This is a genomic window from Dactylosporangium thailandense, assembly GCF_059739745.1.
In genome coordinates this window covers 2612196-2667704 of record NZ_AP029195.1, presented here as the reverse complement: position 1 = coordinate 2667704, position 55509 = coordinate 2612196, and the positions used below count along the sequence as shown (strand labels likewise).

Annotated in this window: 58 protein-coding genes (2 of these 58 running past the window's edge); 23 read left to right on the top strand and 35 right to left on the bottom strand. The window is 72.6% G+C overall.

From position 1 onward, the window contains the following. A protein-coding gene (locus AC6JBM_RS11905) for a dipeptide ABC transporter ATP-binding protein (protein WP_497983654.1) crosses the window boundary here: on the top strand, window positions 1–1177 show its 3' portion. It extends 407 nt beyond the left edge of the window; only the last 1177 of its 1584 coding nucleotides appear in the window; its start codon lies off the left edge, out of view; it ends in the stop codon at window positions 1175–1177. On the opposite strand, the gene AC6JBM_RS11900 is transcribed toward AC6JBM_RS11905, so the two are convergent. The 10 genes from AC6JBM_RS11900 to AC6JBM_RS11855 form a co-directional block, all read right to left on the bottom strand. Further along, window positions 1174–1920 carry an amino acid ABC transporter ATP-binding protein gene (locus tag AC6JBM_RS11900; protein ID WP_497983653.1) on the bottom strand — a complete coding sequence of 249 codons (747 nt, stop codon included), beginning with the start codon at window positions 1918–1920 and terminating at the stop codon, window positions 1174–1176. The genes AC6JBM_RS11905 and AC6JBM_RS11900 overlap by 4 nt on opposite strands. After that, window positions 1917–2765, bottom strand: coding sequence for an amino acid ABC transporter permease (locus tag AC6JBM_RS11895; RefSeq protein ID WP_497983652.1), 849 nt, complete (start codon window positions 2763–2765; stop codon window positions 1917–1919). The genes AC6JBM_RS11900 and AC6JBM_RS11895 overlap by 4 nt, the downstream gene beginning before the upstream one ends. Then, complete coding sequence (locus AC6JBM_RS11890) at window positions 2765–3643, bottom strand: ABC transporter substrate-binding protein (RefSeq protein WP_497983651.1); 879 nt, start codon at window positions 3641–3643, stop codon at window positions 2765–2767. The genes AC6JBM_RS11895 and AC6JBM_RS11890 overlap by 1 nt, the downstream gene beginning before the upstream one ends. Window positions 3644–3799: 156 nt before the next feature. After that, complete coding sequence (locus tag AC6JBM_RS11885) at window positions 3800–4327, bottom strand: GNAT family N-acetyltransferase (protein ID WP_497983650.1); 528 nt, start codon at window positions 4325–4327, stop codon at window positions 3800–3802. 4 nt (window positions 4328–4331) lie between these two features. Next, window positions 4332–5498 carry a multidrug effflux MFS transporter gene (locus AC6JBM_RS11880; protein WP_497986445.1) on the bottom strand — a complete coding sequence of 389 codons (1167 nt, stop codon included), beginning with the start codon at window positions 5496–5498 and terminating at the stop codon, window positions 4332–4334. Continuing rightward, on the bottom strand, window positions 5498–6397 hold the full coding sequence (locus tag AC6JBM_RS11875; RefSeq protein WP_497983649.1) for an ATP-binding protein: 900 nt from the start codon (window positions 6395–6397) through the stop codon (window positions 5498–5500). The genes AC6JBM_RS11880 and AC6JBM_RS11875 overlap by 1 nt, the downstream gene beginning before the upstream one ends. Beyond that, window positions 6394–6711 (bottom strand): hypothetical protein, encoded by a 318-nt coding sequence (locus AC6JBM_RS11870; RefSeq protein ID WP_497983648.1) that lies wholly within the window; start codon window positions 6709–6711, stop codon window positions 6394–6396. Before AC6JBM_RS11870 ends, AC6JBM_RS11875 begins: the two co-directional genes overlap by 4 nt. A 28-nt stretch (window positions 6712–6739) precedes the next feature. Next, window positions 6740–6970, bottom strand: coding sequence for a hypothetical protein (locus AC6JBM_RS11865; protein ID WP_497983647.1), 231 nt, complete (start codon window positions 6968–6970; stop codon window positions 6740–6742). Between the two features lie 180 nt (window positions 6971–7150). Further along, window positions 7151–8890 (bottom strand): putative bifunctional diguanylate cyclase/phosphodiesterase, encoded by a 1740-nt coding sequence (locus AC6JBM_RS11860; protein ID WP_497983646.1) that lies wholly within the window; start codon window positions 8888–8890, stop codon window positions 7151–7153. 356 nt (window positions 8891–9246) lie between these two features. Then, the gene (locus AC6JBM_RS11855; RefSeq protein WP_497983645.1) at window positions 9247–9549 is read right to left on the bottom strand and encodes a hypothetical protein; all 303 of its coding nucleotides are present in this window, start codon (window positions 9547–9549) and stop codon (window positions 9247–9249) included. 120 nt (window positions 9550–9669) lie between these two features. Here AC6JBM_RS11855 and AC6JBM_RS11850 point away from each other — a divergent pair, with 120 nt between their 5' ends. Further along, window positions 9670–10134, top strand: coding sequence for a hypothetical protein (locus tag AC6JBM_RS11850; protein WP_497983644.1), 465 nt, complete (start codon window positions 9670–9672; stop codon window positions 10132–10134). On the opposite strand, the gene AC6JBM_RS11845 is transcribed toward AC6JBM_RS11850, so the two are convergent. Further along, a complete protein-coding gene (locus tag AC6JBM_RS11845; protein WP_497983643.1) occupies window positions 10127–11593 on the bottom strand; it encodes an MFS transporter in 1467 nt (488 codons plus the stop codon). The genes AC6JBM_RS11850 and AC6JBM_RS11845 overlap by 8 nt on opposite strands. Window positions 11594–11687: 94 nt before the next feature. Next, complete coding sequence (locus tag AC6JBM_RS11840; protein WP_497983642.1) at window positions 11688–12794, bottom strand: baeRF2 domain-containing protein; 1107 nt, start codon at window positions 12792–12794, stop codon at window positions 11688–11690. 63 nt (window positions 12795–12857) lie between these two features. On the opposite strand from AC6JBM_RS11840, the gene AC6JBM_RS11835 reads away from it, so the two are divergent. Further along, window positions 12858–13130 (top strand): hypothetical protein, encoded by a 273-nt coding sequence (locus AC6JBM_RS11835; RefSeq protein WP_497983641.1) that lies wholly within the window; start codon window positions 12858–12860, stop codon window positions 13128–13130. A 27-nt stretch (window positions 13131–13157) separates the two neighbouring features. Here the strand turns inward: AC6JBM_RS11835 and AC6JBM_RS11830 are convergent, their stop codons facing one another. From AC6JBM_RS11830 to AC6JBM_RS11820, 3 genes are read right to left on the bottom strand one after another with little or no spacing between them, the layout of a single operon-like run. Then, on the bottom strand, window positions 13158–13976 hold the full coding sequence (locus AC6JBM_RS11830) for a carbohydrate ABC transporter permease (RefSeq protein WP_350616884.1): 819 nt from the start codon (window positions 13974–13976) through the stop codon (window positions 13158–13160). Then, the gene (locus tag AC6JBM_RS11825; protein ID WP_497983640.1) at window positions 13973–14980 is read right to left on the bottom strand and encodes a carbohydrate ABC transporter permease; all 1008 of its coding nucleotides are present in this window, start codon (window positions 14978–14980) and stop codon (window positions 13973–13975) included. The genes AC6JBM_RS11830 and AC6JBM_RS11825 overlap by 4 nt, the downstream gene beginning before the upstream one ends. Beyond that, window positions 14980–16275, bottom strand: a complete 1296-nt coding sequence (locus AC6JBM_RS11820) for an ABC transporter substrate-binding protein (protein ID WP_497983639.1) — start codon at window positions 16273–16275, stop codon at window positions 14980–14982. The genes AC6JBM_RS11825 and AC6JBM_RS11820 overlap by 1 nt, the downstream gene beginning before the upstream one ends. Before the next feature lie 296 nt (window positions 16276–16571). Between AC6JBM_RS11820 and AC6JBM_RS11815 the strand changes: the two genes are divergently transcribed. The 3 genes from AC6JBM_RS11815 (at window position 16572) to AC6JBM_RS11805 (ending at window position 22404) form a co-directional block, all read left to right on the top strand. Beyond that, entirely contained in the window at window positions 16572–18962 is a 2391-nt protein-coding gene (locus tag AC6JBM_RS11815; protein ID WP_497983638.1) for a ricin-type beta-trefoil lectin domain protein, read from the top strand. Next, on the top strand, window positions 18959–21175 hold the full coding sequence (locus AC6JBM_RS11810) for a glycoside hydrolase family 97 N-terminal domain-containing protein (protein WP_497983637.1): 2217 nt from the start codon (window positions 18959–18961) through the stop codon (window positions 21173–21175). Before AC6JBM_RS11815 ends, AC6JBM_RS11810 begins: the two co-directional genes overlap by 4 nt. A 92-nt stretch (window positions 21176–21267) precedes the next feature. Then, on the top strand, window positions 21268–22404 hold the full coding sequence (locus AC6JBM_RS11805) for a sialidase family protein (RefSeq protein WP_497983636.1): 1137 nt from the start codon (window positions 21268–21270) through the stop codon (window positions 22402–22404). Window positions 22405–22459: 55 nt separating this feature from the next. Here AC6JBM_RS11805 and AC6JBM_RS11800 read toward each other — a convergent pair whose 3' ends face one another. Continuing rightward, window positions 22460–22927: an Rv0361 family membrane protein gene (locus AC6JBM_RS11800; RefSeq protein WP_497983635.1), complete on the bottom strand. Its 468-nt coding sequence runs from the start codon at window positions 22925–22927 to the stop codon at window positions 22460–22462. Between the two features lie 326 nt (window positions 22928–23253). On the opposite strand from AC6JBM_RS11800, the gene AC6JBM_RS11795 reads away from it, so the two are divergent. Both AC6JBM_RS11795 and AC6JBM_RS11790 read left to right on the top strand, forming a co-directional pair. Continuing rightward, a complete protein-coding gene (locus tag AC6JBM_RS11795) occupies window positions 23254–24732 on the top strand; it encodes a DEAD/DEAH box helicase (protein ID WP_497983634.1) in 1479 nt (492 codons plus the stop codon). A gap of 20 nt (window positions 24733–24752) precedes the next feature. Beyond that, complete coding sequence (locus tag AC6JBM_RS11790; RefSeq protein ID WP_497983633.1) at window positions 24753–26030, top strand: glycoside hydrolase family 30 protein; 1278 nt, start codon at window positions 24753–24755, stop codon at window positions 26028–26030. Window positions 26031–26037: 7 nt separating this feature from the next. On the opposite strand, the gene AC6JBM_RS11785 is transcribed toward AC6JBM_RS11790, so the two are convergent. Then, window positions 26038–26475 (bottom strand): ATP-binding protein, encoded by a 438-nt coding sequence (locus tag AC6JBM_RS11785; RefSeq protein WP_497983632.1) that lies wholly within the window; start codon window positions 26473–26475, stop codon window positions 26038–26040. Between the two features lie 121 nt (window positions 26476–26596). Here AC6JBM_RS11785 and AC6JBM_RS11780 point away from each other — a divergent pair, with 121 nt between their 5' ends. Continuing rightward, window positions 26597–27118: a DUF308 domain-containing protein gene (locus AC6JBM_RS11780; RefSeq protein ID WP_497983631.1), complete on the top strand. Its 522-nt coding sequence runs from the start codon at window positions 26597–26599 to the stop codon at window positions 27116–27118. Here the strand turns inward: AC6JBM_RS11780 and AC6JBM_RS11775 are convergent. Beyond that, window positions 27084–28103, bottom strand: a complete 1020-nt coding sequence (locus tag AC6JBM_RS11775; protein ID WP_497983630.1) for an AI-2E family transporter — start codon at window positions 28101–28103, stop codon at window positions 27084–27086. The genes AC6JBM_RS11780 and AC6JBM_RS11775 overlap by 35 nt on opposite strands. A gap of 258 nt (window positions 28104–28361) precedes the next feature. Here AC6JBM_RS11775 and AC6JBM_RS11770 point away from each other — a divergent pair, with 258 nt between their 5' ends. Beyond that, the gene (locus tag AC6JBM_RS11770) at window positions 28362–28496 is read left to right on the top strand and encodes a hypothetical protein (protein WP_497983629.1); all 135 of its coding nucleotides are present in this window, start codon (window positions 28362–28364) and stop codon (window positions 28494–28496) included. Here the strand turns inward: AC6JBM_RS11770 and AC6JBM_RS11765 are convergent. The 5 genes from AC6JBM_RS11765 to AC6JBM_RS11745 all read right to left on the bottom strand — a co-directional run bounded on the left by AC6JBM_RS11765 (window position 28474) and on the right by AC6JBM_RS11745 (window position 33484). Further along, window positions 28474–29742, bottom strand: coding sequence for a glycosyltransferase family protein (locus AC6JBM_RS11765; RefSeq protein WP_497983628.1), 1269 nt, complete (start codon window positions 29740–29742; stop codon window positions 28474–28476). The genes AC6JBM_RS11770 and AC6JBM_RS11765 overlap by 23 nt on opposite strands. Further along, complete coding sequence (locus tag AC6JBM_RS11760) at window positions 29729–31306, bottom strand: MAC/perforin domain-containing protein (RefSeq protein ID WP_497983627.1); 1578 nt, start codon at window positions 31304–31306, stop codon at window positions 29729–29731. The genes AC6JBM_RS11765 and AC6JBM_RS11760 overlap by 14 nt, the downstream gene beginning before the upstream one ends. A 37-nt stretch (window positions 31307–31343) precedes the next feature. Further along, entirely contained in the window at window positions 31344–31916 is a 573-nt protein-coding gene (locus tag AC6JBM_RS11755; protein ID WP_497983626.1) for a hypothetical protein, read from the bottom strand. A 7-nt stretch (window positions 31917–31923) separates the two neighbouring features. Beyond that, on the bottom strand, window positions 31924–32466 hold the full coding sequence (locus tag AC6JBM_RS11750; protein WP_497983625.1) for a C39 family peptidase: 543 nt from the start codon (window positions 32464–32466) through the stop codon (window positions 31924–31926). A 133-nt stretch (window positions 32467–32599) separates the two neighbouring features. Next, a complete protein-coding gene (locus AC6JBM_RS11745; RefSeq protein WP_497983624.1) occupies window positions 32600–33484 on the bottom strand; it encodes an SDR family oxidoreductase in 885 nt (294 codons plus the stop codon). A 90-nt stretch (window positions 33485–33574) separates the two neighbouring features. On the opposite strand from AC6JBM_RS11745, the gene AC6JBM_RS11740 reads away from it, so the two are divergent. The 5 genes from AC6JBM_RS11740 (at window position 33575) to AC6JBM_RS11720 (ending at window position 37426) form a co-directional block, all read left to right on the top strand. Next, entirely contained in the window at window positions 33575–34141 is a 567-nt protein-coding gene (locus tag AC6JBM_RS11740; RefSeq protein ID WP_497983623.1) for a TetR/AcrR family transcriptional regulator, read from the top strand. A gap of 61 nt (window positions 34142–34202) precedes the next feature. After that, a complete protein-coding gene (locus AC6JBM_RS11735; RefSeq protein WP_497983622.1) occupies window positions 34203–34709 on the top strand; it encodes a SigE family RNA polymerase sigma factor in 507 nt (168 codons plus the stop codon). Next, a complete protein-coding gene (locus AC6JBM_RS11730; RefSeq protein ID WP_497983621.1) occupies window positions 34706–35863 on the top strand; it encodes a hypothetical protein in 1158 nt (385 codons plus the stop codon). Before AC6JBM_RS11735 ends, AC6JBM_RS11730 begins: the two co-directional genes overlap by 4 nt. 19 nt (window positions 35864–35882) lie before the next feature. Then, window positions 35883–36752 (top strand): alpha/beta fold hydrolase, encoded by an 870-nt coding sequence (locus AC6JBM_RS11725; protein ID WP_497983620.1) that lies wholly within the window; start codon window positions 35883–35885, stop codon window positions 36750–36752. Window positions 36753–36892: 140 nt separating this feature from the next. Then, window positions 36893–37426, top strand: a complete 534-nt coding sequence (locus AC6JBM_RS11720; protein ID WP_497983619.1) for a fascin domain-containing protein — start codon at window positions 36893–36895, stop codon at window positions 37424–37426. 248 nt (window positions 37427–37674) lie between these two features. On the opposite strand, the gene AC6JBM_RS11715 is transcribed toward AC6JBM_RS11720, so the two are convergent. Together AC6JBM_RS11715 and AC6JBM_RS11710 are read right to left on the bottom strand one after the other, a co-directional pair. Continuing rightward, on the bottom strand, window positions 37675–37815 hold the full coding sequence (locus AC6JBM_RS11715) for a hypothetical protein (RefSeq protein ID WP_497983618.1): 141 nt from the start codon (window positions 37813–37815) through the stop codon (window positions 37675–37677). A gap of 70 nt (window positions 37816–37885) precedes the next feature. Further along, window positions 37886–38095, bottom strand: coding sequence for a hypothetical protein (locus AC6JBM_RS11710; RefSeq protein ID WP_497983617.1), 210 nt, complete (start codon window positions 38093–38095; stop codon window positions 37886–37888). A gap of 82 nt (window positions 38096–38177) precedes the next feature. Here AC6JBM_RS11710 and AC6JBM_RS11705 point away from each other — a divergent pair, with 82 nt between their 5' ends. Next, window positions 38178–39137, top strand: coding sequence for a GlxA family transcriptional regulator (locus AC6JBM_RS11705; RefSeq protein WP_350616917.1), 960 nt, complete (start codon window positions 38178–38180; stop codon window positions 39135–39137). 34 nt (window positions 39138–39171) lie between these two features. Here AC6JBM_RS11705 and AC6JBM_RS11700 read toward each other — a convergent pair whose 3' ends face one another. The 4 genes from AC6JBM_RS11700 to AC6JBM_RS11685 form a co-directional block, all read right to left on the bottom strand. Then, window positions 39172–40431 carry a PucR family transcriptional regulator gene (locus tag AC6JBM_RS11700; protein ID WP_497983616.1) on the bottom strand — a complete coding sequence of 420 codons (1260 nt, stop codon included), beginning with the start codon at window positions 40429–40431 and terminating at the stop codon, window positions 39172–39174. A gap of 46 nt (window positions 40432–40477) precedes the next feature. After that, a complete protein-coding gene (locus AC6JBM_RS11695; RefSeq protein ID WP_350616919.1) occupies window positions 40478–40807 on the bottom strand; it encodes a TraR/DksA family transcriptional regulator in 330 nt (109 codons plus the stop codon). A gap of 57 nt (window positions 40808–40864) precedes the next feature. Further along, entirely contained in the window at window positions 40865–41623 is a 759-nt protein-coding gene (locus AC6JBM_RS11690) for a rod shape-determining protein (protein WP_497983615.1), read from the bottom strand. Window positions 41624–41990: 367 nt separating this feature from the next. Then, window positions 41991–42389: a VOC family protein gene (locus AC6JBM_RS11685; RefSeq protein WP_497983614.1), complete on the bottom strand. Its 399-nt coding sequence runs from the start codon at window positions 42387–42389 to the stop codon at window positions 41991–41993. Between the two features lie 60 nt (window positions 42390–42449). Here AC6JBM_RS11685 and AC6JBM_RS11680 point away from each other — a divergent pair, with 60 nt between their 5' ends. Together AC6JBM_RS11680 and AC6JBM_RS11675 are read left to right on the top strand one after the other, a co-directional pair. After that, window positions 42450–43457: a helix-turn-helix transcriptional regulator gene (locus AC6JBM_RS11680; protein WP_497983613.1), complete on the top strand. Its 1008-nt coding sequence runs from the start codon at window positions 42450–42452 to the stop codon at window positions 43455–43457. Window positions 43458–43754: 297 nt separating this feature from the next. Beyond that, entirely contained in the window at window positions 43755–43979 is a 225-nt protein-coding gene (locus AC6JBM_RS11675) for a hypothetical protein (RefSeq protein WP_344619174.1), read from the top strand. A gap of 242 nt (window positions 43980–44221) precedes the next feature. On the opposite strand, the gene AC6JBM_RS11670 is transcribed toward AC6JBM_RS11675, so the two are convergent. Together AC6JBM_RS11670 and AC6JBM_RS11665 are read right to left on the bottom strand one after the other, a co-directional pair. Next, complete coding sequence (locus AC6JBM_RS11670) at window positions 44222–44377, bottom strand: hypothetical protein (protein ID WP_497983612.1); 156 nt, start codon at window positions 44375–44377, stop codon at window positions 44222–44224. A 577-nt stretch (window positions 44378–44954) separates the two neighbouring features. Beyond that, window positions 44955–45374, bottom strand: a complete 420-nt coding sequence (locus tag AC6JBM_RS11665) for a hypothetical protein (RefSeq protein WP_497983611.1) — start codon at window positions 45372–45374, stop codon at window positions 44955–44957. 498 nt (window positions 45375–45872) lie between these two features. Here AC6JBM_RS11665 and AC6JBM_RS11660 point away from each other — a divergent pair, with 498 nt between their 5' ends. From AC6JBM_RS11660 to AC6JBM_RS11650, 3 genes are all read left to right on the top strand, one after another. Next, complete coding sequence (locus AC6JBM_RS11660; RefSeq protein ID WP_497983610.1) at window positions 45873–46454, top strand: DUF4240 domain-containing protein; 582 nt, start codon at window positions 45873–45875, stop codon at window positions 46452–46454. Window positions 46455–46746: 292 nt separating this feature from the next. Further along, window positions 46747–47229 (top strand): pyridoxamine 5'-phosphate oxidase family protein, encoded by a 483-nt coding sequence (locus tag AC6JBM_RS11655; RefSeq protein ID WP_497983609.1) that lies wholly within the window; start codon window positions 46747–46749, stop codon window positions 47227–47229. A gap of 476 nt (window positions 47230–47705) precedes the next feature. Continuing rightward, entirely contained in the window at window positions 47706–49802 is a 2097-nt protein-coding gene (locus AC6JBM_RS11650) for a ThuA domain-containing protein (RefSeq protein ID WP_497983608.1), read from the top strand. A gap of 114 nt (window positions 49803–49916) precedes the next feature. Here the strand turns inward: AC6JBM_RS11650 and AC6JBM_RS11645 are convergent, their stop codons facing one another. After that, on the bottom strand, window positions 49917–50348 hold the full coding sequence (locus AC6JBM_RS11645) for an amidohydrolase family protein (protein WP_497983607.1): 432 nt from the start codon (window positions 50346–50348) through the stop codon (window positions 49917–49919). A 200-nt stretch (window positions 50349–50548) separates the two neighbouring features. Here AC6JBM_RS11645 and AC6JBM_RS11640 point away from each other — a divergent pair, with 200 nt between their 5' ends. Continuing rightward, complete coding sequence (locus AC6JBM_RS11640) at window positions 50549–51256, top strand: hypothetical protein (RefSeq protein WP_497983606.1); 708 nt, start codon at window positions 50549–50551, stop codon at window positions 51254–51256. Window positions 51257–51285: 29 nt separating this feature from the next. On the opposite strand, the gene AC6JBM_RS11635 is transcribed toward AC6JBM_RS11640, so the two are convergent. Continuing rightward, complete coding sequence (locus AC6JBM_RS11635; RefSeq protein ID WP_497983605.1) at window positions 51286–52245, bottom strand: hypothetical protein; 960 nt, start codon at window positions 52243–52245, stop codon at window positions 51286–51288. A gap of 137 nt (window positions 52246–52382) precedes the next feature. Continuing rightward, window positions 52383–53327, bottom strand: coding sequence for an endonuclease/exonuclease/phosphatase family protein (locus AC6JBM_RS11630; RefSeq protein WP_497983604.1), 945 nt, complete (start codon window positions 53325–53327; stop codon window positions 52383–52385). Between the two features lie 445 nt (window positions 53328–53772). Here AC6JBM_RS11630 and AC6JBM_RS11625 point away from each other — a divergent pair, with 445 nt between their 5' ends. After that, window positions 53773–54216, top strand: coding sequence for a hypothetical protein (locus tag AC6JBM_RS11625; protein WP_497983603.1), 444 nt, complete (start codon window positions 53773–53775; stop codon window positions 54214–54216). Between the two features lie 179 nt (window positions 54217–54395). On the opposite strand, the gene murJ is transcribed toward AC6JBM_RS11625, so the two are convergent. After that, window positions 54396–55509 carry the 3' portion of a murein biosynthesis integral membrane protein MurJ gene (gene murJ / locus AC6JBM_RS11620; RefSeq protein ID WP_497986444.1) on the bottom strand. Its footprint extends 371 nt past the window's final position, so the window shows 1114 of its 1485 coding nt (coding positions 372–1485); the start codon falls outside the window, past its right edge; it ends in the stop codon at window positions 54396–54398.

Sequence of the window (55509 nt, the reverse complement as noted above, 5' to 3'; positions counted from 1 at the left end):
CGCCGACGCCGGGGTGCCCGAGGCCGGGGTGCGGGCGGAGCAGTACCCGCACCAGCTCTCCGGCGGCCTGCGCCAGCGCGCGCTCATCGCCGCCGCGGCCGTGGCCCGCCCGCCGGTGCTCATCGTGGACGAGCCGACCACCGCCCTGGACGTGACCGTGCAGGCGCAGGTGCTGGCGCTGCTCGAGCAGCGCAAGGCCGGCGGCACCGCGCTGCTGATGATCAGCCACGATCTCGCCGTGGTGGCCCGGATGGCCGAGCACATCCTGGTCATGCGCGACGGCGTGGTGGTCGAGTCCGGCCCGCCCGCGGAGGTCCTCGGCGCCGCCCGGCACCCCTACACCCGCCAGCTGCTCGCCGCCGTCCCCACCGGCCGACCGCGCCGCGACCCGGGCGGCTCCGCCGGGCCCGTGCTGCTGGAGGCGCGCGGGATCGGCAAGCGGTACCGCCGCCCGGACGGCACCGACCAGCACGCCGTGCGCGAGGTCTCCTTCACCGTCGCCGCCGGCCGGACCCTCGGCGTCGTCGGCGAGTCCGGCTCCGGCAAGAGCACCGTGGCCCGCATCGCGATGGGGCTGCTGCGCCCCGACGAGGGCGAGGTCCGCTTCGCCGCCGGGCCCTGGAGCGAGGGGCCGGAACGGCGGCGGCGCCCGCACCGGGGCCGGATCCAGCTCATCCAGCAGGACCCGCTCGGCGCCTTCGACCCGCGCTTCAGCGCCGGCGACGTCATCGGCGAGGGGCTGGCGGCGGTCCGGGACCGGGGCGCGCGGCGGGCGCGGGTCGCGGAGCTGCTGGAGACGGTCGGCCTGGCACCGGAGCTCGCCGCGCGGCGCCCGGCCGAGATGTCCGGCGGCCAGCGCCAGCGGGTCGCGATCGCCCGGGCCCTGGCGAGCGGCCCCGAGCTGCTGGTCTGCGACGAGCCGGTGTCGGCGCTGGACGTGTCGATCCAGGCGCAGATCCTCGAGCTGCTGGCGCGGCTGCAGGCGGAGCGGGGCCTGGCGATGCTGTTCATCTCGCACGACCTGGCCGTCATCCGGCAGATCAGCGACGAGGTCCTGGTCATGAAGGACGGCGTGGTGGTCGAGCGCGGACCGGCCGACGACGTGTTCGAGCGGCCCGCCCACCCCTACACGCGCCGGCTGCTCGACGCCGTCCCGACGCTGCCGGTGTACGGCTAGAGCCGCCCCGACGCGATGACCCGGGCGAGGAACTGGCGGGTCCGCGGCTCGCGCGGGTCGCCGAGGACCTGCTCCGGCGGCCCCTGCTCGACCAGCGCGCCGCCGTCGAGGAAGCACACGCGGTCGGCGACCTGCCGGGCGAAGCCCATCTCGTGCGTCGCCAGCAGCATCGTCATCCCGTCGCCGCGCAGCTCCCGCACGAGCGCCAGCACCTCGCCGACGAGCTCGGGGTCCAGGGCCGAGGTGACCTCGTCGAGCAGCAGCAGCCGCGGGGTGTTCATGAGGGCACGGACGATCGCGACCCGCTGCTGCTGGCCGCCGGAGAGCCGGTCCGGGTAGGCGCCCGCGAGGTCGGCCAGGCCGATGCGGCCCAGCAGCGCCATCGCCCGGTCGCGGGCCTCGGCCGCCGGAACCCGGTGCACGCGCCGCGGGGCGAGGGTCACGTTGGCCAGCACCGTCATGTGCGGAAACAGGTTGAACGCCTGGAACACCGTGCCGATGCGGCGCCGGACGCGGTCCGGGTCGGCCCGCGGGTCGGTGACGTCCTCGCCGTCGAGGCGGATGACGCCGTCGTCGACCGGTTCGAGCAGGTTGACGCAGCGCAGGAGCGTCGACTTGCCGGAGCCGCTGGCCCCGATGAGCGCGACGACCTCGTGCTCGGCGACGTCGAGCGAGACGCCGCGCAGCACGTGCCGGTCGCCGAACACCTTGTGCACCCCGGCGACGGACAGGACCGCGGTCACAGGGTCACCTCCCCGGACTGGCGGCGGGCGGCCCGGACGGTCACCCAGTCGGTCACGGCGACGAGCGGGATCGCCAGCAGGACGAAGAGCACGCCGGCGACGATGTACGGCGTGTAGTCGTACGACACCGAGGTCTGGATCTGCGCGGCGCGGATGGCGTCGACCGGCCCGGCCAGGGAGATGAGCCCGACGTCCTTCTGCATCGCGACGAGGTCGTTGAGCAGCGGCGGGGCGACGCGCCGGACGGCCTGGGGCAGCACGACGTGGCGCATCGTCTGGCGGTACGTCAGCCCGAGCGACCGCGCCGCCGCGCGCTGCGACGGATGGACCGACTCGATGCCGGCCCGGAACACCTCGGCGATGTAGGCGCCGTAGGTCAGCACCAGCGCCGCGCCGCCGAGCACGAGGACGGACGGCGTGCCGCTCAGGCGCAGCCCGGGCACCCCGAACGCGAACACGTAGATGGTGATGATGAGGGGCAGGCCCCGGAAGGTGTACGTGTAGCCGTTGGCCAGGGCCCGCAGCGGGAAGAACACGGGCCGCCGCAGCGTGCGCAGCGACGCGATGCCGAGCCCGAGCACCACCGCGCCGGCCGCGCAGAACACCAGCAGCTCGATGTTGAGCCACAGCCCGTCGAGCACCGCGGGAAGCGCGGCGCGGGCGGTGTGCGGGTCGAAGAAGCTCTCCCGCACCCGCTTCCAGCCGGGCGCGCCGGTGATGCCGGCGAGCAGGAGCACGCCGACGACGCCGGTGGAGACGGCGGCGACCGCCACCGACAGGATCGTCTGCCGGCGGCGGTACGCCTCCCGCTCCCGCTGCACGGGAGACTTCTCGAACAGGTCCATCACGCCAGCGTCGGTGCGCCCTGGGTCGCCGACAGCCACTGCTGCTCCAGCTTCTTGAGCGTGCCGTCGGCCCGCAGCGCGTCGACGGCGCCGCTGACGCAGCCGGTGAGCGGCGAGCCCTTGTCGAGCACGAGCCCGAACTGCTCCGGCGTGCCCGAGACCTGCGGCAGCTGCCCGACGATGACCGCGTCGTCGATCTCGGCGCCGGTGATGTAGAACGCGGTCGGCAGGTCGACCACGAGCCCGTCGATCTGGCCGTTCTGCAGCGCCTTCTTGGCGTCGTCGTTGTTGTTGTACACCGAGGGCTGTTGCGCCGGCTTGACGACCTCGGTGATGGAGCGGTAGCTGGTGGTGCCGACCTGGGCCCCGAGCTTGGCGCCCTTGAGGTCCGCGAGGCTCTTGGCCCCCGCGATCTTCGAGCTCTTGAGCGCGATGACGGTCTGCGTGACGTCGTAGTACGGCGAGGAGAAGTCGACCGCCTGCTTGCGCTCGTCGGTGATGGAGAACTCGTTGATGTCGAAGTCGAACGCCTTCTTCCCGGGCGCGATCGCGTTGTTGAACGTGACCCGCGCCCAGGCGACCTGGTCCTTGCCGTAGCCGAGCTTCTCCGCCACGGCGTAGGCGACCGCGGACTCGAAGCCCTGCCCGGACTCGGGCTTGTTGTCGGCGAACCACGGCGGGTAGACCGGATCGTCGGTGCCGACCGTGAGCTTGCCCGCGGCGACAGTCTTGAGCTGGGCCGGGGCGCAGGAGCCGGCGGCGCTCGCCCCGGCGGAGGCGGCGGGTGCCGCAGTGTCTTCGTCGGCGGGCGCGCAGCCGGCCAGCACGGCCAGGGCCCCGGCGAGCCCGGCCGCGACGAGAAGGTTCACGGGACGCATGGCGGCGATCATAGCTACAAACCCGATAGGCATAGCAGCCTTGTGCCGCCGATCACGAACGGTGCTGGAGCCACCGACGGCGTTCTCCGGCCGGCTCTACCTGCCGGGCGAGGTGGCGCGGCGGCGCCGGTACCCTGGCACCGGCGGCGGGCGCGGTCAGCGGCGGTCCGGGTCCGCGGCGGGGTGCTGCGGCAGTGTGTGCTGCATCAGAATGGTGTCGATCCAGCGGCCGTGCTTGTAGCCGACCCCGGTCAGCCGGCCCGCCTCGGTGAAGCCGGCCTTGCGGTGCAGGGCCGCGGACGCGTCGCTGCCCGTGTCGGCGATCACCGCGACCACCTGGCGGAGTCCCGCCTTCGCGCAGTCGTCCAGCACGGCCCGCAGCAGCACCGTGCCGAAGCCGCGGCCGGCCCACCCCGGACCCAGGTACACCGAGTCCTCCACCGAGTGCCGGTAGGCGGGCTTCGCGCGCCAGGGGGCGGCGTAGGAGTAGCCGGCGATCTGCCCCTCGGCCTCGCCGACGAGGAACGGCAGCCCGCGCCCGGCGAGGTCGGCCAGGCGGGTGTGCCAGGCGTCGAGGGGCGGCGGGGTCTCGTCGAAGGTCGCGACCGTCTCGGTGACGTAGTGCGCGTAGATCGCGGCGACGGCGGCGAGGTCGTCCGGGGTGGCCGGGCGTACGGTCAGCATCCGATCAGCGTAGGAGCCGCAGCGTGGCGAGGGCCAAGGCGGCGCACGTGAACATCGTGACACCCATCGCGACCGCGGAGCCCGGGCCGGCCAGGCCCATCGCCGAGGCCGCGATGCCGCCGACGAGGAACTGCAGCAGGCCCTGCAGCGAGGACGCCGCCCCGGCGGTGGCCGCGTGCGGGCCGAGCGCCAGCGAGGTGGCGTCGGCGAGGACCACGCCGAGCATCGACACGACCGCGAACAGGCAGAGGAGCACGACCGGCAGCGGCGCGTGCGTGGCGGTGCCCAGCAGCACGCCGGCCGCGGCCACCACCGCGACGACGAGGGCGGCGCGCAGCAGGGCGTGCGCGGTGTGGCCGCGGCCGACCAGCCACCCGTTGACCTGAGCGAGCAGCACGATGCCGAGCCCGTTGGCGCCGAAGACGAGACTGAACTGCTGGGCGCTGAGGCCGTACGCGTTCTGCAGCACGAACGACGAGCCCGAGATGTACGCGAAGACCGCCGCGAACATGAGCGCCGCGGCGAGCACGTACCGCAGGTAGACGCGGTCGGTGGCCAGCCCGGCCATCGAGCGCAGCGTGCCGCCGAGGTGGGCCGGCCGGCGCCGCTCGGGTGTCAGCGACTCCGGCAGCCCGGCGAGCACGGCCACGAGCAGCAGCACGCCCACGGCCGCGAGGACGACGAAGAGCACCCGCCAGCCCGCGAGGCGCAGCAACTGGCCGCCGGCGACCGGGGCGAGGATCGGGGCGAGCCCGTTGACGAGCATGATGGTGGAGAAGAACCGGGTCATCGCGGGGCCCTCGAACAGGTCGCGGACGGTCGCCCGGGCGAGCACGATCCCGGCCGCGGCGCCGAGCGACTCCAGGGCGCGGGCGGCGACGAGCAGGCCCGCGTTCGGGGCCGCGGCGCAGCAGAGCGAGCCGATGATGTACAGCAGCGGGCGCCGCCGGCCCCACGTGTCCGACAGCGGCCCGGCCAGCACCTGGCCCAGCGCCAGCCCGATCACGAACACGGTGAGCGACAGCTGCACCATGGGCACGCTCGTGTGCAGGTCGCGCGCCATGCCGGGCAGCGCGGGGAGGTACATGTCGATCGTGAGCGGGGCGAATCCGCTGAGCGATCCGAGGACCAGCGCCAGCCACAGGCGGGATCCGGCGAGCGCGCGCGGCATCACCGGGGGCGGCGGTTGCCGAACTGCCGGAACCGCACGCGGGCGGCGGCGACCTCGGCGCGGGCCAGGGCGCCCTGGGTCTGCAGGGCCAGCCCGGGGGCGACCGCGGTGGTCAGCCGCACGGTGAAGCCGTCCGGGCCCGCCCAAGCAGTGAGCTCGTCGCTGGCCTGCCGGGCCAGCCACAGGCCGTTGCCGGAGCGGGTGCCGCCGGGGGCCGGGCGGTAGCCGGCCAGCGGGTCGCGGAAGCCGGGGCCGCGGTCGGTGACGCGGCACTCGACCCGGCCGCGGGTCACCCAGACGGCGACGTCGACGGGCGGGGTGCCGTGCACGTAGGCGTTGGTCAGCACCTCGTTCACGGCGGCGACGAAGTCGGTGCGCACGAGCGTCGGCAGGCCGGCGAGCGACATGCTGAGCCGGGCGCGGATGCCGACGATGTCCTGGCGATCGTGGGAGGCGGGCAGGCACAGCACCGGCGCCGCGTCCGGTTCCGGCACCGGCGCGTCGAGCTGCGGCGGGTCGAAGACCCCGGCGGGGGTCTCGGCGCGCGGGTAGGCGGCGATCGTCGTCATCGGTTCACCCGCGAGCGTGACGGGACGGGCGGCCTCGAAGGCCGCGGCCCGGGCCAGGTCCGCGCGCGTGGTGCCGACCTCGGGCTCGGCGAGCACCCAGATCGGGGCGCCGAGCGGGCGAGCCGGGTGGCGCAGCAGCCGGCGCAGGGCCGCGAGCACGGCGACGGGCCGATGGTGCACGGCCGGGCGGGGCAGCCGCAGGGCGTCGGGCAGCAGCGCGTTGTGCTCGGGGCGGCAGGCGAGCACGACGAAGGCGCCGGCGGGCCGGTCCGCGAGCGCGGCCCGCAGTTCCTCGGCGTCGTCGTAGTGCAGGACGTGGTGGCCGGTCATGTCGCGAGCGGGAGGCGGCCGTCGATGTCGACACGATCGACGAGGCGGGCGTCCTGCGCCTCGCCCATGAGGATCCGCGCCGCGACCCGGGCCCGGCCGGCCGGCTCGGCGGCCCGGAACAGCGCGCGGACGCCACCCGCGGCAAGGAACTCCGGCTCGTGCGGGTCGAGCGCCAGCTCGTGGCCGGGGATGAGCGCCGCGCTGACGGCCTCGTCGAGATCGGGCGCGGTGAAGGCGTCGAGCGCGCCGGTCGGGGCGAGCACGACCGGATCGCGCACGTCGTCGCGACTCACCGCGAACGTCGGGGCGGCCACGGGTCGGAGCCTACGCGCCCGGACCCCGCTACTCCAGCGGGAGCCCGGCCTGCACCAGGCGGCGGCCGCGGACGACCACGACGCGCTCGCCGAGTTCGCGGCCCTCGTGCCCCAGCTGCATGCCGTGGACGTAGTACCACCGCTCGTCGTCGTAGGAGATCGGAGCCTCGCGCTCGACATGGCGGATGCGCAGGGTCAGGTCGCCGACGCCGTACATGTAATCGCGCTCGGCCAGCATGAGCACGAGCTCGGCGGCCATACGTTCCTCCAAACACAATCGGGAACGCTGAAGGTACAGATTTGTGAAGGCGCGCGGTACGGCGAAGCAGGCGCCCCTAGTAACCGATCAGTCGCGACATCAAACCCTTCCGTCGTCGAAATGCCGCGATCTGGCACGACGGGTCGCCGCGAGTCGCAAAAGCCCTGGCCAGCAGGGCGGTCAGACCCCGCTCGGCAGGCGAACGCTCGCTACGCCCCGCGGCCGGCCCGTGCGCAGGATGGCGCTGAGGTGGTCGGCCGGGGCGGGCAGGCCCAGGTGGTACCCCTGCGCGAAGGGGACCTGGAGCTGGCGCAGCACCGCCAGCTGCTCGTCGTCCTCGATGCCCTCCGCGGTGACGCTCACCCCGGTGCTGCGGCCCAGGTCGCCGAGGAGCTTCACGACGGCGTGGTCGTTGCGGTTGTCCAGCATCCCGGCGACGAACGAGCGATCGATCTTGATGCCGGAGACCGGCAGCGCGGACAGGTGGCGCAGGGTCGCCGAGCCCGCGCCCATGTCGTCCAGCACGATCCCGACGCCGTGCTCGCGCAGCTCGGTCAGCTGGCGTACGGCATCCTGAAGATGCCCCAGGTCCGCCGACTCGGGCAGCTCGACCCGGATGCGGCTCGGGGCGAGCCCGTGGCGGCGCACCGCGGCGAGCACGTCGCCGGCCAGCCCCGGGCCGCGCAGCGTCTCGACCGTGAGGTTCACGTTGACGCAGGCCGGCGCCCGGTCGCCGAGCACGAGGTCCCAGGCGGCCAGGTCGGCGCAGGCGCGGCCGAGCACCCAGCGGTCCACGGCCGGCATCTGCCCGGCCCGGGCCGCGTCGGCGAGGAACCGGGCCGGGGTCAGCAGCCCGTGCTGCGGGTGCAGCCAGCGCACGAGCGCCTCGACGGCCCAGACCCGCCCGTCGTCGACGCCGACGATGGGCTGGTAGAACAGCCGCAGCTCGCCGCGCTCGATGGCGGCCAGGATGCCGTCGCCGGCCCCGGGTCTCGGCGCGGCCGCGGCACCGGCGTCGACGACCACGCGGACCTTGTCGCCGCCGGCCTGCTTCGCGCGGTACATCGCCGCGTCCGCCTCGCGCAGCAGCGTCTCGGCATCGGCCGCCGGCGCGCCGATGGCCACGCCGACGCTCGCGGAGCTGTGCGCACCGGGCGGGAGGCTCGCGTCCGGGGTCGCGATCGCGAGCCGGAACCGCTTGCCGAGCGCGGCCGCGGAGAGCTCGGGCTGGTGGCCCCCGGCGAGGCGGGTCAGCACCGCGAACTCGTCGCCGCCGAGCCGGGCCACGACGTCGCCCTCCCCCGCGGCGGCGGCGAGGCGGCGCGCAGCCGAGACGATGAGCCGGTCCCCGGCCGCGTGCCCGAGCGTGTCGTTGACCTGCTTCATCCGGTCGAGGTCGATGAAGACCACGGCGACGCCGGGGTGCGCGGGATCACGGCAGGCGATGGCGAGCCGGTTGAGGAAGCGCGCCCGGTTGGCCAGGCCGCTGAGCGGGTCGACGACGGCCTGCAGCGCCATGAGGTCGGCCAGGGCCTCGTACAGCCGCGCGGCCGACACCCGCGCCAGGCGCCCGCCCTGGCGCCGGACGAGCACGTCGTCGTACCGCCGAACCCGGTCGCGCCGCGAGACCTGCTCGCACACGTCGACCACGAGCGCGTGCTCGTCGACGATCATCGGCGCGGGGTCGGCGGTGCGGCCGACGGGGGTCTTCTCCCACAGCGCGCGGCCGTAGCCGAACGGCCCGGACATGAGCTGGCCGAAGCGCTCGCGGTTGATGAGCCCGATGCCGCCGTCGAGGTACATGACGACCACACAAGGTAACGATGGATCGGCCCGGAACCGCAGGTCGAGGTCGGCGCAGCGCATGGTGGCCTCGACGACGGCGACCGGCCGCGCGAGAGACCCGACCGTGTCGGACACGCGTCCATCATGGGCGCCGGGTGCGGCCACACCAAGGCCAAATCCGGCCGCTCACCACTTTGTTACTCGCCATTCAACTACGACTCTCCGTAGGGCGACCTCGCCACCGAACGTGACCGATTGCGCCGCGCCGCTACGGTCGCGGCGGAGGTCGCGCACGGCGCGGCGGGCGGCGCGACAGCCACGGCGGCGGACGCCGCTACCGTCGCGGCGCCGACCGGCCGCGTTGGGCGCCGCTACCAATCGCGACGGAGGTCGCGCACGGCGCGGCAGGCGGCGCGACAGCCACGGGCAGCGGACGCCGCTACCAATCGCGGCGCGGCGGCCGCCGCCGCCGCGAGTCTGAGTGGACGGCGCTACCAGTCGCGACGGAGGTCGCGCAGGGCGCGGCGGGCCGCGTGGCGGCTGCGGCGGCGCTCCTCGCGGCACCACAGCGCCCACTCGCGGTGGCCGTGACTCTCCGCCCGGCGGAACCAGTAGCTCGCCGTGCCACCCCAGTGGCAGCCGTCGCGGCGCTCCCCCAGCGATGCCGACGCGGCGGTGACGGCGTCGGGCAGGGTGCACGGGCCGAAGCGGTGGTCGTGACGCGGCCGGCACGCGCGCATCGGCGCGTCGGCCATCTGGACCCACCAGGGGCGGGTCTTGTCGGTCCTGCTCATGAACGGGCACCTTCCGGTTCCGTGACGCCCCGGGCTGGGGCCGTCGCTACACCGGGTGCACCAGTTCACCTCCGACTGCCGCGTTCGATTTCGCCCAGCGTACCCGGGTAGTGGGGGCGGATGAGCGACACGAGGGCGAGTGACCGCGCGGCGCGGCGCGGTGTGGAGGCCGGTGAGCGGGCCGAGCTGGCGCGGCGGCGGGCCGAGGAGGCCGCGGCGCGGCTGGCGGAGCTGCGGCGCGAGTGGATCGAGCCGGAAGAGTCCGACGAGTCCGAAGAGTCCGCCACCGCGATGTGCGCGCGGGCCGCCGAGCTGGCGGAGGAGTCGCAGCGGCTCGCGACCCGGGCGACCGAGCGGGCGGCCGCCGCCGCGCTGGCCGCCGCCGACGCGCACGAGACCGCGGCGGACCTGCACGACCGGTCGGCCGCGTCCGGGATGGGCAACGTCGAGGAGCACCGGCGGCAGGCCGTGCGGCACCGGGAGCACGCGGAGGCGAGCCGGGCCGAGGCGCGGGAGGACCAGCGGATGCTGGAGGGCGGGACCGCGGTGTCGACACCGCGGTCCCGCCCTCCGTCGGTCACCTGACCGGAGCCGGTTCGGCCGGCAGGTCCTCGACGCCGGCCTCCACCGCCTGCTCGTGGCGGCGGCGGGCCGAGGGCAGGATCAGCGCGGCCACGATGCCGAGGACCGCGACGCCGGCGCAGAGCCAGAAGCCCTTGGTGAACGCGTCGTCGGTCGGCAGGCCCCGGGACGTGGTGTTGGACGCGATGACGGCGGCGATGACGGCCGTACCGATGCTGCTGCCGATCGTCCGCGCGATCGTGTTCACCGATGCGGCCTCGCCGGTGTGGGTCGCGGGGACGCTCTCGATGATGGCGTTGGACATCGCGGCGAACGCGAGGCCGATGCCGGCGCCGGTGAACAGGCCGGAGACGAGGATCTGCCAGAGCGCGCCGTGCCCCACGGCCGGCAGGGCGAAGGCCGCGGTGACCGCGATCGCGCCGAGCGCCATCGGCACCTTGGGGCCGAAGCGGCGGTCGAGCAGGCCGGCGAGCGGGCCGAACACGAGCATCATGAGCACCGTCGGCAGCAGGAACAGGCCGGCCTGCGAGACCGACTTGCCGAAGCCGTAGCCGGTCGCCGCGGGCAGTTCGAGCAGCGTCGGGACGAGCACGAAGGTGCCGAACATCGCGAAGCCGAAGATGAGCGCGACGAGGTTGGTCGCCCACACGCCGCGCAGGGCCATCAGGCGCATGTCGACCAGCGGCTCGCGCACCTTGAGCTCCACGACGACGAACACGGCCAGCAGCACGACCCCGGCCACGAGCAGCCCGAGGGTCTCGCCGCTGCCCCAGCCCCACTCGCGGCCCTTGGAGATCGCCAGCAGCAGCGACACCAGCGACACCGACAGGATCAGGGCGCCGACCACGTCGAGGCGGCCGGGCGCGCGCACCGGGGACTCGGGCACGCCGAAGAAGACGCCGAGCAGCGCGACGGCGACGACGACGAGCGGGAACCAGAACAGCCAGTGCCAGGACAGGTGGTCGACGATCGGGCCGGCGGCGACGATCCCGACGCCGGCGCCGATGCCGAAGATGGCCGAGAGCAGGCCGACGGTGACGCCGACCCGTTCGCGGGGCAGCTCGTCGCGGACGATGCCGATCGACAGCGGCATGATCGCGCCGGCCGCGCCCTGCAGAGCCCGGGCGACGATGAGCACGGTCAGGTTGGGCGCGAGCGCGGCCAGCAGGGTGCCGGCGGCCAGGATCACGAGCACCACGAGCATCACCCGGCGCTTGCCGACCATGTCGCCGAGCCGGCCCAGGATGGGCGTGAGGACCGAGGCCGACAGCAGGTACGCCGTCAGGATCCAGCTGATGTCCCCGGTGGACGCGTCGAGGTCCTTGGCGATGATCGGCAGCGCGGGCGCGACGAGTGACTGCAGGACCGCGAACGCCAGGCCGCCCAGCGACAGGAACAGCACCACGAGTGTGCTGTTCGAGTGCCGTCCGGTCCGCCCCGCGTGCGTGACGGTGTTTGCCACGAGTACCCCTCGAAATGTAAACGTCTGTTGACTTTGACCGTAGACCGGGATCGGCGAACAAGTCAACGGCGGTTTACATCACATCGGGGGGCCCTCAGCGGCGGCGCGTGCCGACGTCGGCGTACCGCAGCAGCGCGCCGACCCCACCCTCGACCGGCACCTCGTCCGGCGCGGCGAAGAGCAGGTCGGCCTCGGTGCACACGACCGCGCGCACGAGCGCCGCGTCGGCCCGCACCCGCCGGGTGTCGCGCACGCCCATCGCCTGCAGCTCGGCGCGGTCGAAGGACAGCTGCTCCGGTCCCGGGCCGATCCACAGCTCGGTGGTCGAGCTCGGGTCGTCCACGAGGAGCACCGTGTCGACCTGCCCGCGCTGCAGGGCGGTGACCACGGCCGGCAGCCCGTCCCCGGCGGCGTCGTTGCCCCGCCGGCTGCGGTAGCGGTCGACGACTGCCCGGGCCTTCTCGGTCGCGCGCTCGGCGATCGCCTGGACGGTCACGTCCTCGAGCGCGGCCGGCCCGGTGCTGGAGTTGGTCTCCACGACCCGCTCCCGCCAGTGCTCCGGCAGCTGCGCGACGAGCAGGGGGCGCGCCTGCGGGTCGCCGGCCACCACGATGACCTCGGCGCCGCACTGCTCGGCGGCCTGCGCGACCGCCGCGGCGACCGTGGCGGCGTTGCGCTCCCACGAGACCTGGGCGGCGCGCTGGTACCGCGGCTGCGACCACCCGCCGGGCTTGACCCGGTGCAGGGGCCACTGCTCCGTGCCGGTGACGGCCTCGTCGCGCACGAGCCGGGCGGCGTCCACGGCCTCGATCCGGCCCCCGGTGCGGTCGACCAGCACGCGGACGTACGGGATCGACTCCCCCATCTGCGCGAGCATCGGCATGACGTGCGGCAGCGGCCCGAACGCCGCGATGGCGCGCCGCGGCGGCGCGGGCAGCACCCGCACCATCGCCACCTCGCCGTCGGCGGCGAAGGCGGCGAGCCCGTACGGCCCACCCTCCTCGGTGTGCGCGAGCAGCGCCCGCTCGAGCGCCTCGATGGTCTCCGGCTCGCAGAGAGCGTCCCGCAGCGCCTCCCGGGCGGCCCGCCAGCGCAGTTCGACGGTGCCCGCCGGGTCCTCGTTGTTACGCGTCCCGTCGAGATAGACCGACGCCCACGGTCCGGGACGCTCGTACAACGGGCGTAGGAAGGACACGTTCATACTCGCGCCCCTACCCGCTTTTTCACGCGTTAGGCGGGTTGCGGGCCGGGTAAACGGCGCCATATGACGTCACCGGAGGAACGCGCCGACGAGGCCGCCAGCGAGCAGACCCGGCGCAACGGCGGCCCCACGCGCAGCGGAGGTCTGCGCACCACGACCGGCTCCAGCGCGGGGCCGGGCGGGTCCGGGCGCGCCCCGCAGCGCCGCGCCCGCCCGGGCGCCGCGCCGACCACCACCGGCGACGCGACGACCGGCGGCATGCGGTCCCCCGCCGAGGGCACCACGAGCGACGCGAGCGGCCCCGCGGCCGAGTCGGGCGACTTCACCGACCAGTGAGGCGCCCGGAACCGCCCGCGCCGCGCCTCAGCCCTTGGACGAGCCCAGGGACAGGCCGGCGATGAACTGCTTCTGCAGCAACACGTAGACGATCAGGGTCGGCATCGCCGCGATGAGGGCGGCCGCCGCGATCAGGTTCTGGTTGGACACGAACTGGCCCTGGAGATTGGCCAGGGCGGACGTGATCGGCCGCCGGTCGCCGGTGGAGATCAGCGTGATGGCCCAGAAGAAGTCGTTGTAGATCCACGTCGTCAGCAGGGTGGCGAGCGCGGCCAGCGCGGGGCGGCACAGGGGCATCGTGAGCCGCCAGTACCGCGTCCACAGCGAGGCACCGTCGATGAGCGCCGCCTCGTCGATGCCGGCGGGCAGCGTCTTCATGTAGTTGCTGAGCACGAAGACGCAGAAGCCGAGCTGGAACGCCACGTTGATGACGATGAGCCCGAGGTAGGAGTTGTAGATGCCCAGGGCGAGATAGATGCGGTACAGCGGCGTGATGATGACCTGCTGCGGCAGCAGGTTGCCGGCGGTGAACAGGATCAGCAGCGCCACGTTGAACTTGAAGCTGAGCCGGGACAGCACGTACGCCGCGGTGGAGGCCAGGAACAGGGTGACCAGCACGGCCGGCACCGTGACCCACACCGAGTTCAGGAAGAACTTCCACATGTCCGACTGGGCCCACGCGTCGGCGAAGTTGCTCAGCGTGAGCGTGTGCGGCAGGGAGACGTAGCCGTACTTGTTGGTCTCGCTGATCGGCCGCAGCGCGACGTACAACGCGAACAGGATCGGGGTCACCCACAGCGCGGACATGACGACCATGAAGGCGGTGGAGGCGGCCCGGCGGGTCATCGCTGTTCCTCTCGTCGGAAGGCCTGCCACAGGAACAGGGAGATCGGGATGAGGGAGATGACCAGCAGCACGACGCCGAGGGTCGAGCCGAAGCCGATGCGCTGGGTCTCGCCGACGATGTTCTGGGTCACCGCGACCGACAGCAGCTCCAGGCCGCGCAGCGGGTTGCCGTTGCTGGTGATGTAGACGAGGTCGAACGCGCGCAGCGACTCGATGACGGTGACGACGAGCACGACGATGTTGATCGGGCGCATCGCCGGGAACACGACCCGCCAGAACGTCTGCCAGCCGTTGGCCCCGTCGACGACGGCGGCCTCGCGCAGCGCCGGGTCCACGGCCTTGAGACCGGCGAGGTACAGCACCATGACGTACGGCGCCTGCCGCCAGCTGGCCTCGACGAGCAGCGCCCACAGGTTGAGCTTCGGGTCGCCGAGCCAGTCGATGAGGTTGTCGTTGTGGTTGTGCCCCGTCAGCGTGTTGATGAGCCCGAAGTTCGGCGAGTAGATGAGCTCCCAGATGATGCCGATGAGCGCGAGGGAGAGCATCACCGGCAGGAAGAGCACGCTCTGGTAGAACCGGCTGCCGCGGATGCCACGGTCCAGCACCACGGCGAAGAGCATGCCCAGCGGGGTGGCGAAGACGATGAAGACGCCGAGCCAGATCGCGTTGTGCTGTACGGCCGGCCAGAAGTCCGGATAGTTCGTGAACGCCTGCTCGTAGTTCTTGACCCCGTTGAGGCAGCCGGGCTGCGGAATCCCGGGCGCGGACGGGAAGTTGTCGCAGGACTGCATCCTGACCGGGCCGACGCCGGTCCACTTGGTGAAGGACAGCAGCACCGACCCGAGGGCCGGGAGCCAGACGAACGCGGCGGCGAGCAGGAGCGGGACGCCGAGCATCGCGGTCGCGACGCCGACGTCCCGGCGGGTGAGGGTGCGGGTGCGACCCCGGCGCCGGGGTGCGGATGCCGGCGCCGGTGACGTCTTGCGGGGTGTCGTGAGGGTCATCAGCTGAAGATGGTCTTCGCCTGGTCTTCGGCGCTCTTCTGGATCGTGGCGATGGTGTCGGGGGTCGGGCTGTCGATGAACTGCTGGATGAGCTTGATCATCGCGGTGGCCATGTCCGGCACGGTGTCGCGGTCCATGAACTGGGAGACGTTCTTGCACTTGCCGATCTCGGCGACGGACTTCTTCTGGATGTCGTTGTACGTCGGCGCGACGAGGCCCTTGGCGAGGCCGACGTCCCAGTGGTCGGTCTCGAGGAACTTCGCCTCGGCGTCGGAGGTGCCGATGTACTCGAGGATCTTCTTCGCCGACGCGGAGTTCTTGCCCTTCTTGGGCAGGATGAAGCCGTCGGTCGGGGCGTCCATGTAGTCGGTGCCGTAGCTCGGGTTGATCGCCGGGAAGACGAAGAAGTCGAGGTCGGCCAGGTTGGCGGCGTCGTAGTTGGCCGCGACCTGGTTGGAGCCCTGGAACATCATCCCGGCCTGCTTGTTCTCCAGCGCCTTGGCGGCGTCCTGCCAGGTGCGGCCGTTGGCGCCCTTCTGCTGGTACGGCGCGAGCTCACGCCACTGGTCGAAGACGGCCTTGACGCCGGCGTCGGTCCACGGCACCTCGTGCTTCATCAGCTTGATGTGGTACTCGTAGCCGTTGATGCGCAGGTTGAGGATGTCGAAGGTGCCCAGCGCGGGCCAGCCGTCCTTGTCGGCGAACGCGAGGGGCACGAGCCCGTCGGTCTGCATCTTCTTCGACAGCGTGATGAAGGCGTCCCAGGTGGCGGGGACCTCGTAGCCCTTGGACTGGAAGACGCTCTTGTTGTAGAAGACGACCCACGGGTAGTTGTAGAGCGGAACCATGTAGTAGTGGCCGTCGAGGCCCTTCGAGAGGTTCTTCGCGGCGTCGTTGAAGGTGCCGCCGATCTTCTCCCAGACGTCGTCGATGGGCGTCAGCAGGCCCTGGGCGGCGAAGAACTGCAGCCGGTAGCCCGCGAACCAGGTCGCCAGGGAGTCGGGGGTGCCCTGCAGGTAGTTGCTGATGTTGTTCTGGAACGTGTTGTGGTCGGTGGTGTTCACCGTGACCGGGACGCTCGTGCTGCCGGTCGCCTGGGACATGAGCGCGGCGAACGCGGTCTTCGGCGCGGCGTCGGAGTAGTTCGAGCCGAAGGTGACCGGCCCCGTGCCGTTGTCGCCGCCCGTCGCCGGCTGGCCGGAGGAGTCGTCACCGCAGGCGGTGAGGAGGGTGCCCGCGGCCGCGGCTCCGAACAGGCCCTTGAGTGCGGTGCGGCGGCTGAGCGTTTGTGACATCAGTACCTCCGAAAACCCAACATCTCCCAACGAAACCAAACGCCACGAAAGCGCCTGGACTGAGAAATGTCAATCCCCGCCGCGATCACGAAGCGGTTTCGATGACGTTGCAACGTTGAAATTCGTTGATTCGTGAAGACCCAGACGTGGGTTTTGGCAGGGGAAGCGCGGGGTCTTGTCATGTCTTGACAGAACTCCCGCTTCCCACGAGGCTTCCGTGACAACGGCGCCCGTTATCCCACATTTTCGATCATGGTCACTCCTCCCCTGTTCCGCCAAACAGTCAGGAGATCCCCATGCACGGAGCGCGTCGCGGACCCATCGCCCTCGCGGCGGCGGGTCTGCTGGCGAGTCTGCCGACCGTGAGCCTCGTCGCGGTGACCGCCGCGCCGGCCGCCGCGGCCACCACCACGATCAACGTCAACGGCGGCGTCGTCGGGCGCACGTTCGACGGCGTCGGCGCCATCAGCGGCGGGGGCGGCAACTCGCGCCTGCTCGTCGACTACCCCGAGCCGCAGCGCGGCCAGATCCTCGACTACCTGTTCAAGCCCGGCTACGGCGCCGCCGTGCAGCTGCTCAAGCTGGAGATCGGCGGCGACGCCAACTCCACCGACGGCTCCGAGCCCAGCCACGAGCACGTGCGCGGTGACGTGAACTGCAACGCGGGCTACGAGTTCTGGCTCGGCGAGCAGGCCGTGGCCCGCAATCCGAACATCCGCGTCGTCGCCCTGCCGTGGGCCGCGCCGGGCTGGATCGGCGGCGGGAACTTCTGGTCCCAGGACATGATCGACTACGACATCGCCTGGCTGAACTGCGCCAAGGGCCACGGCATCACCGTCAGCTACCTCGGCGGCTGGAACGAGCGCGGCCACGACAGCGGCTGGTACAAGAGCCTGCGGACCGGCCTGAACAACGCCGGGTTCGGCGCGGTGCAGATCGTCGGCGACGACAGCGGCTGGCGCATGGCCGACGAGTTCGCGGGCGACCCGGCGCTGAAGAGCGCCGTCGGCGTGCTGGGCAACCACTACGTCTGCGGCTACCTGTCCCAGGCCGACTCCTGCAGCACCACCGCCAACGCCCGCTCGAGCGGCAAGCCGTTGTGGGCCAGCGAGTTCGGCTCGCAGGACGACATGGGCGGCGTCGTGCCCTACATCCGCACCGTCAACCGCGGCTACCTCGACGCGGAGATCTCCGGATACATGAACTGGCCGCTCATCGCCGCCATCACCCCGAACCTGCCCTACGCGACCGTCGGGCTGATGGACGCGGGCTCGCCGTGGTCCGGCGCCTACCGGGTCGGCCGGAACCTGTGGGCCAACGCGCACTACGCCCAGTTCACGCAGCCGGGCTGGAAGTACCTCAACAGCTCCGCCAGCGGCTACCTCGGCGGCAACCGCGCCAACGGCAGCTACGTGTCGCTCAAGTCCACGAACAACACCGACTACACGACGGTGTACGAGACCAGCGGCACCACGGCCGCGCAGACCGTCAACGTCACCGTCTCCGGCGGCCTGAGCACCGGCGCCGTGCACGTGTGGGCGACCGACATGGGCTCCTCGAACCCGGGCGACTGGTTCGTCCGGCAGGCCGACGTCACCCCGTCCGGCGGCGCGTACAGCCTGACCCTGCAGCCCAACCGCATCTACACCGTGAGCACCACCAGCGGGCAGGGCAAGGGCACCGCGGCGAGCCCGGCCACGCACGGCCTGGCGCTGCCCTACGCGGACGATTTCGACGGCTACGCGGTGCGCAAGCAGCCCCGCTACACCGAGGACATGCAGGGCTCGTTCGAGACCCGCGCCTGCGCCGCCGGCCGGTCCGGCACGTGCCTGCAGCAGGTCGCGCCGCAGCGGCCGATCAACTGGCAGGACGACAGCGACGCGTTCACCCTCGTCGGCGACGCGGGCTGGACCAACTACACGGTCAGCCTGGACGTGAACCTGCAGCAGGCCGGCACCGTCACGCTGCTGGGCCGGGCCAACATCCAGAACCGGCCGCAGAACCGGCAGGCCGCGTACCAGCTGCGCGTGAACGAGACCGGCGCGTGGTCGATCGTCAAGCACAGCAACACGAACACCGACACGACCCTCGCCTCGGGCACCCGCGCCGCGCTCGGGCTCAACGCCTGGCACAACCTGAAGTTCGGCTTCTCCGGCGGGCAGATCACCGCGGCGATCGACGGGACGACCGTCGGCACGGCGAGCGACTTCACCTACGGCAGCGGCCAGGCCGGCGTCGGCGTGATCGGCTACCAGACCGACCAGTTCGACAACCTCAGCGTGACCGCCAACGCGGGCCCGACGCTGAGCGTCCTGCGCGGGGTCGGCTCCGGGCGCTGCGCCGACGTGCCCGCGCTGTCGCAGACCAACGGCACCCAGCTCGCGCTGTGGGACTGCAACGGCGGCGCCAACCAGACGTTCACGCCGACCGCGTCGAAGCAGCTGCAGGTGTACGGCACCAAGTGCCTCGACGTCGACGGCGCGAGCGCCGCCGACGGGGCCAAGGTGCAGATCTGGGACTGCAACGGCGGCGGCAACCAGCAGTGGACCGTCAACAGCGACGGCACCGTCGTCGGGGTCGGCTCCGGCAAGTGCCTCGACGCCACCGGGGCCGGCACCGCCAACGGCACCCTGCTGGAGATCTGGACCTGCAACGGCGGCGACAACCAGAAGTGGGCGAGGTCATGAGAGTCCTGAGAATCGCGGCGGCCCTGCTGCTCCTGCCCGCCGCCGTGCTCGCCGACGCGGTGCCCGCGTCCGCCGCCACCGTGTGGACGGTCGCCGGGCCGTCCGCCGGGTCGCCGACGGCCGCACAGGTCAGCCTCGACAACGGGAGCCTGACGTTCGCGGTGAGCAACGGTGGGCAGACGGTGCTGTCGCCCTCGCCGATCGGCATCGTCACCACCGCCGCCGACCTGACCCGGAACCTCACGTTCACCCAGCGGGCCGACCGCACCGTGACCGAGTCCTACGCGATGACGACCGGCAAGCAGAAGAGCCGGCGGACGACCTACACCGAGTCGACGCTGTCGTTCACGGGCACCGGCGGCGCCCGCCTCGACGTCGTGGTCCGCGCGTCGGACACCGGCGCCGCCTACCGGTACGTGCTGCCGGGCAGCGGGTCGGTGACGGTGAGCCGCGAGGTGTCGTCGTGGACGGTCCCGGCGGCGTCGAACGCGTGGCTGGTCCCGCCGCAGGCCGAGGACCAGGGGCGCTGGTTCGCCACGACCGCCGGGGGCGCGCCGACCGGCAACAACTACCGGATTCCGGCGCTGTTCGAGGTCGGCGGCCGGTTCGCGCTCGTGGCCGAGACGGGCCTCGACGGGCGCTACGCCGCGCAGTACCTGACGCATGCTGCGGGCTCGGGGACGTACACCACCGTCCTCGCCAGCGGCATCACGACCACCCTGCCGCTGAGCACCCCGTGGCGGACCGCGGCCGTCGGGGACCTCGCGAGCGTGACCGGCTCGACGATCGTCGACGACCTCGCCGCGCCGTCGCGCGTCGCGGACCCGTCGTGGGTCAGGCCGGGGACCGTCTCCTGGTCGTGGCTGACCGAGCACGCCAGCCCGGGCGACGAGGGCCGGCAGCGGCAGTACGTCGACTTCGCCGCCCGCAACGGCTGGGGCTACGTGCTCATCGACGAGGGCTGGTCCTCGAGCTGGGTGCCCGGCGTGGTGTCCTACGCCCGGTCCAAGGGCGTGCAGGTGCTGCTCTGGTTCAACTCCGGCGACCTGAAGACCGCGCAGCAGCGGGAGAACTGGCTGCCGCTCATCAAGGGCTGGGGCGTGGCCGGGGTCAAGGTCGACTTCATCTACGAGGACACCCAGCCGACGCTGCAGTGGTACGACGCCATCCTGGCCCGCTCCGCCGAGCTGCAGCTGATGGTGAACTTCCACGGCGCGGCCACCCCGCGGGGCCTGCAGCGCACGTGGCCGCACGTGATGACGGCCGAGGCGGTGTTCGGCGCCGAGCAGTACCTGCGCGCGGACTTCAACACGATCCTGCCGTTCACCCGCAACGCCATCGCGAGCATGGACTTCACCCCGGTCGTGTTCAGCCTGGCGAACCGGGACACCACCGACGGGCACGAGCTGGGCACGGCGGTCGTCTTCGAGTCCGGCTGGCAGCACCTCGCCGACAACCCGCAGAGCTACGAGTCCCACCCCGAGGCGCTGCGGATCCTCGACCAGCTGCCGACGGCGTGGGACGAGAGCCGGCTGCTGGGCGGGCGCCCGGGCCAGGAGGCGTACTTCGCCCGCCGGTCCGGCAACCGCTGGTTCGTGGGCGGCATCTCGGCGCTGAACGCGAAGACCTACACGACGCCGCTGTCGTTCCTGGGCGCCGGGCAGTGGCTCGCCGAGACCGTCCGCGACGGCTCGGCCGGGCTGGTCCGCGACACCCGGGTGGTCACGAGCGCCGACATGCTGAGCGTGCCCGAGGCGACCCGCGGTGGCTTCGCGACGGCGCTGTGCCCGTACACCTCGGGCCTGACGACCTGCGCGACACGGGCGATTCCGTTCTCGCTCAAGGGTGTGCAGTCCGGGCGGTGCGCCGATGTGCCCGGGGCGGTGCAGACCAGCGGCACCCAGCTGGCGCTGTGGGACTGCAACGGCGGGTCCAACCAGGCCTTCACGCTGAGCGCGTCGAAGCAGCTGCAGGTGTACGGCACCAAGTGCCTCGACGTCGCCGGCGCGAGCACCGACAGCGGGGCCAAGGTGCAGATCTGGGACTGCAACGGCCAGACGAACCAGCAGTGGACCGTCAACGCCGACGGCACCGTGGTCGGGGTCGGCTCGGGCAAGTGCCTCGACGCGACGGCGAACGGCACCGTCAACGGCACGCTGCTGGAGATCTGGTCCTGCAACGGCGGCGACAACCAGAAGTGGAACGCTCGCTGATGTATCGCCCTGGACATTGACATGGAACGACATTCCAAATAGCTATATCGAGCATGTTCACGATGCGGCGATTGGCGGCAATCCTGACGGCCGTGGCGGTCCTGGTGGGGCTCAGCGCCTCGCCGGCCGCCGCGGTCAGCCAGTTCATGAAGCTCTTCCAGGAGCCCGGCGACTACGAGGCCCGGTTCCCCGACATCGTCAAGCTCGACGACGGCCGGCTCATGGCCGTCTGGTACCGCGCGACGGGCCACACCGGCCCCGAGGGCACCGTGCAGCTCTCCTTCGGCACCCAGAGCGGGTCGGCGTGGACCTGGGTCACGCCGTACCCCGCCCTGGCGAACCCGTCCACGATGCTGCACAAGGACATGCGCGACCCGAAGCTCGGCAAGATGCGCGACGGCGCGGTCGTGCTCACCTTCTTCGTCCCGGGCGACGGCGTGTACTACTCGGTCTGGAAACCGGGCTGGAACAACTTCACCGATCCCGTGAAGCTCGTCGTGCCGGGCATCCCCGGCGGTGCGCTCGCCGAGCACGGCGGCGTGCTCGCCCTCGACGACCAGGGCGCCTCGCTCAGCCAGGTGCTGATCCCGGTCTACAACGACACCGGCGCGTGGTTCGTGCGCGCCACCTGGCGCCCGGTGAGCGACCCGCGGCTGCTGCTCGCCGACGCGTTCCAGCTCGCCGCGAACGCCCCGGTCGCGGACGGCTTCACGGACACGTTCACGGAGCCGAGCTTCGTGCAGGTCGCCGGCACCGTCATCGCGGCCGTCCGGCACGAGCAGAACAAGGGCAGCACGTCCAACGGCCAGCCCGTCAAGATCATGAAGTGGAACCCGTACACGTTCACCGGCACCGGCTCCTACTACGACGTGCAGTGGCTGCCGGTCTTCGCCTCGTCCCACCATCTGCTGAAGGTCTCCGGCCCGAACAACCAGGACCGGGTGCTGTTCACGTTCGGTGACAAGGGCGTGGCGCTGCGCCCGACCTACGGCATCCTCATCCAGAACCCGCTCGCGCTGTGGCCCGAGACCGGGCTGAAGAAGGTGGCCATCTACAACTCCGGCTCCTCGGACCAGGCCAACCCGTCCAGCGTCGAGGTCAGCGGCGGCGTCTACTTCACCCTGGCGTACAACGCGAAACCGAAGAGCGCGACCGAGGGCAACGGGATGTCCCCCAACGGCGGCTCCCTCTGGGTCATGCGCAGCACCCAGGACGAGTACCAGCCGTAGCGGTTCCGCGGGGTGCCGCTCGCCGCCGGCGGGCGGCACCCCGCGGCCGTCACGCCTACGTCTGGAAGTCGCAGATCTTCCAGGCCCGGTTCTCCTTGACGAGATCCAGGGCGAGCTGCCCGTCCGTCGTGCGGCCGCTGCTCGCGGTCGACTTGATCGTGTAGCTGGTGTAGACGACCGCCGTGTCCCCGTTGACGGTTTCGCCGGTCACGTGCCAGTCGACGATGCGGTTCTGACCCGGCGCGGTGCCCGATGCGCCGGTGTCGCTCTGCCGCTTCAGCTTGTCCGACTCGCTCTTGCACAGCATGCCGGCGATCTTGTCGCGGTCCGGGTGGTCCTTGCGGGCCTCGTCGATGTAGGCCTGGACGACCTCGGTCGGGGTGTCGACGAAGAGCCTCTGGAAGACGAAGTAGCCGCCGACCACGAGCACGATGACCGCGAGGAGGCCGCCGATGCCGATGAGCGCGACCTTGCCGCCACGCTGCTGGGTCGCCGGGGGCGGCGGCTGCGTCGCCCAGGGCACCGGCGGCTGGTAAGGCTGCTGCGGGTATGGCTGTTGCGGGTATGGCTGCTGCCCGTACGGCGGCTGCGGTTCGGGCGGTCCCCCCGGGTGCGTCACCGGCACATCGTATCCAGCGAGGTCATCGCGGCCATCGGTCCGATGACCGAGGCCGGTCGACCGACCGGGCCCCGCGCCGCGACCGTCGGCGTCCCGCGCCGGCCCGCGCGGGGCGGGCGACCCCGGGCGGAGCGACGTGCTACTCTTCGGGGTGTTGCCTGGCAGGCATCTGATCCCCAGGCACTTCCGCCGGTGTAGTGTCCCGGCCACCCTTCACGTTCGGAGACCGTATGGCGGCCCGCCGCCCGAAGCACAAGCAAGCCCCCGCAGCGCCCGCAGCCACGACGTTCGCAGAACTCGGCGTGCCGGCCACCCTCAGCAGCATCCTCGCCGACGCCGGGATCACCCGGCCGACGCCGATCCAGGCGGCCACGCTGCCGGACTCCCTGGCCGGGCGCAACGTGCTCGGCCGCGGCCGGACCGGCTCGGGCAAGACCTACGCGTTCGTCCTGCCGCTGCTGACCCGGCTGGCCGGCGAGCGCTCCCGGCCGCAGCCCGGCCGGCCCCGCGCCCTCATCCTCGCGCCCACCCGGGAGCTCGTCACCCAGATCCAGGCGGCGATGGCCCCCCTGGCCGAGGCGCTGGGCCTGCGCACGCTGACCATCTTCGGCGGCGTGAAGCCGAACCCGCAGATCGCGGGCCTGCGCGCCGGCGTGGACATCGTCGTGGCCTGCCCCGGGCGGCTCGCCGACCACGTGCGCGCCGGCCACGCGCGCCTCGACGCGGTGGAGATCACCGTGCTCGACGAGGCCGACCACATGGCCGATCTCGGGTTCCTGCCCGAGGTGCGGCGGCTGCTCGACCTGACCCCGCCGCGCGCCCAGCGGCTGCTGTTCTCGGCCACCCTGGACGCGGGCGTCGACGTGCTCGTGCGGCGGTACATGACCGACCCGGTCACCCACTCCGCCGACTCGGCGCTGTCCCCGGTCACCGCCATGGAGCATCACGTGCTGCACGTGCGCGCCGACGAACGGTTCGAGGTCCTGGCCGACCTCGCCGCGGCGCCCGGCCGCACCGTGGTGTTCACCCGCACCAAGCGCGGCGCGAAGGTGCTGACCCGCCGGCTCGTCGCCGCCGGGGTGCGGGCCGTCGAGCTGCACGGCGACCTCGGCCAGCCGACCCGCAACCGCAACCTGACCGCGTTCTCCGACGGCACCGTGTCGACCCTGGTCGCGACCGACATCGCGGCCCGCGGCATCCACGTCGACGACGTGAAGCTGGTCATCCACGCCGACCCGCCGGTGGAGCACAAGGCCTACCTGCACCGCTCCGGGCGCACGGCCCGCGCCGGCGCCCAGGGCACCGTCGTGACCCTCATGACCGACAACCAGGTCGAGGAGGTGCGGGAGCTGACCCGCAAGGCCGGCATCTCCGCCGCCACGGTGCGCCTGCGCCCGGGCGATCCGCACCTGGTGAAGCTGGCCCCGGGCGAGCGGACCTTCGCGCCGCCACCGCCCCCGCCGGCCGAGACGCCCACGGCGGCGGAGTCACGTCCGCGCCGCGGCCCGCGCCGCGCCAAGGCCGGCACCAAGACCCGCGCCACGGTCCGGGACACGGTCCCCAAGGCCCGCGCCACGACCCGCGAGTCCGCCCCGAAGGCGGCGGCGACCGGTCGCGGCGGCGCCTCCCGCACCACGGCGACCGCCGCGCCATCGAGCGCCGCGGCCTTCTCCGCACGGTCCAGGGTCGGCGGGCGGCGCGGGCGCTGACGGCCGGGTAAGGTTCGCCGATGACGTGGATCGTCAGCACGCGGGACGCGCTCTGGCAGGAGCGTGACCTCCCCGCGGCCGCCGACGGTCCACCGGACATCGTGGTGCGCACCGACGAACCGCGGCAGGTCGTCGAGGGGTTCGGCGCATGCTTCAACGAGCTCGGCTGGGACGCCCTGAGCGCCCTGGCCGAGCCCGACCGCGAGGACGTGCTGCGGGAGCTGTTCGCCCAGTTCACGATCTGCCGCCTGCCGATCGGCGCCAACGACTTCGCCCGCGGCTGGTACTCCCACGACGAGGTCCCCGGCGATGTCCCCGGCGATGTCGCGCTCGAGCACTTCAGCATCGCGCGGGACCTCGAGACGCTCGTGCCCTTCATCCACGCCGCGCGACGGCACCGGCCCGGCCTGCGGCTGTGGGCGTCGCCGTGGAGCCCGCCGACGTGGATGAAGACGAACCGGCACTACGCGGCCGGCGAGTTTGACGAGTCGTATCTGGAGAGCTACGCGGAATACTTCGGGCGGTTCATCGACGAGTACCGGCGGCAGGGCATCGCGATCGAGATGGTCATGCCGCAGAACGAGTTCAACTCGGCGCAGGTATTTCCCAGCTGCCTGTGGACGCCGAACGGGCTGGCGCGATTCATCCGGCAGCTCGGGCCGCGGATGCACGCGCGGGACGTGGCCGTCTTCCTCGGCACCGTCGAGCGCGCCGACGACACACTCGTCTCGCGGGTGCTCGCCGATCCGCAGGCCGGCCGGTGGATCGCCGGGGCCGGGTTCCAGTGGGCCGGCAAGCGCGCCGTCGCCGCCATCCATCGCGAGCACCCGCGGCTGCGCATCTACCAGACCGAGCAGGAGTGCGGCGACGGGCGCAACGACTGGCGATACTGCCGCTACGCCTGGACGCAGCTGCGGCACTACCTGTCGAACGGGGCGAACGCGTACATGTACTGGAACATCGCCCTGACCCCGGGCGGCCGCAGCACCTGGGGGTGGCCGCAGAACTCGCTCGTCACGGTGGACCCGGCGACCCGGCGGTACGTCTACAACCCCGAGTACTACCTGCTCAAGCACGTGACCGCGTTCGTCCCGCCGGGTGCCCGGGTGGTGGAGACGCTGAGCCTCAACGGCTTCGAGAACCAGCTCGCGTTCGTCGACGCCGACGGCCGTACGGTCGTCGTCATCCAGAACGACAACGCCGAGGACGTCACGGTGACGGTGCAGGCCGAGGCTCGGCGGTTCACCGTGCGGCTGCCCGCGGACTCGTTCAGCACCCTGGTCCTGCCGACGGGCTGAGCGCCGGTCAGGCGGCCGTCACCGCGGGGAACGACGCCCAGATGTGCTTGGCGTCCTCGGTGGCGTACCAGCCGACCTCCAGCGAGAGCTGACGGGCCAGGTGCAGGCCGCGGCCGCCCGAGTCCAGGGGCTCGACGTCACGCAGCTGCGGGAACGCCTGCATGTCGTGGTCGGCGATGTCGAGCACGAAGCAGCCGTCGGCGAGCAGGAGGCGTACGACGCTCGGCGGCAGGCCGTGCACGAGGGCGTTCGTCGCGAGCTCCGACGCGACGAGCAGCACGCGGTCGGCCCGGTCGTCGAGCGCGGGGGCCGCGACGAGGTGCCGGCTCGTCAGCGTGTCGAGCAGCGCCTGGCGCAGCCCTTGCAGCTCGGCCACATCGGCGATGACCCACCGGCGCAGCTCCGTCGTCACCGGCGGCGGCGGGGAAACACTCAAGGTCGTCACCAGGCGGGGATACCCAGCGCGGCCCGGGTTCTACCCTTCGATCGAACGCGCTGTCCGCTCACCCGGGTGTTCACTCCGGCCGGGCGAGGGGCCGCGGCGCCGGGTCGCCGAGCGTGGACCTGTGAAGTTCTGGTGGCTGGTCGCGGTCGGCGCGGCCACGGTGGTGTTCGGGGCGGCGGTGCTCGCCTGGCCCCACGCGACGCTCCGGCTGCTCGGCATCCTGGCCGGCCTGTGGCTGCTCCTGATCGGGCTGCTGCGCATCGCCGGGGCGCTGCGGGCCCCGGACCCACCGCGGCGGGCCCGGGTGCAGCGGATCGTCGACGGCTTCTTCGGCATCCTGCTGGTGGTGCTCGCGATCGCGTCGCTGACCTCGGCCCGCGCCGGGGTGCTGACGGTGTCGGCGCTGATCGGGCTGGCGTGGCTGATCATCGGCTTCGGCGCGGTGCTGCTCGGCGTGGCCGCGGCGGGCCGGACGCGGGCGTGGCTGTGCGGGCTCGGCGGGGTGGCGATCCTGCTCGGGCTCGCGTTCGTCACGTGGCCCGGCCTGTCGCTGCGCGTCCTGGTGCTGCTGACCGGGATCAGCGCGGTCGCCCTCGGCGCGGCCGAGATCACGATCGCGGTCCAGGCCCGCCGTCGCGCCTAGCGATCCACCATGTGCGGGCGATCGCGGCCAGGGGCGGCGCCAGGAAGACCCCGCAGAGGCCGCCCAGGGCCGCGCCCACCACGGTCGCCGCCAGCACCGCGACCGGGTGCAGGTTGAGCGCGCGGCCGAACACCAGCGGGCGCAGGACACCCTCGAGGATGTTCTGGGTGATGATCACGATGACGACCATCCACACGGCCGTGGTGACGCCGCCGGAGCCGAGCGCGAGCAGGATGGCGAAGATCGCCGAGACCCAGGCGCCGAGGTACGGCACGAACGCCGCCACGAACGTGACGACGGCGATGGTGAGCAGGAACGGCACCCGCAGCACGGCCGCGCCGAGCGTGATCACGGCCGCGTCCATGGCCGCGACGAGGGTGGTCCCGACCATGTACCGCCGCAATTGCACGGCCGCCCGCCGCACGAGCCGGTGCTCGGGGTCGGACCATTCCGGCCGCCGCTCGATCGCCGCGACGAGGCGGGGGCCGTCGCGCAGGAGGTAGTACAGCAGGTACGAGCCGGCCAGCAGCCCGACCGCGACCTGCCCGATGACGACCACCCCGCTGGCCACCGCCGACCCGATGCCGAGCAGGGCCGTGCGCCACGGGGCCGAGCGCAGCACGGTCTGCACCGGGTCCGTGCCGAGCGCGCCGCGCAGCCGCCGCCCAGCCTCGGCCAGGGCCGGCTGCCACTCCGCGGCCTGCAGCGTGAGCACCCACACGAGCAGCGCGCCGACGAGCATGAGGCACAGCGGGACGACGAGCGCGCCGAGCAGCGTCGCCGCCGTGGGCGCGAGGCCGAGCCGGCGCACCCGGACGACGAACGGCTGCACGGTGACGGCGATGACGACCATGAGCAGCAGGGGCATCAGCAGCGGTACCAGCACCCCGACCGCGAGCACGGCCAGCGCCACGCCGACGATGACCCCCGCAACCGACCAGCCGGCCCGCCCGAGCCGCCGCACCCGTCCCTCGGCAACGGTCACCCGCCCACCCCGTTCCACCGCGCGGCCACGGGCGGCGTCGATGCATACGAATGCGAAGGCAGCATGCGCCGGGCGCTACCCGCGACATCGCGTCTCAGCCCTCCTCCGGCGCGCGACCACCCGGCGGCCTCACCCGGCCCCGCCGCCTGCCACCGGCGTGGCAGGTGCGCCTCAGCCGGGGTAGCAGACGCCGGACCGTCCCGGCGGGCCGGCGCCATGCCGGCGATCATGGCACGCGAGGCGTGGGAGCATCGGGGCATGAGCACGCCGAGCCTGACCGAGCGGCGGGAGCCGTGGGTGGTCGCCGAGGCCGCGGCGTCCGGTCGCTACGCCGAGGTCGCGCTGGTCGGCGGGCGCGTCACGGCCTGGCTCACGGCCGAAGCATGGTCCTGACGGCTCCGTGGTCCTCCGCGCCGTTGTCGTGATCCTGTCGCGGCGGCAGGCCGGTGACCTCGGCCAGGAGTGAGCCCCAGCGGGCGCCGATGGCCGGCCACCGGTACTGCTCGTCGGTGGCCCACCGCCGGCCGTCCTCGGCGAGACGGCGGCGTTCGGACGGGTGGCGGTAGAGCCGTTCCAGCGCGTCGGCCACGTCGTCCGGGTCGACGGCGTGGCGGAGCATGCCCAGCGCCCGGTCCTCGTAGGTGTGCACCGGATCGAGCTGCAGTGCGCTGCCCCGCCAGAGCTCGGCGCAGGCGCTGTGCCGGGGCACGACCTGCGCCGCGCCGGCCGCCGCGTGCTCGGCGCTGACCAGGCCCCATCCCTCGCCGGCGGTGGTGTTGAGGCCCACGTCGCAGGCGTTGTAGAGCAGGTTCAGCCGGTCGTCGGGCAGCGCGGGATGGCGGCGGTCCTCGCCCGGGGCCAGCAGCAGCCGGGGCCCGATGCCACTCGCGTGGACCAGGTCGAGCACGCCGTCCGCCGCGGCGGCCGCGGTGGTGTGCAGGTACAGCCGCACCCCGGCCGGCTTGTCCCGGGCGAATCGGGCGAAGCCCTCGATCGTCAGGTCCAGTCGCTTGCGGGGCTGGTGCTTGTTGGCGTTCAGCACCACGAACGCGTCGGCGGACTCGGCACCGAACAGCGCGGCCCTGGCGGCGGCCCCGGCCGGCCGGCCGAGCGGCCGGAACGCGGCGGCGTCGACACCGTGCGGGATCACGGCGTCGACCCGCAGGCCGAGCCGGCCCAGCTGATCGCGGCCGAAGCCGGTGTAGGCGACCAGCCGGTCGCAGCCGGCGAGGCCCTCGGCGTACCGGTGGTCGGTCAGCTCGCCGTCGACCGGGCAGTACGCGACGGTGGCCGGGCGGTGGCCGCCGGCGGCCAGCCGGATCAGGTGGACGACGACGAACCACAGGTCGCCGACGATGAGCACGGCATCCGGCCGCCGCCGCGCCACCAGCTCGGCCGTCCGTTCGAGCCCGTGCACGTCACCGAGGCGCGGGTTGCCGTACGCGGTCCAGGGCGCGGCGACGGTGTCGGTGCGGTGGTTGACCGCCAGCTGCTCGGCCCGGAACCGGTCGGGCAGGTGGGCGATGATGGCGTCGGTGACCCGGGCGAAGCCGGACGCTGCGGCGCCGTGCCCGACGACCAGGATCCGCGGCCGGGGCGCCCCGGCCGCGGTGCCCGGCGTCAGCTCACCGGTGCGCACCGGCCAGGACCGGTGCCGACCGGCGGGGATGTGCGTTGCGGCCGTAGGCCGGCGCGATCGCGTGGGTCGGTTCGGCCGTGCCGACCCGGTACACGTCGGCGTCGACGGAGACCGGCGCGGCCGGCTGGCTGGACCAGCCGTCCGGCGGGAACCACGGATGCTGCCCGGTGTCGTTGCTCCCGGCCCGGCTGAAGCTCTCGATGCCGGTGCCAGGCCCGCTCCCGGGCACGCCGACCAGGGCGTAGTTGCAGTGCGCGATGTCGGCCGAGCCCCAGGTCGGGTCCTGCAGCCGCAGGTCCCGCACGCCGGCCCAGTCCTGCAGGCCCGGACCGGCGCCCAGCTCGCGGAGGAACTCGTAGAAGTACTCGGTCGGGCAGTTCACGCCGAACATCGACCAGGTCGTGAACGCCACGATGTACTTGTCGTTGCGGTACGGGATGAGGTCCATCAACGCCTCGTCGTAGCGCGCCTGGTACTGGGTGAACGAGGTGTCGCCGCGGACCGAGTACGACTTGGCCCACGCCTTGGTCAGCTTCTCCCGGTCGATCGCGGCCAGCTGGAAGCCGTAGACGCGGTCGCCGCCTCCGGGCGGCAGGAGCTGCCGGCCGTTGAACGACAGCAGGCAGGTGCCGGTCTTGGACTCGGCGTACAGGCGGCTGCGGATGTACGCGTCGCTGGCCTGCTGGACGGCGATGGCCTTGGTGCCGGAGAACAGCTTGGCGATGGCGGCCAGCCGGAAGTCCACCACCGCGGGCTTCGCCGCGACGCTGTTCTGCCAGCGCTTGTACTCGTCGTTGAAGCTGTCGTCGAACCCGGGCGCCAGGGCGTCGAGGATGGAGCTGTCGCCGCCGAGGGTGTACAGCCGCACCTCGCGCCGGTTGGTCCAGTCCCGGCCGACCCTCTTCCAGTCGCTCTGCGCCTCCCCGCGGGCCTCGGTGAGCACCGCCTTGTACTCCAGCTTCAGCTTCGCCTTGATCTCGTCCTCGCTGTAGCCGTAGGACTTGCTCACCGACGAGCTGTAGTAGATCCGGGACCCGACGGTGACGCCGGTGATGTAGTACAGGCCGTACTTGTCGAAGAACCGGAAGAACAGGTGCGCGTTGTCGTCCGAGAAGCTGTCCGGGACGGCCTGGTAGTCGGGGTCCTCGGTGACCCAGTCGGCCAGCGCCCGGGCGGAGGAGTCCTTGAGGTCCAGCGACCAGATCTTCGCGTACGACTCCAGCAGCCCGTACTGGTAGTCGTCGTCGGAGGTGGTCAGGTGGTTGTACTGCGCGGTGAACTCGCCGCTGAAGAAGCCGTACCGGCCGCCGGTGGTCACCTTCGCCGTGAAGTGCTGCTCGAACTGCTGCCGGCTGGAGAAGGCGGACACCTCGCCGTAGGAGGCGCCCGACGGGTCGAATGCGGCGTTGGCCGGCAGCAGGTAGGTGACGCCGCCGGACTGCCACTCGCGGCTGGCGTCGTACTGCACGTCGAACATCGGGGACGTCCGCGAGGACGGGTCGTACTCGCCGAAGACGTTGAAGCCGAAGCCGAGCACCTCGGCGCCGGGGATGGGGATGGCCATGGCTGAACTCCCTGCGGGAATGGGGCGGCGATGTCGGTCAGCGCTGGCTCGGCGCCGCGCTGGCGAGGGCACGGAGGAAGTCGGCACCGGTGTGGAGCGTCTGCGGGCTCAGGCCGCGCACCGACTCCGGGCTGCGGGCCACCACGACCCGCGAGCCGTCCGGGTAGGACAGCCACAGGGCCGTCACGTGCCAGGGCGGCGCCAGCAGCAGCCGGACCTGGGCGCCGTCCGGCGCGTGCTCGCGCGCCCAGGCGACACAGTCGGCGACGTCCTTGGCGACGTCGGAGTACCCGACGACGCCGACCTCGACCGGCGTCTCGGGGACGATCCGCCCGTACGCGCGGGCGAAAGCGGCCGGCTCACCGTCGAGCAGGATCTGGTAGTGCCACTGGCCGAGGTCCTGCGCGACGCGGGCCAGCGCATCACCGTCGGACGTCAGGAGGGCCGCGGCGCGGACGGCATCCGTGCCGAGCACCCAGCAGGGGTAGGCCTCGTCGAGCACGGCCACGGCCCGGCGGCGCTCGTCCTCAACGAGTGAGCCGAGCCAGGGGCCGGCGGCCGCGGCCACCTCGGCCAGGATGTCCTCATCGGGCTGGGCTACTGCGAACATAGGTCCCTCACATCCCGTAGTTGGACTGCTGCCAGCTGCCGTACCCGTAGCCGTTGACCAGGTGTGCATACAGCACCACCTGCGCGCCGTTGGCCGGGTCGTTGACGTACACGTACTGGTTGCCCTGGAGGACGGCCCATCCGTGGACGATCACGGCGTGGGCGGAGCCGGAGCCGCGCCAGTCGATGGTGGCCTCGATCGGAAGGTTCCGGCCGATCAGCTGCTGGACGACCGAGAAGGTGAGGGCCCAGTTGACGAGGCCGGCGTTGGTGTAGCCCTGACCCAGGTAGAAGTTCTTCGACTGCTCCGCGGAACGGCCGACGTTGTAGTGCTGCGGGTACTGGCAGCAGTCGGTGACGTTGAAGAAGTGGTTCGCCGCCTGGCACTGCGGCATCGGGTTTCCCCGGAAGGCGGTGACCATGACCGCGCAGGCGGCCCAGCACCACATGGACTGTTCCTGGACGACACCCGGGATCGGCAGGGCCTGCACGACCTGGGGTGCCGGGACTTCGAGATCGAGACGATGCTTCACGGCGTGGCTCGTGGACATGCGGCCTCCCTGACGAAGGGCAGGAGTGAGCCGAGCGCATCCACGAAGAGCGGGGTGGGAGCGCTCGGCGTTACCCAGCGTAGGAACCGCCAAACGGCCGCCGATCCGATTCCGGAAACTGCAACCGAGCAGGTCAGCGCCTGAAGTAGGAGCCGGCGTCGAGGTCGGCGAGCAGGCCCGGGTGGGTCGGGGTCCAGCCGAGCAGTTCCCGCGTGTAGTCGCTGGACGCGTGGGAGTCGAGGCCGAAGAACGGGCCGATCCAGCCGAAGTGCGCGGCCGCCTCCTCGGCCGGGATGGACTTGACCGGCAGGTCCAGGCCGCGGCCGATCGCCTCGGCGATCTCCTTCGTGGGCACGCCCTCCTCGGCGACGGCGTGCAGTACCGATGCGGCAGGCGCCTTGTCGAGGGCCAGGCGGACCAGCGCGGCGGCGTCGAGGCGGTGGACGGCCGGCCAGCTGCCGCCCTCGCCGATGTAGGCCGACACGCCCCGCTCGCGGGCCACGCCCACCAGGACGGACACGAAGCCGTAGTCGCCGTCGCCGTGCACGGTCGGGGCGAAACGGATCACGCCGGTGCGCACGCCGCGCTCGGCGAAGGCCAGGGCGGCGAGCGCGTTCGCCATGCGCGGGTGGCCGCTCGGGTCCGCGGCGTCGCGCTCGGTCGCGGGGTTGCCGGGCAGGCCGGCGACGCCGGAGGCGATGAGCAGCGGGCGGTCGGAGCCGGCCAGGGTCTCGCCGAGCGCGGTGATCGCGGCGAGGTCGGTCTGCGCGGCGTCCGCCATGCGGGAGAAGTCGTGGTTGTAGCCGAGGTGCACGACCCCGTCGGAGTCGGCGGCGCCGGCACGCAGGACGTCGAGGTCGTCCAGCGTGCCCCGGCGCACCTCGGCGCCCAGGTTCGCGACGGTCGCGGCGGCGGCGTCGGAGCGGGCCAGGCCGACGACCTGGTGCCCGGCCCCGAGCAGCTCGGCGGTGACGGCGGAGCCGATCCAGCCGCTGGCGCCGGTGACGAAGATGCGCATGGCAGTCCCCTAACAAAGACGATGTCACTTGATGACATCACGACGCTAGCACAGTCATGTCATCGTGTGACATGGCTTAGGATGTGTGACGTGGGACGCTGGGAACCGGATGCGCGGGGCCGCCTTGGGGAGGCGGCTTTGCAGCTGTACGTCGAGCGCGGTTTCGAGCAGACGACCGTCGCCGAGATCGCCGCCCGCGCCGGGGTCACCGCGCGCACCTTCTTCCGCCACTTCGCCGACAAGCGCGAGGTGCTCTTCGCCGGCTCCGAGCAGCTGCAGCAGGGTCTCGTCGAGGCGCTGGAGTCCGCCCCGGCGTCGGCGACGCCGCTCGAGGCGGTCGTGGCCGCCCTGGACGCGGGGGCCGGGTTCCTCGGGCGCCATCACGCCCACGCGCGGCGGCGGCACTCCGTGATCATGGCGAACCCGGAGCTGTACGAGCGGGAACTCATCAAGATGGCGACCCTGTCGGAGGCCCTCGCCGATGGGCTGCGCCGCCGCGGGGTGCCCGAGCCCGACGCGACGCTGACCGCGGAGACGGGGATCGTCGTCGTGCGGGTCGCCTTCGGCACCTGGGTCAGCCGGCCCGAGCCGACCGACCTCGCCGCGACCATGCGCGAGACCCTGGCCCGGATGGCGACGGTCACCTCCGGCGGGTAAACCTTTTCCGGCCCGCCGGACTCGAAGGGGGTGGATCGGCCCAGGGAAGGGGACCCACCACGTGCGCCCGGACAGGGAAGAAGCGTTTCTGCAGTACGTCACGAGCCGCAAACAACGGCTCCACCGCGTCGCGTATCACCTGCTGGGCGACCGGGACCGGGCCGACGACGCGGTGCAGCACACGCTGACCGTGCTCTACCAGCGGTGGTCGCGCATGCACGAGGTCGCCAACCTCGACGGGTACGTCCACACGATGGTCGTCCGCGAGTGCCTGCGGGACCGGAGGCGCTGGCTCGCGCGCGTGCACCTGTGGGCCGCACCGCCCGACGTGCCGGTCGCGGCCGCCGACCCCGAGATCGAGCAGCGGATGCTCCTGCGGGCCGCGCTGCGGGAGCTGCCCGACCGGCAGCGGACCGTGCTCGTGCTGCGATTTCTGTGCGATCTTCCGGTACTCGAGGTCGCCGACCTCCTCGGGCTCGCCGAGGGCACCGTGAAGGCGCACACCGCCCGGGGCCTCGACGCCCTGCGCCGCCGCCTGGACACCGCGTCGACGAGGAGCCTGGCATGAGCGAGAACCCGTTCGCGATCCTGACCCGGGAGCCGGTCCCGGACAGCCGCGTCGACGAGCACGCCGTGATCGCGCGCGGCCGGGCGCGGGTGCGCCGCCGCCGGGCCCTGACCGCGGCCGGGGCCGGCCTGGCCGTCGCGGTCGTCATCGGCGCCGTCGCCCTCGCCCAGCAGCGCCCGCAGCCCCGGCCGACCCCGGTGGGCCCGACGCCCTCGCCGTCGGTCTCCGCGTGCGGGCCGCAGCCGCTGCCCGAGCTCGGCCCGACGGCATGGGTGGTGGTCGACGGCTCCGGGCGGTACATCGCCGCCAGCCAGGCCACCGGCGACATGCCGGTGGTCGTGTCCGGGCCGGGCGGGACGCGCACGTTCACCGCCGTGCCCAGGATCAACGTCGCCGGGGTCAACGGCAGCGGCACGGTGGTCGGCAACGTCGAGAACGACAGCGACGCCGACGGGTACGTCATCGACGGCGGCACCACCGTCGCGCTCGGCCGCCCCAAGGGCGCCCTGAACGTCCGGGCCCAGGCGGTGAACGACACCGGCGACGTGGTGGGCGACGCCCGCATGCCCGGCAAAACCTTCCGCGCCGTCGTGTGGCGGCACGGGCAGTGGAGCCGGCCGCAGCTGCTGGCGACGCCGAACGGCGAGCAGTCCTCCGCGTACGGCATCGCCGCCGACGGCCGCATCGTGGGCAGCGTGGGCGCCACGCCGCAGCCGTACCTGTGGTCGCCCGACGGCACCGCCCGGCCCCTGCCCCCGCCCACGGGCAAGCCCGGCGGGATGGCGGTCGACATCGTCGGGGACTGGGCGGCCGGCCCCGTCAACTACGTCGCCAGCTCGGTGCCGCAGCCGAACGGCCGGCGCGCCGCGAGACCGCCGCTGACCTGGGCACGCTGGAACCTGCGCACCGGCGAGGTCGTGCCGATCGAGGAGAGCCCGCTGACCGTGGGCACGGCCGGCCTGCTCGCCGACGGCACCGTGGTCCTCACCGACACCCAGACCGTCACCCTGTGGACGGATGCGGACGCCACGCCCGTGCCGGCACCGGAGGGCTTCGGGCGCTGGCAGATCACCGGCGCCTCGGAGCACGGCACGCTGGTCGGCATCGCGATCGACGGCGACCAGCGCGCGGCCTTCCGGTGGGCCTGCCGCTGAGCCGCTCTACGATGGCGGGGTGCTCATCGAGTTGGCGGACGGGCGATCGCTGGAGGTCGCCGTAGCCGGGCCGCGGGACGGGCGCCCGCTCGTGCTGCACCTCGGGACGCCGTCCGGGCCTCGAACGGTACCGTCGCTGACCGAACCGGCCACCGAACGCGGGCTGCGCACGATCGTCTGCGGGCGGCCCGGCTACGCGGGCTCCACGCCGCGGCCGGGAAGGCGGGTGGCCGACGTGGCCGGGGACGTGGCGCAGGTGCTGGACCGGCTCGGGCACGGCGAGTTCGTCACCCTCGGCTGGTCCGGCGGCGGCCCGCACGCCCTCGCCTGCGCGGCGCTGCTGCCGGACCGGTGCGCCGCCGCGGCGACCCTGGCCGGCGTCGCGCCGCACGACGCGACCGGCCTCGACTGGATGGCCGGCATGGGCACGGAGAACATCGTCGAGTTCGGCGCGGCCATCGCCGGGCCCGAAACGCTCGAGGCGTTCCTCGCCCGCGAGGCGTCCGCCCTGGCGAGGGTGACCGGGTCCGAGGTCGCCGCGGCGCTGGGCGGCCTCGCCCCGCCGGTCGACGCGGCCGCGCTCACCGGCGAGTTCGCCGAGTCCGTCGCCGCCGGTTTTCGTTCGGCCGTTTCCAGCGGTACGGCCGGCTGGCGCGACGACGACCTCGCGTTCGTGCGTCCGTGGGGCTTCGACCTCTTCGCCATCGCCACGCCGGTCCAGGTGTGGCAGGGCGGCCAGGATCGCATGGTGCCGCCCTCCCACGGCGCCTGGCTCGCCGCGCACATCCCCGGCGCGCGGGCCCACCTCGACCCGGAGGCGGGCCACCTGTCCCTGATCCACGACGCCGCGGCGATCCTCGACGACCTCCTCGAAGCCGCGCACTGGTGACATGACCGGCCTGCAGCTCTGGGGCTGACGCCGGCCCGGACATCCCGGGGCCTGCCGGGAATCGGACAGATCGCCGCGATGGCACGGCTTGGAACGCGCATCGGTCGAGGGCGCCACTGCGGCGCCCATGAGGAGGACCGATGAGGATTCGCGGCAAGCTGCTCGGCGTGGCCGTCTCCGTCGCCGCGGCCGTGGCGGCGACGCTCGTGGCCCCGTCCGCCGCCCACGCGACGGACCCGTTCACCTGCTACATCCAGACCGCGGACCGACATTACGTCACCGCGGTCGGCGGCGGCGGCCGGATCACGGACACGATGCACACCAACGTGAGCGTCCCCGGCGCCTACGAGCGGTTCACGAAGGTCCCGATGGGCGACCTGTTCGGCCACTTCGCCCTGCGTACCTGGTCGGGCAACTACGTGACGGCGGTCAACGGCGGCGGCCTGAGCAGCGTCACCGTCCCCGACGTGCTGCACACCGACGCGACCCGGATCGGCACCTGGGAGCAGTTCTCGACGTTCACCCTCGCCACCGGCGACGTCGGCATCCGCACCTACGACAACCACTTCCTGGCCGCGCTCAACGGCGGCAACCGCACGACGAAGGTGTTCGACTCCGACCGCACGAACCTGGTCATCCCCGACACCGCGTTCCACTTCACCTGCAACGTCTGAGCCGGACCGGCGCAGACGCCTAGAAGCACGCCTCGGCGACCCGGAGGGCTCCCTTCGGGTCGTCGTTGCGAGCAGGGTTGCGGGCCAGGGCCGCGGCGGCGTGGCGGGGCGACGACGTGCGCGGTCGTCACGTCCGGCGCGGTGGCCAGGGCGAGCCGGGGCCGGCCCGTCCCGCCCTGCCGATCGTCGGACGGTCACCGGCGTCGAAGCGGGCCGCCATCCAGCGCACGGAGCCGGCGGCCCGGGGGTCACCGGGTGGACGGTACCCGGTGACCCCCGGGCCGCTGGTCGAAGGCGATCCGGACCCAGGCCGCGAGCTGCGCATCGCCGCGCCCCTCGAGGAAATCGGCCAGCCGCTCACGATCGGCGGGCGTGCTGTCCTCGATCACGCACATCAGCTCGCCGATGCGCCGGCCACCGCCAGCATCGCGTTCACGAGGGCCGTGCCCGTCACCTTCGTCATACCGCTCCCGCAGCCTCGTACGCGGCACCGCCGGGCGTCACGGTACCGGCCATGCCGGCGGCGCGGCCGGTCCGTATTCGTTCGACGTGGCCGCAGTAGCACTCGAGGTCGAGCACGACGCCGGTGTCGGTGTTGCGCAGGCTGCGGATGCGGCGCTCGGAGAGCAGCATGCGGGATCGGTGGGCGGGGCAGTCGATGACGAACATGGCCTCAGCCTGCGCCCGGCCGCCGCCGGTCAACAGTGGCAGACCTGCAGAGGATCGCAGGATTTCTGCCATCATGGGTGGCGTGGGTACCCCATTCACGAGCGTCGCCTCGTATGTGGCCGACGGCACCGGCGCGCTGGGCATCGGCATCGTCAGCGAGATCTTCGGCTTCGACCGCCGGCACCGGGGCAGCCCCGGCTTCGACTTCGCCGTCTGCGCCGACCGGCCGGGCCCGGTGCGGACGGACAGCGGGCTCCAGGTGGTCATCGAGCACGGCCTGGACCGGCTCGCGCGCGCCGACCTCGTGCTCGTGACCTCCTGGGACGCCTTCGAGCTCGAGCCGTCCCCGGAGGCGCTGGCGGCGATCCGGACGGCGTACGAGCGGGGCGCGACCGTCGCCGGCTACTGCACCGGCTCCTACGTGCTGGCCGCGGCCGGGCTGCTGGACGGGCGGCGGGCGACCACGCACTGGCGGTGGGCCCCGGCCATGGCCGAGCGGTTTCCGGCCGTCACGGTGCTGCCGGAGGTGCTCTATGTCGACGAGGGCCGCATCGTCACCGGCGCGGGCGGCGCGGCCGGGGTCGACATGTGCCTGTACCTGCTGCGCCGCGAGTACGGCGCCGCGGTGGCCAACGAGATCGCCCGGGACATGGTCGTGCCGCCGCACCGCGACGGCGGGCAGGCGCAGTACGTGACGGCGCCGGTGCCGGTCGACTGCGACGACGAGCGGCTGGCCGGGGTGCTCGCGTGGGCCCGCGACAACCTCGACCGGCCGCTGACCGTGCAGACGCTGGCCGGCCGGGCGCTGATGAGCCAGCGCTCCTTCGCCCGGCGCTTCGCGGCCGCCACCGGCTCGACGCCGCACGCGTGGGTGCTCAGCCTGCGGCTGCACCGCGCGGAGGAGCTGCTGGAGACGGCCGACCTGTCGATCGAGGAGGTCGCCCGCCGCGTCGGCTTCGGCACCGCCGCGACGCTGCGCGAGCAGTTCGTCCGCCGCCGCGGTGTGCCGCCGCGCGACTACCGCAAGGCCTTCTCCGGCTGATGCCCGGCCCGCGGCCCGCGGTGCCGCACGGTGGCTACGCGGTGCCCGGCAGCGTCTCGGCGGGCCAGTTGAGGACCTTCGCGCCGAGCACCGCGGCCTGCAGGGTGAACCGATGGGCGGGATCGGTCGCGTCATAGCCGGTCAGGGTCCTGATCCGGTCCAGGCGGTACGTCACCGTGCGCACGGACACCCGCAGCCGTCTCGCCGCCTCGGTGGCCACGGCGCCGGTGGCGAAGTAGGCGTCCAGCGTGTCCAGCAGCGGTCCCGCGCCGGCGCGGGCCCGTTCGAGCGGGCTGAGCACGGCGACGACGAGGTCGACCATGGCCGGCTGGTCGCGCAGCAGGACCCGGTAGACCAGCAGGTCGTGGGCGGTGATGACGCTCTTGTCGGTGTGCAGGCGCCCGGCCATGGCCAGCGCCTCGCGGGCCTCCTCGTAGGAGCGGGCGATGCCGTACAGGCCGGGGTGCGGGCGGCCGACCGCGACCCGCCAGGGCCGTCCGTGCCGCAGGCGGTCGAGCTCGCCGTGCACGAGGCGGCCGAGGTCGTCCTCCTGGCCGGCCGGTGCGGTGCGGCCGGCGGCTGTGGCCTCGGCCGGGGCGAGGACGACGAGCAGGCCCTCCTTGGTGGCGACCAGGACGTCGCGGTCGCCGAGCCGGTCGAAGATGACCGCCTCGAGGGCGCTGATCGCCGCGTCCGTGTCCGGCAGCCGCCGGACCGGTGCGGCCAGCGCGACCTGGTGCACCCGGGCGAGATCGAGCCCGAACGGCTCGGCCCGCTGGACGAGGCTGCCGAGATCGGAGTCGCCGCGCAGCAGGTCGTCGACGAGCTCGCGGCGCAGCGTCTCCTCCCGGCGGATCAGGTCCCGGCGCGCGACCGCGTAGCCGTCGGCGAGGGTGGCGACCGCGTCGTCGACGACGTGCAGCACGGCCGCGGCGGCGGCGCGCACGAACTCGCTGTCTCGGGAGCGCGCCACCATGGGCAGGTCCTGCCAGAGCCGCTGCGCCGCCGACAGGTACAGCTGCACCACCCGCCCGGCGGAGATGCCCTGCTCGGCGGCCTGCCGGCCGAGCCGGCCCACGGCGTCGAGCTCGGCGCGCCTGGGCCGGCGTCCGCTGACCGCCGCGTCGGCCAGCATCGGCAGGTAGTCGCCGAGCAGCTCGACCGGAACGCCGCCGGCGTCGGCGGAGGCGGCCGTGGCCACCTCCGCCAGCCAGGCCGGCTGGGGCTCGGTCACGGCGGACTGTCGCCGCCGGCTGTTGCCGGCCACGCCCCCGCTCACCTCCCCCGCCGGCATGAGCTGCCTCGGTTGCCGGTCACCGGCAGTGTAGACCGCAGGCGGGTCAGCCGTTGCGGCGTTGCTGGCACGGCACGCAGTACCGGGCGTGGGGCAGGATCGCGAGCCGCTCGGCGGGAATCGTGGTGTCGCAGTGCTCGCACCGGCCGTAGCTGCCCTCGGCGATCCGCCGCAGCGCGCTGGTGATCCGCTCGATCTGCACCCGGGCGGCCGCCGCCAGCGCCTCCTGGTTGAGCGCCTCGCCGGGGTCGCCGGTGTCGGCGGAGATCTCCGTCAGCTCTTCGAGCCGGGTCGTCTGCGCCGCGAGGTCCGCGGTCAGCGCCGCGCGCACCTCGGCGAGCCGGTCCCGTTCGGTCGCATCGATGTCAACGCTCATGTCTCGTCCTTTGCTCGGTGATGTGGTGCCTCGGTGCGACGGTCGCGCACGGGCCGGTCAGGGCCGCGGGGCGCTTCGGCGCATCGCGCTGAGCGCGGCCAGGCCCGCGCCCCGCACGGCCGTCAGCTGCGGTGCCGGGGGACGGCGCACCGCGATGCCGGCGGCACCGGCGATGCGCGCGCCCAGGCCCGGGCGGGACGCGCCGCCGCCGACCAGCAGCAGGCCGCCGCGCACCGCCGCCGCGACGGCCTCGGGCCGGTGCCGCGACCGGCGCACCTGGCCGATGAGATCGCTGACGGCGGCGACGATCGCCGCGTCGGGGTCCGTGGCGCCGGTGCGGTCGTGCAGCCCGACGTCGCGCCGGTGGGCCGCGATGGTCACGCCGCCCACGAGCACGGCGACCTCGGTCAGGTGCGCGCCCACGTCGGCGATCAGCAGCGGGCCGGGGGCGACGCCGGAGCCGATCGCGGCGGCGCGCACCGTGTCGATGAGCAGCAGCCGTTGCGGCGCGAAGACGGTCGTCATCACCTCGCGCAGGGCCGGCTCCACCCCGGCGTCGCCGCCCACGGGCCGGCAGGCCACGACGACGGCACCGGGCGGGAACGGCCGGCGCGGATCGTCCACGAGGCCCGACAGCAGGGCCCGCATCGTCTCCGGGTCGGTGATGCGGCCGCGGACGACCGGGCCCGATCCTCGCGCGGCGGGGTTGGCGACGTGCACGGTACCGCAGCCGGATGCCCAGATCCGGGTGCCGGCGCTGCCGAGGTCGACACCCACGGCCGTGGGCTCGGCCGGCCTTTCGAGTGTGGTGAACACGAGCGCTCCCTTCGGACACGCGAATGCGGTGGAGATTTCCGGATGACGGCGGGGCCGGGACCGAGCAGCGACGGCTCGACGGCGGCGGCGTCAGGCCCTGGAGCCGGCCGGCGGGCGGTGGCCGCCCGGCTGTCGCGGCGGGGCGACGGCGGCACGGCGGCATGCGGTCACGCCAGTCGTCATCGTCACCACCCCCGTGCGCCGTACCAGAATGAACCTCCAGCATCGGCGCCCGGCCGCCGGAACGCACGGGCCGCGGTCGGCAACCTCGCGGCGCCGCGATTGCCGACGACCGGCAAAGTCACCCGCATGGGCAGCCCCGTCCCCGGGCGTCGCTCAAGCGCCCGGGGACGGCGGGCACGACGGTCTAGTGCTGCTGCCGGGCGATCGCCTCGGCGCTGACCGGTGTGAAGAGGTTGACCAGCGTTCCGTCGGGGTCGCGGAACAGCAGTGATCGGTTGCCCCAGGGCATTGTCGTCGGGTGTTGCACGAACTCGCCGATCGTCTCGCGCAGCCGGGCGAACTCGGCGTCGACATCGTCCACGCGGAACTCGATGATCGCCGTGCGGTTGGCGGCCGGCTCGGCCGAGCCTTCGCCGAAGAGCTTGACCGTTGCGGTGCCGCCGATCGCCAGTGTCGCCCCCGGCAGGACGAGCTCAGCGAAGTCAGGCGTGTACCGGCGGGCGGTCTGGCCCGTGACTGTCTCGTAGAACTCGGTGAGACGGCCGACCTGGTCCGTGATGATGCGGATTGACGCGAATCTCATGAGGTGACGCTAGGCCCGATACCGGGCACGATCCGCCCGGTATTGCGGAAGAATCTGACCATGACACGGCCGACCGCACGGGTGCTCGCCCTCCTCGAGATCCTCCAGGCCGGCGGCACGCACACCGTTTCCGACCTGGCCGAACGCCTCGGCGTCGACGAGCGCACCGTACGCCGCTACGCCGAGCACCTGCTTGATCTGGAGGTGCCGCTCGAATCGGTACGCGGCCGCTACGGCGGATACCGGCTGGCGCCCGGATTCCGGATGCCACCGCTGATGCTGACCGATGAGGAAGCGCTTGCCGTCCTGCTCGGCCTGGTGGCGGGCCGCCGAGCCGGCCTGGTGCCGACCTCGCGGGAAGCGGCCGCAACGGCGGCCGCGAAGGTGCGCAGGGTGCTGCCGAAGGCGCTGGCCTCCCGGCTCGACGCGCTGTTGGCGACCACGGACTTCACCGCACCGGAGCGCGAGGTGCCGACGCCGGAGGCCTCGGTCATGCTGCGGCTGGCGGAAGCGACGCGGCAGTACCGGCCCGCGGTCATCGGCTACATCGACCGCACCGGACGCCGCAGCGAGCGCACCGTGCATCCCTACGGGCTTGTGACGCACTCCGGGCGCTGGTACGTGACCGGCACCGACTCCGCGTCCAGCGAACTGCGCACCTTCCGGCTCGACCGCATCGTGGAGGTACGAATCGCGCCCGGCACCTTCGCGGTGCCCGAGGGCTTCCAGCCCGCCGACGTGGTCCTGACGAGCCTGGCCGGCGCGCCGTGGCGGCATCAGGTCACCGTCGCCGTGCGGGGCACCACCGACGAGGTACGGGCGCGTCTGCCGCACGGAATAGCCAGCGTCGAACCCGACGCCGGCGACGGCCCGGAGTGGGTTCTCGTCCGGCTGCGGGCGGAGCGACTCGACTGGATTCCCGGCGTGCTGGCCGGGCTCGGACTGCCCTTCGTCGTGCGGGAGCCTGCGCAACTCCGCGACATCGTGCGCGGGTGGGCGGACCGCGTCACCGGATGCGCGGCCGCAACGTCTCCCCAGGAGGCGATCGCCGCCTGGGGACCGAGGTGAGCGGGTGCACGCTTCTGGCCGCTGACGGTGTCATGCCCGATGCGATGCAGCAGCGCCCCGACAAGGCGGCCGGCATCGACGTTGGCTGACGTCGGGTTGCGAGCTGACTCTGCCGACAGGCGGATGTCGGCGCTGGGTCCCTCAGGTCCGAGGGGTCTGGCGGCGACCTCGGCAAGCCTCCGGCCGGCGCAACCCTGGTGTCCTGGGAGGCCGGCGTACAGCCGCCGGACCCGAAGGAGCGGGGCCCTTCGTGGCCGCTACGCTTCACCACACCTGCGACTGGAGGACCACTTCAAGATGAGCGAAGAGTACGTCACCCTCGACGACAAGGACCTCAACGGCGACGGCGTCGTCGACCAGGCCAAGATCTACACTCTCGACGACGGCGCCAACGTGCTGGAGGCCGACACGGACGGCGACGGCGAGGTCGACCTCATCGCGATCGACGCCGACGGCGACGGCGTCTACGAGGAGACCGTCGACCCCGCCACCGGCGAGTCCACGGACCTCACCAACTCCTGAACCGAGGGCCGCGCGGCCCCGAGTCCCCGGCCGCCAGTCACGGCCGGGGCTCTTGTTGATCGGGACCACCGTGAGCGCGGGCAGCTCACCGTCGGCTACCGTCCGCTGCACCGTGGCACCGAGTTCGGCCGGGAATCTGCCGCCCGGGAACGGAAACGGCACGTGTTGAAAGACTTCGTGAGCCACGCGGATCTGCCGCCGGTCGCGCATGCTGGCCGGTCGTCGCTCGATCGAGTGCGCGCTCAGAGCTTGCCGGCGACGAGCCGCACCCGGTGGCCCAGCCGGCGGCCGATGCCGGCGACGAAGTCGTTGCGCAGCGGTGGCCAGTTCCAGAACGTCAGGCCCAGATCGGCGAAGGCCCAGACGCCGTCTGTCCACCGCCAGTCGTTGATTCCCATGGTCCGGCCGCAGTGCCGGCAGACTGTGTCGCTCGGCCGCTGGGCGTACCAGGCGTCGATCGCCTCGATGAACGCGGCGCCGAGCGGCTCGTGGTAGGACTCGATGGCGTCGCAGTGGGGCAGCCGACCTCGCCGCCTCCCTGGCCAGTGTCAACTACCGAGCGGCCCCACCACGCGAACAGGCCGTTCCAGCCCAGGGTGAGCAGTCCGTAGCCGGGGCCGTCGAACGCCTCCGCATAGCGTGAGCCAGGCGGATGGCCTCCGTCCGCGCCCGGCCCGCAGTCGGTGCGCTCGGCGCTCACGATGCCGTCAGCCACCAAGCCCGCCACAACAACGTCGGCCAGGCCGGGCGCCTCCTCGGCGGTCGCGTCGAGGTCCGCGCACGCGACGCCTCCATGTACGCACTGGACGGCACCGGACTCGAGGGGATCAGCCCAGCCACGACCAGCTGCGCGGATCTGCTGCGATAGCTCGCTACGGAACGACACGGCACGTTGAGTCGCCAGCTCGCGGACATGCCGATGACAGTGCGCCGTACGGTCGCTTGCCAGCCACGTGGGTCGGGCTCCTCCCAGCCCTACCCGATCACCGGCGGCCGATTCGCCAACTCGCCGGCGTAGGTATCCGTCACGTCGATGTCGGCGACTGCTTGCACGGCGGCCTCGTGCTCGCCTCGCCCGTGAAGCAGGCGCACCAGGAGGTACAGGGCGGTCTTGTCGCCGCGCTGGGCACGCTCACGAAGTTCGCCGTCGCGGCCCGCCTCGAAAAAGAACCTGTCCAGCCGGCGCCGTGCGTGCACGTCGATTTCGGCTTGATCGACCAACTCGCTCAGCAGTCCGGCCTTCACCAGCAGATCCATATGCCACAGGTGCGCGTTGTGTCGGTTGCAGTCGGGGCTGTAGCACTCGGCGAACTCACCGACGATGGCGATCGCCGTGGCCCAGTCACCGCGCGCTTCGGCCGCTTCAGCCGACGCTTGGTCGAACCATGCCGTCACCACACCAGTATGGCGTTCCGGCCATGATGCGCTCTTCTGGCCGCTGACCGCGCGCTTCAGAACGTGATGGCCCGGCTGGCGGCTCGGCCGGGACAATTCCCGAGTGGGCGACTCAAGGATGCCGTGGCGCAACACAACGCATGATTGGCGGAGCAACGTGGATGCCGAGCACCTGGCCGAAGTTCGCCGGCATCCAGCGAGGTTTGCTCCAGGCGGCATATGCTCCCTGTTCCCGTCAATGACGCGACAGGGACGACCGTGCGTTTCCTCGCCGACGCAGCGCTCGGTACGGCACGGCTGGTGTCAGCGCCCGAGTTGGTTCGGCTGACCCTCGCTGCTTGGCCCCATCTGACGGTAGAGATCGTGGACGATCGCATCATCTGAAGCGATCTGCCCCGCGGCTTGCCGTCCCGTCAGGATCGTGCCTGCATCTGCCGTCGTTGGTGCGGGGTCGCTGGTTGCGACCTTGGCTTGGTGTCGCCGATCTAGGCTCGTCGTGTGGACGCGGACGACTTTTGGAGCTTCATAGAAGGATCGGCGCGTGCTGGGTCGACGCCGGCTCAGCGTGAGGACTTCCTGAGTCGGGGTTTGGGGCGGATCTCCCGGTCTCACCTGCTCGACTTCGTGCAGCATCTCGCCGGGACCCGGGAGGCTGCCAACACCTACCGGCTCTGGCGGGCGGCCGACATCATCATGCACGGGCACTGCAGTACGGACGGATTCCACTACTTCCAGATGTGGCTGGTCGGGCTCGGCCGGGACGCGTATGACGCTGCGATCGCCGACCCGGACAGTCTTGCCGCGGTTCCCGAGGTCCAGCGGCTGGCCGCCCTGGCGCGACCATGGTCGGACGATGACTATCCCACGTGGGAATCGCTCGAGTACATCGCCTGCGACATTGGGGAGCGGCGAGCCGACATCGACGGTGACATCCGGGACGTACTGGCTGAAGAGCGGGGTGTCCGCGTGCGCATGGACCCGAACCCATACGACGTACAGTGGGCCCGCATGAACACCGACGCACTGGCCCTCCGGTACCCCCACCTCTGGGCACTGTTCGGGGCACACTGGACCGAATAGAGAGCGTGCGCGCGACCAGCGTCGTCCGGGCCCGGCATACCCGGCCAGACAGCGAGGCATCGGCGGCCGTCGCCACCGCCGGCCGAACACCTCCAGCGGCTCGGCGCGGGCACCTCGGCCGCGGCGAGCCAAGACATCGACAATGTCCGAAAGATGCAGAGCCGGTGACGTTCGCACCGTGCGACGCTGCCGAGCGTGCCACTCAGCCGGCGGCCCTTCCCGCGCGCCCAGGGTGAGAAGTGGCGGGATCCCCGAAAATGTGGGTACCGCAGCGCGGACACGCAGGTGCGGCATGAAGGGCTGGGCAGCGGTGGGCATCATCACGGAGGACATGCGGAAGATCATCGACAGCGCGAGGCTCGCGTTCGTGGCGACGGTCTGCGAGGACGGCTTCCCGAACCTCTCTCCGAAAGGCTCCCTGCGCGTCTACGACGATGACCATCTGGTGTTCATGAACATGGCCTCGCCCACGACGGTGGCGAACCTGCGGCGCGACCCTCGGCTCGAGGTGAACGTGGTCGACTTTCTCCTGAGGCGTGGCTATCGCTTCAGGGGAAGCGCCGAGCTTCGCGGCGAGGGCGACCCCGTGTACGCATCGTCCCGCCAGTGGGTCCTGGACACCCACGGACCCGACTATCCGTGTCACGAGGCAGTACTGATCCGGGTTGACCGGGCGCTGCCGGTGGACTCGCCCGCCTACACGTTCGGGCACTGGAACGAGGACGACCTGAAACGTGCGTGGTCCGACAAGTACGGCCTGCCGCATGCGCGGTAGGGCGTCGGCGGCGTAGCCCTCCCCCGCGGCGACGCCAACGCGCACTTCGCGGCGCGCACCGATGACGTGCGCGACCTTCGGCCCCCGCGGCCTGCCGCCATCCTGCGCCGGAAACGGCGGGCGAGGCCCCGACATCCCCGGCCTCGCCCGCCTCGCCGTGCCGGTATGCCTCGGACCTGGCGCGACTAGGAACGGCCACCTGGCGTTTTGAAACATGGCGAAAACTTTTGCTCGAAAGAATGAAAGTTAGAAACAATTACTAATTACTTTTGTTCTGGGCTACGATTTTGCCGACCGAGCGTTCAAGGTCATCGTTCTCCAGCCCCCCACACCCCCGGGACGCCTCGAAGCAGCGACGCGACCGGCGAGCCGGCAACACCCTGACCCACGTCCGACGTTGGGTCCGCCGGTCGCCACGCGCGCCTCGCTCGTCGAGGCCTGCCTTCGCGTCCCAACACGGAACTGGAAGGAAGTGCATGTCCAGTCACCCTTCGACCGCCCTCGAGGCCAGAGACCCTGGTCGTCGTCTGGTCCGCTGCCTGGTCGCCGTCGCCCTGCCGGTCGCGTCCATCTCAGCCGGGTCGCTCGTCCTCGCCTCATCGGCATGGGCCGCGCCGGCCAGCGCGACGGCCACGCTCACCCCGGCTGTCGCAACCGGCACCAACAGCTGGTACCGAGGACCGGTCACGCTGAACCTGTCCGCGACCGACGGGGTCGGCGGCGTACAGCGCCTGGAATACCGCCTCGGCAACACGGCACCCTTCCAGACCGCGGCGGCCGCCGGCGCCCCGTACCCCGGCGCGCTGGCCGGGTCGGTGAAGATCACGCAGGAAGGCTCCACGACGGTCGGGTACCGCGCCGTCAGCGGTGACAACTCGGTCGAGACGACCCGCACCATCACCGTCCGGATCGACACCGTCGCCCCGGTCGTCAGCTGGCCCGGCATCGTCGCCGGGAAGGTCGGCCACACCGCCACGCTGATCCCGACCCGGACGGATCCCGCTCCCGGCTCCGGCGGCGTCTTCATCCAGAAGATGTGGATCGACCAGACCGAGACGACCCCGCTGCCGGTGAAAACCTCGACCCTGTCGACGGGCGCCCACACGATCAGCGTGGTGGCCAGCGACGCGGCCGGCAACGCGGCCCGGTTCGACCAGACGTTCGTGGTGACCACGTCGTTCGGCGAGCTCGGCGCGCTCATCGACGGCTTCGCGAGCGACGGCTCGATCGATGCCGGCCTCGCGGCCGGCCTGCACGCCAAGCTGAACGAGGCGGCGAGCCTCGCCGGGGCGGGCAACGCCAACCAGGCGAAGCGAGCCCTCAACCAGTTCGTCGCCACCGCCCAGGGCGGGTCGCAGTCCGGCCAGGTCCGGGACACGCTCGTCGGCGATGCCCGCTACCTGCAGCAGCAGGTCGCCGGTGAGCTGCCGGGCGATCCGGAGACCGGCATGATCGTCACGCCCGTCGCGGGGCCTGACCCGATCGCGCCCGTCGTTCCGCTCGCGGCGTCGACCAGCTTCCCCGGGGCCAAGTTCCGGATCCTGTACTTCTCGGCCACCAAGGGCTTCCGGCACGACCACATCCCGGACACCGCACTGCTCGTGCAGCAGTGGGGTCAGCAGCACGGATTCGACGTCGACATCTGGGACCCTCGGCTCGCCCCGGCGTCGCTGGCGAGCACGCCGTTCACCTCGGGTGCCGACCTCGCGAAGTACAAGACCATCGTCTTCTCCTCGCCGGTCGACGGGACCAACGCGAACAGCCCGGCGAGCGCGGACGCGCTCAACGCCGCCGAGCTGGCCGCGTTCCAGGAGTACATCCGGGCCGGCGGCGGCTACGTCGCGCTGCACGGCGCGTCCGACGCGATCCACAACGTCCCCTGGTACCGCGACCTGGTCGGCGCGTGGTTCACCAACCACCCGGGCGGGCAGAACGGCGAAGGCACCTGTGGCAGCTGCATCAACGTGCGGGTCAACACCGAGGACAGCACGAACGCGGCCACCGCACACCTGCCGAAGACCTGGCTGACCATCGACGAGCTGTACAACTTCGACCATAACCCGCGGGCCGAGGTCCACACGCTGCTGAGTCTCGACGAAGAGTCGTACCGCCGCAGCCTCAACAGCGGCAACGCCGCGACCAACCCGCTGCCGCTCATGGGCGGCGACCACCCGATCGCGTGGTGCCAGGAGTACGACGGCGGCCGTGAGTTCTCGCTCATCCTCGGCCACGACCGGGCGCAGTACAGCCGCGACCCGTTCACCCAGATCCTGCTGGCCGGCATCAACTGGACGGCCGGGCAGAGCGACGCCAACTGCTCGACCTTCCGGCAGACCCGTACGTTCATCGCCTCCGGCGCCCTGACGCCGGAGTCCGCCACGGCTGCCGCCGCGCTGCTCGACAACGCCCAGGCGGCCTACCTGCGGCAGGACTACAACGCCGCCGGCACGTCGCTCAACAAGATCACGGCGATCGCCGGTTCGCCCGCCGCGGGCACCAGCGAGGCCCGCGGCGAGCTCGACCGCCAGGTCCGCCAGCTGCGTAGCTGGATGTCGTCCCTGAAGAACTCCTGACCCGTGCCGCCGCCGGCCCACCGCGTGGGCCGGCGGCGGCCGGGCGGCCGCCCAGCGCCTCGACCCGGTCTCAGTGCCGCAGCCAGGTGTCGATGTCGGCCAGGGCCGATTCGATCAGGTCGCCGGAGGCTCCGCTGTGGCGCGGTTCCGGTTGGCCGCCACGACGAGTCCGAAGCCCACGCCGTAGTGATCCTGGGCGGCGCGTCCGGCGTCGAGTACGACGTCCAGGACGTCGGCGTCAGTGCCCAGGCGCCCACCGAACAGGCCTGGCCACATCGACGGCTCCACCCAGACCGCCCCGGCGAGCGCGGCGTCCTCGACGATCTCGTGGACCAGCCGCTGTGCGTCCGCCGGCGTGCGCAGGCACGCGGCCGCGGCGGTGATGGTGTCGGTGAACGCCGCGAAGGAGCCATAGCCGCTGGGCAGGACGGCGGCGACTCCCGCCCGGTCGGCCAACTCCAGCAGCGTCGAGCGGCGCATCGCCCCGTCGAGATGGACATGTACGTGAGCCTTCGGCAACGCCGCAAGAACGTGATCGGCCGGCACTCGGGCATGATCCCACGCCACATCGCGCAGGCGCCGTCCCAGCCACGGCAAGATGCTCAGAGGGGTAGCCCTGCCAACACCTCGAACAAGCGGCGCGGTCGCATCCGCTGCAGTCCGCGCCCGGATCGCAAAGCACGCGCACGGACGACTCACGACACGAGGGACATCACGGCAGCGGCGGCCGTGGTATGAACTGCACCGTGGCGGAACCCGAGATCATCGACGACGGCGACAACGACGACGAGCCGCTTCCGGGCGTCGGGCGGCCCTTTCCCATCCTGCTCGTCGCCAGTGCCATCGCGTTCGTGGTGCTCGCGATCGCCGCGGTCTTCATCAGCATCCAGGTGTACTCCGGCCATCGAGCGGAGGCTGAGCGGGCGGCCGAGGACGCTGCGCCGCGGTCGCCGGCCCCGAGCCGGTCGTCCTGTTTGGACCTGCACGACTACGGGTGTGACCCGGCTCGGCGGCTGCCGGTCACGCTCGATCAGCTGATGGAGGCGCAACGTTTCACCGCGGGCCCCGAGTGGGCCAACACCTCTGGCACGCACACGCTCAGCATGCCGATGCTCACCGACCAGCCCGGCAGCGCCGCCGGACGGCTCACCGTCGAGCATGCCCACCAGGTCGTGTACTCGGTCCGGTGCGAGGCCAACTCGACCGGGACGACCCCACTGACCCCGGTCGAAATCGGCTACCTGAAGCTGTGCGGCAATGCCGCCCTCCCCAGCAACGACCCGGCGGTCGGCGGCGCGGTCCAGTGGCTGGCGAACAATGTCCATGTGGCCCCGGACGGGCTGGTCGCGCGGTACCAGTGCGGCGGGGTCGCGTTCTCGCTCAACATCCGCTCATTGCAGGCCGAACTCGACATCACCGTCCCGGACGATCGCAAGTACTGCGGCGCGGCCTGAGTATTCCGGCCGGGGGCGCTCGCACGTCTTCACGGCCCATCACGGAGCCCTTGCGTGCCGGTGAGTGAGGCGTTGGGTGGGAGCCATTCCTCGTCGAGGTCGAACACGATGTGGAAGCCGTTGTCGCGATCGGTGGGGCCGAGTGTTTCGCGGGGCGCCACCGGTACGCCATCGATGAACCGTTGCCGGTACGCGACGCCGTCGTCCCACTGGTCGACGGTGACCCACAGGCTGAACGCCGCGGCCCAGCGCAGGCCGAAGTGGCGCTCCGGGCCGGGAATGGCGCCGGTGACGAGGTCCTCCGCGTCGAACTGTGGCACGTCGGGGCCCCCGGTCACCGCGATCCGCAACGGGCCCTGCACTTCGGCCCGCAGCCCGTCACGCCGCAGGCCCTCGAGGACCACCGCGGGGAGGCGGGGGTCGGTGCGCTCCACGCCGATCCACGAGCGCGGGGACCGGCGGATCAATCGGGTGTAGTTGTCGGTGACCAGGATCCTCGCCGAACTGTAGACGTCGAGCGGATCCTCGGGCATCCGGATCTGTTGCCAGCGGTGGCGGTCGTGGGGCAGGCCGGCCGCCGAGAAGACCACTCGCGCTCCCTCGGCCCAGACGTCGTCACGGGCCGTGAGCGCCTGCGCGAAACGGTCCTGCTGCAGGGTGGGTTCATCGAAGGCCAGGCCTGCCGGGAACGCGACCCGCAGGTACGGCGCGAACGAGAAGTCGCGCAGCTCGGCAGCGGCGAAGGCGGCCTCCAGCAGGCGCCGGAAGTCGCTCACCCGCGCACAGACCGCAGTGATCAGCGCATCGTGCGGCGTGCCCGGATGCGGCCAGCGGCCGGGCGGTGTGCGGCACGCATGGTCGAAGGCGCGCGGGTGCTCGGCCGCACGGATCAGCCGGGCGAGGACCGCTTCGTCGATCGCCAGCGCAGCCCCTGCCCGCTCCTCGGGCCGGGGGTCGTTCATCGCCGCGACGAGTGCCGGGAGATCCACCCGTCCATTGTGCGGTACGGCGCCCCGCCGACCGCCCACGCGAGGCCGCACATCCACGCCACGGCGGGCGACGTCGGCGGGCCCGGCCAGGTGAACGTGCACATGCCGACCCGCCCGTCACGGGCGCCGGCGGATGGTCAGCCGCCGGCCTTCGGGAGCACCAGCTCGGCGAACACGGCCCGGTGGTCGCTCCCCGCGACGCGATAGATCACGACCTTCCGCACCCCGACACGCTTGTCGGCGAGGATGTGGTCGAGCGTCACGCTCGGGAAGTACCACCGGTTGTCGTAGGGCCACGACGGGGAGAGCCCGGCACCGGCGAGGTCGGCGGCGTCGTGGTACCCCTTCGCCACCACCCGGCGGAACGCCTTGTGATCGAGGGTCGAGTTGAAGTCGCCCATGAGCAGGTTGACCGGCCCGCTCGGGGTCGCCGCCGGCTGCGCCGCGAGATCGGCCAGCCAACAGGCGTCCGACGCACGGCCCATCGGGGCACACGGATGCGCCGACTCGACGTACACCTCCGGGGCGCCCGGCACCCGCACTCTGGCGTGCGCCTGCATAAAGCCGCCGGCGAGCTGCCGGTATCCCTGTTCCGCGAGCGGGAACCGGCTGTAGACGGCCGACCCGCCCGCGTCGGCCCGCGGAAAGGTGACCGCGTCGGGCAGTATCTCCTCCAGCCCGGCCGCACGCAGCGCGGCACGCCCTTCCGCGGTGTATTCCTGGACGGCGAGCAGGTCGACGGCGCCGTCGCGGACGAGGCGCACGATCTGGTCGGGTTCGGCCTGGCCGTACAGCATGTTGACGGTCATCACCCGCAGCGTCGGCCCTGCCGGAACCCCGGCATCGGTGTCGGCGATCCAGCGCGGTAGGACGCACGCGGCGAACGCGACCGCCACCCCCACCGCCGCGATCGCCGGCCAGATCCGTTTCGTCAGCACCGCGAGTGCCAGCGGCACCAACGAGAGCACCGCGACGTACGGGGTGAAGGCGACGAGCTGAATGGTCGGGTAGCCGCTCTCCAGACCGAACACCCGCGCCGCCGCCCATACCGCCAACGGCGCGATCAGCAGCCACAGCAGCACGGTCGGCCACCGGCGCCGCCGTAGGGTCGCAGCAGGCGACGCGCGCGGCAGAGACTCCTCGGCACCGACCATCCCGCCAAGCGTAGGGGAATGCGCCGACCGGGCAGTTGTCGGGCCTGCAGCGGCACCGCCCGATCGCCACGCGCTACAGCTGGTGACCGGCGCCCTCGCGGGGGCAGTGCCGATCTGCCGCCGCCGCTAGTCTCGTCCCGTGTCGAGGCACATGATGACGCCCACCGGTCGGTATGGTGCGGCTGCGGGACTGCTCGCGCTGGTGCTCGTGCTCGGTGCGTGCACTCCGCAAGCGCAGCCGGCTCCAGCGCCGAGGACGCCAGGCACAACGGGGGCACCCCCGCCGACCACTATGCGCCCCACGACGTCGGCAACGGCCGCCGCCACCACGTCCACGCCGGTGACGTTGGCGGCCGTCCGGTCGATCCGGGCCGTGCCGGACGCCATCGGCCCGTATGCGTGCGACCCGCCGCAGCCGCCGCAGCGACCGGAGGTCTTCGTCGAGCTGGATGCCGGCAGCCACCGGCTCGCCGACCTGGCCGTGACGCTGCGGTACGACGGGGGCGAGCGCTACTCCGGGACCGGGAAGATGCGCTACGACGCGGCCAGCCGCTCATTCAGGTATCAGCTGCCACCGGCCGGCCGCGACAACCTGTCACCGTCTCAGAAGGGCGTCAGCCTGTCAGCGACCGTGGCACCGAGCGCACCGCCCGGGGCCTTCGCCCCGCCGGCACCACCCCCTGCATCCATCCTGATTCGTCAATGTATTGCCCTGCCGCCGATCCAGAACACGTCGGCGCATCGGCCTGGGCTACGGGATGGTGCTTCCCGGCTGGCCGTGCCGGTGTCGGTGTCCCGGACCAGAAAAACGCGCTGACTCGCCGCCGATGTGGCCGCTGACCCACGTGGGCGCGCCACGGGGCGGCCGGCGCTGAGCCGCCTCGCGCCGCGCAGACCCCGCCAGACCCAGGATGCGGCGGCGGTCGCGGTGGCCGGGCGAGGTGACGACACCGGCCGACGATATCGCCTGGTCACGCATGATTGGTGGCGAAGGGATCAGAAGCGCAGCTGCAGCAGTTCTGTGAGGCGCAGCGCGGCCGCGGCGGCCAGGTACAGCACGAGCCCGACCAGCCCAGCGAGCACCGCGGTCATGACGCCGCCCGCGAGCGCCGCGCCCACGGCGGCCACCGACGCCGCGACGAGGACCTTCGCGTGGGTGCGCACGATCCGGTGCCCGTCGATGCGGCCGAGGCGGCGGCGCAGCACGAGCGCGGTCGCGACCAGGCCGACCGTGTACGCCGCGGCGTACGCGAGCGGCACCCCGACCACGATGTCCCCGGCCGGCAGCAGCCACGTGGCGGCCGCGCAGCCGGCCACGCCGACGGTGCTGACCGCCGCGGTGATCAGGGCCGGCGACCGCGTGTCCTGCAGCGCGTAGAAGCCGCGCTGCAGGATCGTGTACGCCGCGAACGGCAGCAGCGCCAGCCCGAACGCGGCCACCACGACGCCGAGCATGGTGACACTGCGGCCGTGGCCGAACACGAGCGCGGCGACCGGCCTGCCGAGCACGACCATGCCCACGGCGGCCGGCGCGAGGGCGACGGCCGCGACCCGCACCGCGAGGGACAAATCGCCGATGACGCGCTCGTGGTCGCGGCGGGCGGCGCTGCGGCTGAGGCGGGGCAGCATCGCGGTCATCACCGACATCGCGATGACGGCGACGGGGACCTGGAAGATCGCATACGCGGTCTGGTACGACGTGACCCCGCCGGGCCCGCTCAGCGACGCCGCGCGCGTGGCCGCCGCGAGCATGACCTGCGCCCCGAGGACCGACAGCAGCACCCACGCGCCGAGCCGGCCGATCCGCCGCACCGCGATGCCCCGCGGGTCCAGGTGCAGCCGCAACGGGAAGCCGCTGCGCGCGAGGGCGAACACGACGAGCGCGGTCTGCCCGACGACGCCGGCGGTCGTTCCCAGTGCCAACAGCATCAGGTGTACCGTCGTGAGCCCGTCGATCCGCGTGCTGCCCCCGATCGCGAGGTACACGCCGCCGACCGCGATCACGATGAGGCTGTTGACGAGCGGCGCCCACGCGGGCGCGGCGAACCGCCCGCGCATGTTGAGCACGGCCCCGGCCGTGGCCCCGACGCCGTAGGCGAGGATCTGCGGC

What these genes read in the sequence shown, in the direction of transcription:
- AC6JBM_RS11895 (WP_497983652.1), bottom strand. Translation starts at nt 2,765, where the DNA reads ATGGACCTGTTCGAGAAGTCTCCCGTGCAGCGGGAGCGGGAGGCGTAC.
- AC6JBM_RS11890 (WP_497983651.1), bottom strand. Translation starts at nt 3,643, where the DNA reads ATGCGTCCCGTGAACCTTCTCGTCGCGGCCGGGCTCGCCGGGGCCCTG.
- AC6JBM_RS11885 (WP_497983650.1), bottom strand. Translation starts at nt 4,327, where the DNA reads ATGCTGACCGTACGCCCGGCCACCCCGGACGACCTCGCCGCCGTCGCC.
- AC6JBM_RS11880 (WP_497986445.1), bottom strand. Translation starts at nt 5,498, where the DNA reads ATGCCGCGCGCGCTCGCCGGATCCCGCCTGTGGCTGGCGCTGGTCCTC.
- AC6JBM_RS11875 (WP_497983649.1), bottom strand. Translation starts at nt 6,397, where the DNA reads ATGACCGGCCACCACGTCCTGCACTACGACGACGCCGAGGAACTGCGG.
- AC6JBM_RS11865 (WP_497983647.1), bottom strand. Translation starts at nt 6,970, where the DNA reads ATGGCCGCCGAGCTCGTGCTCATGCTGGCCGAGCGCGATTACATGTAC.
- AC6JBM_RS11855 (WP_497983645.1), bottom strand. Translation starts at nt 9,549, where the DNA reads ATGAGCAGGACCGACAAGACCCGCCCCTGGTGGGTCCAGATGGCCGAC.
- AC6JBM_RS11850 (WP_497983644.1), top strand. Translation starts at nt 9,670, where the DNA reads ATGAGCGACACGAGGGCGAGTGACCGCGCGGCGCGGCGCGGTGTGGAG.
- AC6JBM_RS11840 (WP_497983642.1), bottom strand. Translation starts at nt 12,794, where the DNA reads ATGAACGTGTCCTTCCTACGCCCGTTGTACGAGCGTCCCGGACCGTGG.
- AC6JBM_RS11835 (WP_497983641.1), top strand. Translation starts at nt 12,858, where the DNA reads ATGACGTCACCGGAGGAACGCGCCGACGAGGCCGCCAGCGAGCAGACC.
- AC6JBM_RS11830 (WP_350616884.1), bottom strand. Translation starts at nt 13,976, where the DNA reads ATGACCCGCCGGGCCGCCTCCACCGCCTTCATGGTCGTCATGTCCGCG.
- AC6JBM_RS11825 (WP_497983640.1), bottom strand. Translation starts at nt 14,980, where the DNA reads ATGACCCTCACGACACCCCGCAAGACGTCACCGGCGCCGGCATCCGCA.
- AC6JBM_RS11820 (WP_497983639.1), bottom strand. Translation starts at nt 16,275, where the DNA reads ATGTCACAAACGCTCAGCCGCCGCACCGCACTCAAGGGCCTGTTCGGA.
- AC6JBM_RS11815 (WP_497983638.1), top strand. Translation starts at nt 16,572, where the DNA reads ATGCACGGAGCGCGTCGCGGACCCATCGCCCTCGCGGCGGCGGGTCTG.
- AC6JBM_RS11810 (WP_497983637.1), top strand. Translation starts at nt 18,959, where the DNA reads ATGAGAGTCCTGAGAATCGCGGCGGCCCTGCTGCTCCTGCCCGCCGCC.
- AC6JBM_RS11795 (WP_497983634.1), top strand. Translation starts at nt 23,254, where the DNA reads ATGGCGGCCCGCCGCCCGAAGCACAAGCAAGCCCCCGCAGCGCCCGCA.
- AC6JBM_RS11790 (WP_497983633.1), top strand. Translation starts at nt 24,753, where the DNA reads ATGACGTGGATCGTCAGCACGCGGGACGCGCTCTGGCAGGAGCGTGAC.
- AC6JBM_RS11770 (WP_497983629.1), top strand. Translation starts at nt 28,362, where the DNA reads ATGAGCACGCCGAGCCTGACCGAGCGGCGGGAGCCGTGGGTGGTCGCC.
- AC6JBM_RS11760 (WP_497983627.1), bottom strand. Translation starts at nt 31,306, where the DNA reads ATGGCCATCCCCATCCCCGGCGCCGAGGTGCTCGGCTTCGGCTTCAAC.
- AC6JBM_RS11755 (WP_497983626.1), bottom strand. Translation starts at nt 31,916, where the DNA reads ATGTTCGCAGTAGCCCAGCCCGATGAGGACATCCTGGCCGAGGTGGCC.
- AC6JBM_RS11750 (WP_497983625.1), bottom strand. Translation starts at nt 32,466, where the DNA reads ATGTCCACGAGCCACGCCGTGAAGCATCGTCTCGATCTCGAAGTCCCG.
- AC6JBM_RS11745 (WP_497983624.1), bottom strand. Translation starts at nt 33,484, where the DNA reads ATGCGCATCTTCGTCACCGGCGCCAGCGGCTGGATCGGCTCCGCCGTC.
- AC6JBM_RS11730 (WP_497983621.1), top strand. Translation starts at nt 34,706, where the DNA reads ATGAGCGAGAACCCGTTCGCGATCCTGACCCGGGAGCCGGTCCCGGAC.
- AC6JBM_RS11720 (WP_497983619.1), top strand. Translation starts at nt 36,893, where the DNA reads ATGAGGATTCGCGGCAAGCTGCTCGGCGTGGCCGTCTCCGTCGCCGCG.
- AC6JBM_RS11710 (WP_497983617.1), bottom strand. Translation starts at nt 38,095, where the DNA reads ATGTTCGTCATCGACTGCCCCGCCCACCGATCCCGCATGCTGCTCTCC.
- AC6JBM_RS11700 (WP_497983616.1), bottom strand. Translation starts at nt 40,431, where the DNA reads ATGCCGGCGGGGGAGGTGAGCGGGGGCGTGGCCGGCAACAGCCGGCGG.
- AC6JBM_RS11695 (WP_350616919.1), bottom strand. Translation starts at nt 40,807, where the DNA reads ATGAGCGTTGACATCGATGCGACCGAACGGGACCGGCTCGCCGAGGTG.
- AC6JBM_RS11685 (WP_497983614.1), bottom strand. Translation starts at nt 42,389, where the DNA reads ATGAGATTCGCGTCAATCCGCATCATCACGGACCAGGTCGGCCGTCTC.
- AC6JBM_RS11680 (WP_497983613.1), top strand. Translation starts at nt 42,450, where the DNA reads ATGACACGGCCGACCGCACGGGTGCTCGCCCTCCTCGAGATCCTCCAG.
- AC6JBM_RS11675 (WP_344619174.1), top strand. Translation starts at nt 43,755, where the DNA reads ATGAGCGAAGAGTACGTCACCCTCGACGACAAGGACCTCAACGGCGAC.
- AC6JBM_RS11670 (WP_497983612.1), bottom strand. Translation starts at nt 44,377, where the DNA reads ATGGGAATCAACGACTGGCGGTGGACAGACGGCGTCTGGGCCTTCGCC.
- AC6JBM_RS11655 (WP_497983609.1), top strand. Translation starts at nt 46,747, where the DNA reads ATGAAGGGCTGGGCAGCGGTGGGCATCATCACGGAGGACATGCGGAAG.
- AC6JBM_RS11650 (WP_497983608.1), top strand. Translation starts at nt 47,706, where the DNA reads ATGTCCAGTCACCCTTCGACCGCCCTCGAGGCCAGAGACCCTGGTCGT.